The sequence below is a fragment of the Pseudomonas sp. PI1 genome, from assembly GCF_000812405.1.
GTDB lineage: Bacteria > Pseudomonadota > Gammaproteobacteria > Pseudomonadales > Pseudomonadaceae > Pseudomonas > Pseudomonas citronellolis.
In genome coordinates this window covers 1-57671 of record NZ_JWMC01000065.1, presented here as the reverse complement: position 1 = coordinate 57671, position 57671 = coordinate 1, and the positions used below count along the sequence as shown (strand labels likewise).

The following is a 57671-nucleotide window of genomic DNA, read 5'->3' as shown; positions in this document are numbered from 1 at the left end:
GCAATGAAGCTGGCGCTGGAAACCTAGCACAATAGACGTCTCCGACATCAACCCCAGGAAAGAACCAGCGCTGCCAATTCTCGATAACCCATCTTTTTTTAAGGCACCTTCCTTCAGTACTTTCAACTGGGAAAATTGCCAAATACATACCCGCCTTCTGCCCTGAGACAATCAGCCCTCCCATTCCCCTATTCCGGTCCAGCGGGTCAAATACAATAATATCCACATATTCCTCATACAACCCACCTGATGGAGATCTAATTACAACACCCCTTGCTATTAGATCATCAAAATCAGAGAGCCTTTTCCACTCATACATCATCTAGTCCTCAAATGGTAAGAGCCAGAAGAATCCTCCTGATTCCTGCAAAATGGGGACAGATTTATTTCTATCGCTCTAACCCTACCCGCCAAATCAGCTTTAGAGTAGAAAAATAAATCTGTCCCTTTTCGACCAACCCATTCCTTCCAAGAAGCTCTCAATGCCTTACTGGAAACTTCTCAATCAGCATATCAATATCTCTTATTAATCGCTTCAAATCGCCATCAAAGACCTTAAAGCTCAGCACAAATTCAGAATCAACCCCATATCGATATTTACCCCCTAACGGATGAAATCCAAAGTCTAAAACAACATCAATAACTCCACACTCCCCAGCCAAAAAACCAATCTCCCCCTCGGTAAACCTCAGCTGACTCCCAGATACCCAGAAACAACTAAGATCTTGAAGCCATTCTTTCAAAGCAAGCAACTCAAAGGTTCTAAGGCAAGCATCAGCGGCACACCAATATAGCTCCCCAACCCGCGCAGCCATCTTAACAATCAACCAGTTGGAGTCATAGATATCTTTAGAGTAGGACTCCTGATATTCAGCCACGTCAAAATAAAAATAGGTATTAGCACCTTTGATCATTGGCACTATTACTCCTCCTCGATCATCGTACATGAAACGTAGAACTGCTATCCGTATGCTCGACCTCAAAAATGGAACGGATTTATTTTCACCACTCTAGTCCTAGCTACCGAAACAGCTTCAGAGTAGAAAAATAAATCTGCTCCTTTCGTCACTCGCCAAATCAAAACTTACTCACAGTAACGATAAAGGTGTCATGCTGAAAACTTTCACTCTTAATAAAACCTGTAGCAGACCTATTACTTTTCTCCGCACTAAACTTATCTACCGAGGAGTCTGCCTCATCCCAGATACAATCCAGACGCGCTTCAAACCCAGGATTATGCCAAATACCACCTTCAATTCGAGAAACAATCAACCCATGATTGATAGCCTGCTCGCATACAGAGATAGCTGCGGCTATCGTCATTTTCATCACAGCACTCCCATTGAGCGCGAAAAAATCATCAGCAGACTCATATTGCCTTAGCGAATCAATGTTCATATCTTTACTTCCAACTTATCCTAGCGTCTGGGCGATCCGGAGCTGAATCCTTACTGCGCGATCAGCCGCTCGCTGCGCTGCTTGGCCTCCGATGCCTGGTCGTTGTATCAGGCTGACTATGAGCAGCTAGGCAGGCGACAATAGTTGAGACGCTGAAAATCCCCGGCAGAGACCGGGGATTTTTATGCATTAGGGATGGTCTGAAAAAGCCCCTACTCGAAAAATGCGCCCCAGTAGCCACGCGGCTTACAGGCCTGCAAACTCGAAAAAGGCAGGCTTTTTCAGAGTTTCCTTGGCAGGTTGAAGAAGGCGTAAGCGTCCGTATTCGATGTATGCCGACGGGCGCGCTGCTGTTGATGAATGACGGCTTGGCGCCTAGGATTCATCTGGGCTGCTCCTTGGGCTCGGTGTGTGTTCGCAACTATCACCGTAGACCAAGAGCAGCCTTTCTTTTCTGAATCAATCGCTTAGCGCTTAAGTAAGTGCCATTCAAATCCCTTTTCGGTCCCAATATGAACATATGGCTTCATGGCATTAATACTCCATCAGATCACCAGTAGCAGTGGGGGCGACCTCAAGTGCTCTGAAAGTTAGCGACGTGTATTAAAAAAATAGTTTAAAATAATTAAGACCACTAACGAACAAAAGACAATACCTCCTAACACTCCGCCTTAGTGTAGGGAGTATACGAACCACCCCTCCACATCCAGCCCCTTGCCTTGTACAAGCTCACTAATATTGCCTGCCAAAAATATTGCAAAAATACAACATTCAATACACACTGCAAGACTCTTAACTCCCCATAAAAACCAAAAAACAAATTTATTTTTCATTTCCGTCCAAATTCATTAGTACCTAAGCAAAATCCTTTTAAACAAGATAATTACTTCCGAACTCTAAACCAATAGTTCTTCAACATCACTGCAGCAGCAGCAGTCATGACCGCCCCTCCTTTTAGTGAGTCAATTGCCGCATCCAGAATCACCCCCTCAAGATCTATATTCACATTCTCTATCGCAGCGGAAACATACACTCCCAACACCATAGCCACAAAGATAGCGCCAGTGCACACAACATAGCTCTTTATCAAAAATCGAAGAACAGAAAATTTCCCGCTCACTTTTTCTTATCCATAGCCCTAGAAATCTTCCGGTCCCGAGTCAAGACGTGAGTTCCAATCGAATAAACAAGCAAGAAACTCCCATCTCAACAACTCCAATTATAGAACCACTAGCAAACTCAACAAACACTTGATTCTCACTAACAAACCTTTCAGGCCCTATATATACCCAACCGCTACCAGAGTCTCTAATGACTGTCCAATCTCGTGTCCCGGGGATTTCATATGAAACACCCTGAACCAACTGCACACCAGAAAACTCAACACGAACCTCTCCACAGATAGCCTTAGGAGGCTCTACGCTTCCATCTACGACATTAACTAACGGGAAAAACCCCCAAGGATAAAGAAGGGCACCTGTTTCAACACTAGTCTCAAGCTGCAAGCTGTGAGCCAATAAAGATATACACCCTTGAGTACCAGCCTTCAAATTTAATTGCTCAGATGATGAACAAACAAAATCTATTGCATACTCATCCTCCCTATAGAAAATCTTTCCATGCAAAGGACCAGCACCCTTTAAATAGAAAAATCTCATAGCCCCCATCTACAATGAACTCCTAAACAGGTGAAAAGGGATTTATTTCCCCCCCCTAATCCTGCCCAGTCAGCCAGCTTTAGAGTAGGAAAAGTAAATCTTTTCGAACATATAACCATCACTATCTCTCGTTTTCTATCCCCCCAGAATCAAAGCCCCCCTGTCAATAGCTGTCTCTCAAGTGAATCAGCCACCAAGATACCCTCTTCATATTCTTCCAAATTATCTGAAAGCCAGCTTTCACCATCTCTAACCAAACAAAACTTAACTACCGCCCTAAACTCATCACAAGAAATAATAGCTTGAAGCTTCCTACAACCTGTCCCTTCAGCCCCCCGCCAACTCTCAAATAGAGCTTCCACAAATAGGCAGGCCTGTAAAACAAAATCCGAAGCCACATAGTCGTCTATGTGAATTGAATTGATGAAGCATTCATAACCAGTCCTATCTGGAAAACTATCTAAACGAGAATTTCCGCCTCTGGTTTTAAGGGCGGCCAAGAATGCGCATCCATCATCTATAACAAATCCACCAGCAAGCAGATTGAGTAAACTTTCAGCGAGAGACTCTCCCCCCCGACTGATACCTCCCACCACCTCTTTGAATTTTTTATTTGCCGCTATCAAAGTGACTATCCCAAATACTTTTCCATACCTTTAACTATATAGCCCGACTAAGTCGCCCACCATCCAGAAGCTTGTTTACAGACCTCACGAAAAAGGACACATTTATTTTCATTACTCTAATCTTGCCCTCAGATCAGATTTAGAACAGGAAAAAGTAAATCCGCCCCCTTTTTGGTCACTTTTTAACTAAACTCCCGACAGAAAGTCACTATACCTTGCTGGCAAGACATACCCCTCTGGGATTGAAGGCCATGATTTTTGCCCATTGACCAAGAGCATATCATCTATCAAATCCTGATAAAGACCTGAGATATTTAGCGCAGAAACTCTAACTCTAGTTAAGGCACACTGCATTGCGACTTTATCATCCACCTCGACCGTTCCTCTAAATAGAGCTACGGCCAATCGAAAATCCTCTAGATAACCTTCATACCTTCTAGCAACATCTGACACATTTAAGCCTTCCGCGATACCACTTTCGAAACTTGTTCTCAACAGCAGTTTCTCTAGAGTTATAATGCTTTCAATCATTTCGACCTCCTTCCTAGAAAAAGGGATAAATTTATTTTTCCTACTCTAATTTCGCCCCGCCGGCCCTCGCCTCTCAATTTGCAAGCCTGTCAGGTGCTCCACTCCAGTCGAATAATTCAGGGCCGGTTAGCAGGTTGAAGAAGGCGTAAGCGTCCGTATTCGATGTATACCGACGGGCGCGCTGCTGTTGATGAATGATGGCCTGGCGCCTAGGACTCATCTGAGCTGCTCCTTGGGCGCGGTGTGTGTTCGCAACCATCACCGTAGACCAAGAGCAGTCTTTCTTTTCTGGATCAATCAGTTAGCGCTTAAGTAAGAGCCATTCAAATCTGCTCCTTTTTATTTTGGAGCCTTTCGCTAGATGGAAACTATTCGAAATATAGATGGAAGTTTCAAACACAAAACCTCGACCCATTCGTTCTGCGTCAAAATTGCCACATGTTTTATTTGGTCTCGTGGATAGATCCCGCAGCTTTGCCCATTAAACCAGTCTAGAAACTCAGAATTCTCTACAAGTACAACTGGCCCCACAGGGCCATCAACCTCATCAGCTGTCCAAGTTGTACACAGATAAGAACCCTCGTCCATGCTGCGTTGAGCTAGAGGAGCATCCTCAAAATTAATTTCTATCTTTTGCGCTTCTTCCTGCGCAAACTCGGTCACCAATACCCGATATCCTTTTTGGTCATAATACAAGCCAACAAAATCTAGCCGTTCAGGAAGCACAAATTCCGTTGGAAATCTTCTATGAATACGCGTTCCCATAGCATCAATACCTAATCTTTACCGACTCACTTGGATACGAGCAAAAGGGGAAAGCTTTATTTAAATCGCTTTTCGATTTCTTATTTCCGGTCAAGATCAGAATTCCCTGTTCTACACATACCTAATTTGAACCAAGTCTTATGCCTTACTCAACCTTAGCCTTTCCTATCTTAGCAACTACTTTTGCACCAGTTAAACCTCTACCAAAACAGCCTCCCTCAATAAATCCATGGATTTTCCATCATGCATAAAGAGACAACTCTCGGCTTCCAACACACTAAATCCACAATTCCCACAATTAAAATAGACACCAACACAAACATCAGAAGCACACTTAAGCCTATATTCAAATACCGAAAATATACACTCCCCTAAATACCTATCAAGAAGATTTAACTCCCGAATAGGATAGGCAAATTCATCATTAATATCACACAAATCTAGGAGTTTCGGCTCAACTGCCTCGCTATGATAAAGAGCCACCCCCTCACCAATTGTGAGCGAAAACCATCTAGAGTCCGAGGTCTTAAAAAGCAAAACCAAACAGGCACATACCAAATCCCCACTCATATAAAGGGATCTAACCCTGAACCCGCTGAATTCTTTACCTAGAAAATCCATCACCATAGACCAAATTAAAATTTGGAAAAAAAGGGGACAGATTTATTTTTCCTACCATAATCCTGTCCAGTCAGCCAGCTTTAGAGTAGGAAAAATAAATCTGTCCCCTTTTCGCTCGAAAGCCAATCATATAGAGATCAACCCCATGAACCTTGCAGCCCAAGTTCTCCACCATCCCCTGACAAGCACCACTCTGTCGGAACTCTACGACGCGGCCCAATCTCGCCAATCCGCCTTGGTCAACCTGTTGCGCCTGCTGGCCGGAGCTCCCGACCTGGGCGCCCCCACTAAGGAAGTGCTGGATGGCACCTTCGGCGCGCAGGAATACCTGGCGGCCGATGCCGAGCGGCTGCATGCCGCCGCAGAGGGATATACCCAACCGTAGAGCCCATAACACGGAGCGTTATCCTCCGTTGCCGGATGGCGCTTCGCTCTGACTTTACCCAAGAAGCTGCTTTGCACTGTGAATGCTGTTTATGGCGCCAGCCTGCTACTTGTTTTATCTCTATGGTCTTCGAGGGCCGAAGCGTCAATCAACGCCGGGGATCAGACTATCATCGTAAACCAAGAGCGGTCTTTATTTTTTAATCAATCAGTTAGCGCCTAAGTAAGCGCCATTCAAATCTGCCCTCTTTCGCAGCCAACACGACCTACCGCAAAATTGTTAACTTAGCCAACCCATGAGAAAAAACTGCAACAATTTCCGCCCTGTAATTTAGAATCTTTCAATGAGCGACATAACAAGCGAATAAAAATACCCACGCCCAACAGTCACATCAATATATATATCTTTATCTTCATCAAAAATAAAAAATCGCTCCTCCGCGTCAGATTGCACAAGGCCAACCCCCCAGCCATCCAGCAAGTAAGGAATCGAATAAAAGAATATTCTTCCAATATCCTCCCCCCCTATATTTAAAAATCTATACCTCTCACACCTCTTATCTTCATATTCATAAAGAACGCAATACCATATCTGCGCCAACTCTTTAGAAGAGAAGCTCAGCAACGCAGGATAGTAGCGCCGATCACGGTCCTTACACTCATAAAGCCAGGCGTTCTTCATCGAAGCCAGATCATAATCCCAACTCTCAGGGCCTATGCGCTGCCCTTTAACCAACAAATACAATTCACCGACACCATTCCCCAGCGAAAGAAACTCAAATGCTAAATTATCAACATCCCCAATCACCATGGTGATTTACTCCCTTTAGCCTTAAATCCAAATACTTTCAGAACCTGAGGATGCACATCTTTCTGCTTTAGCGGATTTCTAGAGTCCCCTGTACTTCCGGCCCAGTGCACAGTTCCATCTCCACTTTCAAAATATCTGTAAATTGACTGCCCATCCGTACTAACCCCCCACCAAGCATTCCCTATCTTAACGGCGCTCTTATATGCATCAGCATAGTCCGATGGTTGAACTCCAGCACTAGGTCTAAACCCATCTCCTCCCGGAACATGTTTAGGGTTAGTCACCAATGTAGGCTTCTCTTCATTATAGACATTCCCCAACCCCGGCATGCTTTCCGCCGGAGTACTCGTACTCCACCCACCCGACTCATCAATCCGACTGCCACCGGTACTGACCGGCAGCTCAACCTTCCCACCCGCACCATATCCAGCACTCCCCGGATCAGCCTTATCTGGTCCATTGTCCGCCGGATACCCCAACGGACGCAGAGGACCCAGATCAGCAATAGGCAGCGTGGTAATGCTACCTGTGCTGAAAGGCGACCCCGGATTAAGCAGCAGTAGATAAACCGCCAGCTTCTGCACATCCTCGCGCACGCTTGCACTCAGTTGCGGCGCCACCTTCTGCCAGGCTTCCTGGCCTTGAGGTGTGGAGGCAATCAATGCCACACCGAGCGCCATGACTAAGGGGACTTCTAGAATCTGCGCGAAATCCTGCCTGCCTCCTTGGGATTGCGCCAGCAAGCGCTGCATAACATCCATTGCCTGGGCGGCTTAGTGCGGGTTTTGCTCCGCCAGCGCGCCGATCTGGTCAGCTAACCCCTGTCCCCTTTTTGCTTTTGATGTGTATACATCCCTGGCGTGCCTGTATTTTTTGATCTGAGCCGGCCCAAGCATATCCTCGCCATGATTTGTCATGTGTTTGTCAGGCCATAGGAGAAAATGACGGCAAAAGGCCAAGACCGGCCTCAATCAGAAGATAAAGGTTGAAGTGGAAAAAAGAAATTGGTGATTACCGCGAGTGATTGAAAAAATATCCCCGGCATTTGCCGGAGATATTTTTTATGTTTCCCAACTTATCTCATATTCTGTCAACTCAGATTTAAGCTGACCGTCATTTTCAAACCAGTAATCAAATCCCTCATTCGGGCCTCTCTCAAAATACAGATAGAATCCGCCCGTATCGCCAGATCGATCATCATCAACCAGAACAACCCAGCCATCATATTCTCCAGAAACAATGACTCCTTTTCTTATAACCGGCATATCAGTCAATCCAGATACGGAACATGGTTGTTAGATATATATTTTCCCAGTTATAGGGTCTTTAACTCAAGCGGTACGCCTGGAGCATGTGCATCGCTTATTGACCCACTATCAATACGGAATTCTTTTATCCCATCAGCACTGTGAAAAACTCCTGAGCCCGGCTTTACAATCTCCTTATAGCCAGAGCCAAGATATTTCTGGCCAGCCGCCAAAGCTTCATCTGTTGTCAGTGTTGTCGAGCTCGTAAAATTCTTTTTACCACTCAACGTCTCACTAATTACCTGATCCACTTTCCGAGAAGATGACGCATCTAGTTGGATTTGCTTCTCAGCTTGCAAGGATTTCTGCCAGTTTTCTGTAGGTCCTGACAACGGAGTTTTCGTAACAGCCGTCCCAGTTCCTTTTGGCAGTTTAGTCTCAACCTTACCAGCAATCTCCCCGCCAAACGCTCTAATCGCACCTGAGGTGCTCTCGGAGCCGGTTTTCGCGCCACTGCCCAAACCAACCAACCCGGCAGGATTGATGCCGAATGGGTTGAATCCTTGTTGATCCAGGTACTGGCCGAGCAGGGTCAGCATTAGAAAATGGGGACAGATTTATTTCTCACACCCTAATCCTGCCCAGTCAGCCAGCTTTAGAGTAGGAAAAATAAATCTGCCCCCTTTTCGTTTCTACTCAACCTTCGACTCATATACACTTAGAAGCCTCTCCATATAGTCTTTTTTAAACCCCCCTCGCCTAACCTGCCTTTCCAAATACTCTCTCCCCACAAAATAATCCCCTCTCAGCTTATTCAAAATTCCATTTAACCCTTCCATCCAAACAAAAACACCAAACTCCTCTAGTATCTCTATATACAAAGCCCAATCAGCAGTATCTGAAAAAGCAATTACTCTTGCTCGCCCACCCTCAAATATGTGCTTTTCATATGATGAAACCAGAACATCCAAGTACTTGGATGCATCATCAAGAACATCCATATCGATAACGCCGGAGACCTCATGACCACCGTCTTCGAGCACTAGGACAAAGCAGAAGAAAATTTTCGTCGCACCTAATCCTCGGGAAATAGAGAAAAGGTCGCGCAGAAAGTCGTCCTCATAAAGAACCTCTCTTTCCACAATGTTCGCCCCACCTTTCTTAATCTTGAAAACATACTCTGGCAATAACTTTGAAGAATCTACAAGACGGGACAACAAAGCTTCACATTTTTCAACCACTCTAACCACCGAAATCATGGAATCTCAAAAATCACCTCACCAAAAGAGACAAATTTATTTTCATCACTCTAACCTTGTCGCCAGATCAGATTTAGAGTAGGAAAAATAAATCCATCCCTTTTCGGTCCTTTGGTGATTACAGCTGAGTGAAACAAACAGCCCCGGCAGCGCCGGGGCTTTTTTATTCATAGACTTTCGCAGCACAAAGTATCTTGGCAAAAGTTTTCCAACTCGGGCTAAGAGCCTCCACATCTCCAGTATTTTTGGAATAGGCATCAATCATCCTAATCCAAGACTCCATCGCATCCAAAAATCTATCCAGTGTCTGGTTCTCCCACTCATCTGGATTATTCGTCAGTTCCTCTCGCAGACCAGAAATAAAGTCTGCAAAGTCTTCCTTTGTGCTTATAGAATCAATTTCTTTACTTGTGAAGGTCACTGACAAGATCCTCTAACGCAGATAACTCCCCCACCATTCGGAGTGGTCATTTTCCAAGCCTCCTTCGCCACCTCCGCCTGAGTAGCAGGAACTATTTTTACTGGGACATCAGCCTGAGAAGCAGCTAGCAAACGACGATTATCCAAGCTGTAAATTACGCCATCTTTCTCAAAAGCTGAAAAAAGGGGACAAATTTATTTATCACACCCTAATCCTGTCCAGTCAGCCAGTTTTAGAGTAGGAAAAATAAATCCCCTTTTTGCGTACTGACTGAAATGGAGCTATTGCTGCGTGATGAGGTGCACCGGCTGGCTCAAGCACTGGAGTAGATTTGTGGGGATTCCTCAGAGTCTGTTCCCTTTTCGACACTGGCTGACGCTCTGCTCCTGGGTCTGCTTCGAGCAGGACTTCTGCGAGCCGAGCGAGGCGCTAATGAATCTGCCTCTTTTCGGTCCTTTTCGCTTTGACCAAGAAACTATTACGTGAAGCAAAACTTCCAGTAATCACTCCCATCAACCATCCAGTACCTCTCGCCATCAGGAATCAAATAGCAAAAATCTATATACTTCGCGCTCCAACCAGAATGAGCCAAGTCCTCATGAGCTCTACCATAATCCATATGGAAGAATATCTCCTTATCAAAATTCACATAGAAAGTCAGAAGGGCGACCGCAACAGAGCTCACACTAGAAAAATCTTCTTGACTTAAGTCAACACCAGACAAGAGAAAGCTTTCAACCTTTCTATGCAGATCTTTACTAAACCTGTTTTGAAGAAATAAGCTCCCAATATCTTTCAGTGAAATAAGAACCCCCAGCTAGGCTGGGAATTTCTTTGAGTAACGTTCCTCCAATCTTTTAGCCGAACCTAGAACACTATCACTCTCCTCGGGGAAGAAAGCAGAATAAACATCGGCTGCAATTTTCATCAAAAAAACATAGTCGAGCACTGGAATGCTTGAGGTTTCCACTTCCCCCAAAAAGAAACTGACCTCATTAAATCCTTCAGGATCATCCCAGTCCTGATCAAGAGAATAGAAATATCCCTCACCCGCAGAGAAGCCAAACCCCTTCGAAGTCTCATATATAAACGCAGGAAAATTAACCCTCTTCCTCGCTATAGATGCCTCTATTATTCCGTATAGATCTTCATAGTCCAGACCAGTGGAAGAGAATGATTCCTTGAGCTTTTCAAGCCAAGACAAATAAGCCATCAGTTTGTCCTCGGAGGCATAGTAATGAAGGAGTTTGTTATTTCTCCAGTCTTGCTATTACGTGTCACCTGGAAGTAGTAGCCATCAACCTTAACACTAGCCTCTCTCAAGGCCGGATTGGCTCTAAATACAGACTCAGCCTGAAAAAAAGGGGACAGATTTATTTATCACACCCTAATCCTGTCCAGTCAGCCAGCTTTAGAGTAGGAAAAATAAATCCCCTTTCGGCCCTACCGTTAAACTACGACTGCCAGAATGTCAGACAAACCCCATATTCATCGAGAAGATCGTCAGCAATTTCAAACTGAAAGACCTTCTCTGGGAAGGCGTCTGACAATGCGCGCCCCCAATATTTAGCGATCTGCTCAGCAAATAAATTACAAAGACGATAGTCTTCTTCCGACAAGCCCACTTTAAATATGGTTCGACCCGGCACATCTTCCCACTTTGAAAAGAACTGACTTATTGAAAAAATATTTCTGTATCGTTCAACGTCTCTACGCGATGCACTTTGTTCCAGCACTCCAGATTCGGTCTCGACCAGCCCCTTTAAATGAAATTTTTTCGGGTCGTATTGCTGAGCATTAGGCAGCCAGAAAATGTGACCATTGACCTCAATAAAATCAGGAGAGAGCAACCCTATAACAGAAATTGCTTGTTCTAATGAAACCAAGCTCCCTACATATGAAAAAAATTCCCCGGAGCCAATATCCGAAACAAACAGGCTCAACGACTCCTTAGAAATATCACCCTTATAAACTTTCATCACTTCAACCCCAAGATATCAAGAACCGACTGAGGAACACTTCCTTCAAAAGCTTTTGTGTCACTCCCCTTCTTAGGGAAATATGTTCCATTCGGAGCTTGGTTCCATTCGATCACCTTAATCCGAGAGCTAGACACATCATATAGTGCACGCCCCTCTGGACCGTATACAACAACATGCCCATTTCCAAGGTTCGCATAAGAATCGGGAGTTTGTCCTTGCAATGGATACTGAACACCACCACGCGTTCCCGTGACCGTCACATTCGTCTCCCTGAGCCCCTTGGTATAATCTAAATCAATAGTGTTACCAACAGAATCCGCAATAAACCTGGGTGTATGGGGAGCGTTAGCAGTTGCTTTTGCGCCCCCCCCCTCCGTCAAAATACTCGCTACCGCATCAGCCGAAAGCTTCTGCCCAGTCTGTTGCTCGACCTCCAGTGCCGCACGAATCTTTGAGGCCTGCTCGTAAGTGAGCTTTGCCCCAGCAACCCGTAGTATTCCTGTAGGCAATGCATCGCTAAGTCCCAACTCAACGAGCAGGTTGGTAGTTTGCGTTACACACAAAAGGCGGATTCGCCGCACAAGCACTAGCACCGGCTCTTGCTGCGGCCACCATGGCAGGCGTCAACGCCGCGCCCGCGATGGCAAAGGGGAGCAATGCGAATGCAGCTGCGGTCTCTAGCCCACCGTTAGCTAGTTGGGTGTTCTCAAATTGCGTGCGGCACTGCTGGCGCGAACCGCCATGGCATCCGCCGCCTTGTACATAGGCTTCGAATACATGGTCGACATAGAGCCGACCACCAAACTCGTTGTTCTCGACGGCGTTCTGCCCACCTTTCGCTCCCGCGACAGCGCCGCCGGCGCTGCCATCAAGCACACCGCCGGCCAAGCCACCCGCCAGCGAAGAAAGTGCAACGACGGCCTGTTTCTCCGACTCACTGAGGTCATCGGTGTTCTTGCCATACAACTGCTGGGCGATGACCGAGGCCATCGCTTCGCCCGTAGCAGCACCCGCAGCCCCCGCAATCGCCGAATTCCCCTGAGCCTGGGCGACCAATGCACCGAGCACCGCGTGGGCCATCAATTGCACCTCGCGATCACCCTCGGTCAGTTGCTTGATGGTGTTCGCGAGATAAGGTGCCGATGCCCCGGCCAACGCAGCCCCAATATCACCACCAGCAAGCCCCTGAAGTGCGGCAGTCACGGCCTGTGCCGCTCGCTGAAGCTGGCTCCCGGTGCCGTACTGGGACATTTCCTTCTGGTAGATCGCGCTTTCTTCGATCTGCTCTCGGCTCGGACTATGGTTCCCGTTCTTGGCTAGCTCTTCTCTCGCCGCCTTGGTGGCATTGATCTCCCCCTGCGTCCGAACGATGTCCATCGCCTGGGTGCCGATCTCGGCGATCAGCTGCACCTGCTTCAGCCGGTTCTGTTCCTTCTCCTTGTCGAAGATCGGGCTGATGCTGCCGTTGGCGTGCTCGACGTCGCGGCTCAGGCTGGCCACGTCCTGCTGCTGGTTGGCCGGGTCGCGGATTTCGAGGGTGCCGTTGGAGATGGCCGAGCCGGTGGTGCCGCTGGCGCTGTCGCCGTGGTTGTAGGCGACCAGCATGCCGCTGGGCATGTTGCTGATGAATTTGCCGCTGCCATCGCTGGCGCTGCTGATGCTGACGCTCTGTTGCTGGCTCTTGTAGTCGGTCTTGTTGTCGATGCTGCTCCAGCCCAGGGTGCCGGTGCTCAGGCGGTTCTTGTCGGCTTCGGCGGTGCTGGCGATGACGCTGCCGTCCAGTTGCGTGTGGTTGCCCACGTCGATCTGGAAGCCGCCCTTGCCGGCGTAGAGGCCGGTCTGCTCCTGCACGCTCTTGTAGTTGGAGTCGATCTTGCTCTGGCTCGCGCTGAAGCCGGTGCTGATGATGGCGGGCCGGGCAATCAAGATTGCGCAGAAGTTGCGACAGAGATGTCTTACACTCTCTTGTTGATATGGCTCCAACTGAAACGAAAGACACCAGTCTTACGATCTAAATCAGCGGTGAAATTTTAAAGAGCTAACAGAGAGAAGTTTCAACAGTCAATCCTGCGGCACTATTATAGAAAAACCCAAGAAATGAGGGGCTTTTATTTTCGCCACGTCAACACCGACCACCATACAATTTTAGAATAGAAAAAATCCACAATCTCTCTCACACTATAGCAACACCCACTCCCTATCAATCAGAAGGCACTAATTATTACCGACCATTATGCTTTCCATAGCATAAGAGATACCAAATCCCTGAAGCCATCACCCCACCCACCCAAGCACTAACTTTTACCGAATAAAAAAAAGCTGAATTCGTATAATTAAAAACCACCCCACCATCGTATTTCGCCGTATGTATAAAATATAAAGCCGAAACCACTAAGAACATTGCAGAAAACGAAATCGCAAAAAGCACAAACCAGAGCAAAGCGCGCTTCAAACTACTTCTCCTTACTTAAATCATTCATAGCCGCACTATTTGAAATCTCCGAGGCCGCACTGCCACCAATGCCACCAGCAACACCTGGAATTGGGCTCATCGGAGTTTCTTTATAAAGGTAAGATCCAGGGAACGCTGGAATCTCAGAATACTTAAGAGAGCTAACGCTATTACCAGACAATCCAAAAATCTTGTTTACATAATTTTTTTCCAACTGACCCGCTATGCCAGCTCCAACCCCGTACCCGACGATTGAGCCAAGCATGGCTCCCATCATAGCATCTGTAGAGTTCTGACCACTAAGCTGGCTAGATATGTACGCACCACCAATATTAGTTTGCAACGTAGGAGTCAATGTTTGACCAGCAGACATACCGCCAGTGACTCCTGATGTCATGAATCCAAGCCAATCGAATTTATCCCCCGTGTTCCCCGTTGCAAACTGTACTCCCCCATTCGCGGCCATGCCCAACCCAGCACCCGTTGCGATGGATGTTCCTGAGGCGCTTGTCAGGTTCGCTAAACCGCCAAACATAAGCATGAAATTCTCAGGCTCTGAGGCAAACACCAATGCCTTGTACAAAGTATCAGTATTTTTATTTATATACTGCAAATCAAGACTATTTTCATACTGCACGAACAATCTAACATTATCATTTTCAATCCCTCCAAAGGAAACCGGCCTAGAAGGGTCAGCCGAGTTCAGACCTGTAAGAACAACATCCCTACTGTTCCCATAGCAAACCCACGGTTTCTCTAAACAAGTAGCTTTCAGAAGTTCTCTATTCTCTTCATTCAATGCAACATATTTCTTAATTACTTTCGTACAATCTCCCTCCTTTGTGCATTGCTGCATCTCATGATCGAATGCCTTGGTTTGATCTCCGCTCAGGAAATTATTATCCACAGCAGTCTTACCTGCTCCCGCTGCGGCCACCGCACCGGCTGTATCACCACTGGCTAAACCTCCAGCCATACCCGCGGCTAAACTGGAAAGGGCCGAAACAATCTGGCGTTCGTTTTCCGTCAGATCTTCAGGCTTCTTACCTGGGTAAAGGTTCGCTGCGATCAACTCCCCAGTGGCAGCCCCAATCCCTCCAGCAACACTGGAGTTGCCTTGTACCCCGGCAACCACGGCACCGAGTAATGCCTGAGCCATGATGCGAGCCGTGTCATTGTCGCCAGTCTGCTGCTTGATGAGATGGGCTATGTAAGGCGCAGAGGCACCTGCTATAGCACCACCGATATCGCCACCGGCTAGGTACTGCAGCGCCGCCGTCACGGCCTGCGCAGCTTTCTGATAATCGCTGCCGGTGCCATATTCACGCATGACATTCTGGTACGCGGCGGTCGCTTCGAGTTCCTTCTGCGTGGGATTGTCCTTACCTTGGGCTTTCAGCTCCTTGCGGCCTTCTTCCGACGCCTTGATCTCCCCCTGCGTCCGAACGATATCCATCGCCTGAGTGCCGATCTCGGCGATCAGTTGCACCTGCTTCAGCCGGTTCTGTTCCTTCTCCTTGTCGAAGATCGGGCTGATGCTGCCGTTGGCGTGCTCGACGTCGCGGCTCAGGCTGGCCACGTCCTGCTGCTGGTTGGCCGGGTCGCGGATTTCGAGGGTACCGTTGGAGATGGCCGAGCCGGTGGTGCCGCTGGCGCTGTCGCCGTGGTTGTAGGCCACCAGCATGCCGCTGGGCATGTTGCTGACGAACTTGCCGCTGCCATCGCTGCCGCTGCTGATGCTGACGCTCTGTTGCTGGCTCTTGTAGTCGGCCTTGTTGTCGATGCTGCTCCAGCCCAGGGTGCCGGTGCTCAGGCGGTTCTTGTCGGCTTCGGCGGTGCTGGCGATGACGCTGCCGTCCAGTTGCGTGTGGTTGCCCACGTCGATCTGGAAGCCGCCCTTGCCGGCGTAGAGGCCGGTCTGCTCCTGCACGCTCTTGTAGTTGGAGTCGATCTTGCTCTGGCTGGCACTGACGCTGGCGCTGCCGCCGGTGCCGATGATGGCGACGCTCGCCCCGGCGGAGACGTTCTTCTGCTTGGAGTCGTAGTAGTCGCTGTCCTGCAGGCTCTGCAGGGTCAGGTCGCGGCCGACGTTGGCGATGATCTGCTCGCCATTGACCTGGGCGCCCTTGAGCGTGGTGTCGCGGCCGCTGACCAGCTTGACCTGGCTGCCGGCGTCCAGGGTGGTTTCCGTCCAGGTGGTGCCGGTGCCGATTTCCTTGCCCGAGCCCTGGTTGGCGTTGGCGAAGATGCTCAGGCCTACCCCTTTGTCCGCCGAATACCCCACGCTCACGCCGACCGCGCCGCCGCTGCTCTTGTTCTTGCCATCGAGCTTCTGGGTGTTGGCGGCGGCTTCGAGCAGGATGTCGCGGTTGGCGGCCAGCAGCATGTCGTTGCCGGCCTTGAGCTGGCTGCCCTGGATGCGGATGTCGCCGTCCTGGCCCACGGCGCCGCTGCCGGTGGCGAGGATGTTGAGGTTGTTCCCCGCGGTCAGGCTGCTGCCCTGGCTGACGCTCTGCTCCTGGGTCTGCTTCGAGCTGGACTTCTGCGAGCCGAGCGAGGCGCTGATGCCGAAGAACTGGCTGACGCCGCCCCCTTCGGTGCCCTGCTGCGCCGCCTGCCAGGCCTGCACGCCGGTCAGCCCGGCCTTGATGCCCTGCAGCGCGGAGAGCCGGCTGTCGTCTTCGTGCCTGGCCTGCTTGGCAGTCTGGTAGCCAGCGTCCATGGCACTGCCCACGGTGCCGGAGAGCGCCAGGGTCAGGCCACTGCTCTTGCTCTTGTAGGTCTGCTCGCTGCGGTTCTCGTTCTGCGCGGCGAGGATGTCGACGTTCTGCCCGATGAGGTTGATGTCCTTGCCGGCGACCACGTCCGAACCGCGGATGGTCAGGTCCTTGCCGGCCTGGATGTCGACGTTGCCCAGCACGCTGCCGATGGTGCTGCCGCGGGTCTGCTCGCTGTGGCTGGTCTGGGTGGCCTGGGTACTGGCCGAGCCAATGGTGAAGCCGAGCCCGCCGCTGCTCATCACGCCAGATTTCTTCTTCGACTCGGCGTGGCTGGTCTCGCTGGTTTCGGTGGCGCCGTCGATCAGCACGTTGCGCCCGGCCAGCAGGCTGGTGCCGTTGGTGGAGGCCACGTCGCTGCCGCTGACACCGATGTCCTGGCCGGCGCGGATGGCAATCTTGTCGGCGCTGACCAGCGAACCTTTCTGGGTGGTGTAGAGGGAGGTGTCCTCGGTCTTTTTCTCCGAGCTTGAGAGCAGCCCATGGCTGCGTTTGGTCTTGCTCAGCGCATGGCTGTCGGTTTCCGCCGCCGCCTGCAGGCTCACGTCGCGGGAGGCGTATAGGTAGGCCTCGTTGCTGGCGCTGATGGTGCTGGCGGTCAGGTTCAGGTCCTGCCCGGCGCTGGCCACCAGGTCGCCGCCCGCCGTCAGTTCCGCGCCGAGCTGGCGGGTCTGCCCGGTCTGTTCGACGGTGCGGCTGCTGCTGGTCTTGCTGCGGACTTCGACGCTGGCGGCGTCTTCGACAGCGCTCAGGTTGATGTCGCGACCGGCGGCGGCGGTCAGGTCGCCCTTCGCGCTCGCCTGGCTGCCCACTACGTTCAGGTCACGCCCCGCATCCAGCACCAGGTCGCCCCCGGCCGTCAGGCTGGAGCCGTGGTTCTGCGCGACCGTGGTGGTGGTGACGTGGTGCCCGCCCTGCTGGATGTCGCGCAGGCGGCTGGCGTCGGTCACGGCTTGCAGGTTGATGTCGCGGCCGGCGCCGAGGTAGCTGTCGCCGCCGCTGGCGAGGCTGCCGCGGTTGGTGATGTCGCGGCCGGCATCCAGGCTGAGGTCGCTGCGCGCGCTGATGCTCGCGCCGGCGTCGAGGAAGCTGCGGTATTCGTCGCCGCCGATGCCGGCGGTAACGGCGGTGCGGTCGTTGACGATGTCGCCCTTGAGCGCGGTGAGGTCCACCTGCTCGCCGCGGATCTGCCCGGCCAGGGCGTTGCGGATGCTGTCGCCGGCCAGCAGGCTGACGCGCTGGCCGGCGTCCATCAGGCCGCCCTGGAGGATGCTGCCGCCGGCGCTGGCGCTGAGGTCTTCGCTGGCGCGCAGGGTGCCGACGTTGACTAGGTCGCCGCCGGCCATGAGGTTGAGGTCGCGGCCCTGGATCAGGCTGCCGCCGCGCAGGTTGCGCGCGTCGGTCTGGGCCAGGTAGACCACCGGGACCAGCACCTGCTGGCCGTCGATCACGCGGGTTTCCATCCACACGATGTCGTGGGTCAGCGCCGCCACCTGCTCGGCGGAAAGGCCCACGCCAACGCTCAGCTGCAAGGCGTCCTTGGCGGCCAGGGCGTTGTCCATCAGGTACTGGAACTGGTCGTAGTCGCTGGTCAGGCCGTCGAGGAAGCGCTGGCCGGTCTGGGCCTGGATGGCCTCGCGGATCAGGCGGGTTTCGTAGGCGCCGTCGCCCAGGCGCTTCCAGGCCTGGTCCGGGTCGAAGCCGAGCTTGCCGAGCAGGTAGTCGGAGTTGAGGAAGCGCCCCAGGTCGGTGAGCGCCGGGTTGGTTTCGATGAGGTAGTGGCTCTGCGGGTCCGGACTGCGGATGAACATCCCGTACTGCCCCTGGGGCAGGCGGAAGGTGTCGGCCGCCGTCGGGTCCACGGCGGCGAAGGGCACGCCGCTGTAGTCCACCGGGATGAAGCTGACCTGCTGGCTACCGTCGGCGGCCGTGTGCGTCACGCTCTGCACGGTCTGCGGCCCGCTCACCTGGGCGTCGCTGGACTGTTTGTTGAGGGTCAGGTTGACCGTGCCCAGTTGCCCGCCCAGCAGGCTGCCGGCCAGTTGGCCGGTGAGCTGGGCGAGGCTGTATTCGCTGACGGTGCCGTTCTGCAGGTTGTGCGCCACGTTGAGGGTGACGCGGTTGCCGGCCTGCAGGGTGGCCGGCGCGGACTGGGCGCCGTCTTCGCTCCAGGTGACGACCGGGGTGCCGATCGCCCAGCGGTCGCCGTTGTAGATGGCCCAGAGCTGGTCGTACAGGTCCTGGTCGAAGGTGCCCGCGGCCATCTTGGTGTTGAAGGCGCGGGCCAGGTTTTCCATGGTGTCCCACTGGCCGGTGGGGATCTTGCCGTAGTCGCCCGGCACCACGTTGATGACCACCACCTTGTTGCCGGTGCGCGAGGTGTTGCCCTGGTTGAGCAGCGAGTCGGCGTTGATGGTCAGGTCGCCGTTGGCGGCGAGGGTGCTGTTGCGGTTTTCCACCGCGCCGGCGTCGATGGTCAGGTTGCCCCCGGCGGTCAGCCAGGCGGCCGGGCTGTTCTGGGTGATGCGCTCTGAGAGGGTTTCGTTGACGTCGATCTTGCCGCGCTTGAAGGAGTCGTGGCCGCCGCAGTGCTGGCCGCACTGCACGTCGAATTCGCCGAAGGTGGTGGTCTGTTCGAAGGCGAAGACGTCGCGGGCGTTTTCCAGGCTCGCCACATCGAGGTGGATGTCGCCTTGCGCCTCGATGGTGCCGGAGCGGTTGCTCAGGCTCTGCGCCCGCCCGCCGTCCTGGCCGGCGAAGCTGAGGTTGCCCTGGCTGTAGAGGTCGCCGTAGCGGTTGCTCAGGCTGGCCGCGCGCAGGGTCATGTCGCCGCCGCTGAACAGCAGGCTGTCGGCGCCGTTGGCGATGCCCTGGCTGGTGATGTCCAGCGCGCCGAGGGCGCCGAGGGTGCCCGTGTTGTTCACTTGCGCGGCGCTGGCGTGCAGGGCCTGGTTGGCGATCAGCCAGCCCTGGTTGTCCAGGTTGCCGGCGAGGCTGAGCCGGGTGTCCAGGCCGCTGGCCAGGCGACCGCCCAGTTGGGTGAAGTTGCCGGCGTTCAGGGTGAGGTTGCGCTGGGCGGAAAGCAGGCCGGCGTTGTAGGCGTCGCCGCCAAGGGTCAGGCCCAGGTCGCCATCGCTGAGCAGTTCGCCCTGGTTGTTCAGGTGGGCGGCCGTCACGCTCAGGTTGCCGGCGCTGGCGATGCGTTCGCCGGCGCCGACTTCCAGGCCCTGGCCGACGCGCAGGTCTAGGGCGCCGTTGACGCGCATCTGCCCGGCATTGGCCACGCTGCCGAACTGCCATTGGCCCTCGCCCAGGCCGGTGAGCGAGCCCGCGCCGACGAGGCTGCCCGCACCCAGGCGGAACAGGCCGGTGCCGGCATGCTGGACCTGCCCCTGGCCGTTGAGCAGGGCTGCGCCGCTGCCCAGTTCGAAGGCCTGGCTGGCGACGCCGATGTTCCCGCCCTGGTTGTTCAGTTGGCCGGCGCTGCGGATGTGGCTGCTGTCGCCGCCGAGCGCGCGCAGGCGCCCGCCCTGGCTGTTGTCCAGCGTGCCGCTGTCCAGTTCCAGGCTGGTGGCCGACTCGATCAGGCCAGCCTGGTTGTTCAGCGCGCCGCTGCTGGCGAGCACGACGCGGCCGCCGCTCAGCTGGCCGCCGCCATTGTCCAGTGTGTTGCCGGTGACGCTCAGCTCGCTTTTGCCGAACAGCTGGCCGCCCCGGTTGATGAGGTTGCCGACCACCAGTTCGAGCTTGCCGAGCAGGCTGGCGATGCTGCCGGCCTCGCCGTCGGCCTGGCTGTTGTCGAGGCTCGCGGCGCCGATGGCTACGCTGTCGCCCTGCACGGTGCCGGCCTGGTTCTGCAGGCTGCCCGTCCCCAGCGCGGCGGTCACGGCGCCGCCCTGGGCATGGACCAGCCCCCGCTGGTTGTTCAGCGCGCCGGCCGTCACCGAAAGGCCCGCGGTGCCCGCCAGCAAGCGCCCGGACGCGGAGTTGTCGACACTGCCGGCAAGCACGTCGAGCCGCTCGCCGCGCAGGGTGCCGCCACGGTTGTCGAGCTGGCCGACGGCACGGGTGAACAGCAGAGCCTGGTCGCCTGCGTCGATCAGGCCGGTGGCGTTGTTCAGCACGCCATCCAGGCTCAGGCTCAGCTGTTCGCCATTGCCCACCACCGCGCCGCCCTGGCTGTTGTCCAGGTTGCCGCCCAACAGCTCGACGCGCTGGCCCAGCACCACGCCGCCACGGTTTTCCAGCTGCGGCGCTTGCAGCCGCAGGCCCGCGTCGCTCTGGATGCGCCCCTGGTCGTTGGACAGGCGCTGTTGCGCCGTGAGCGCCAGGCCATCCGCGCCGGCGACCAGCAGCCCCTGGCCGCCGTTGTCGATGACGCTGGCGCTCGCCTGGATGCCATCGCCCACGATGCGGCCGCCGCGGTTATCCAGCGCCCCGCGGGCCTGCAGCAACAGCTGCGCCCCGGCGAGGGCGCCCTGGCGGTTGTCCAGGCTGCCCGCCGTGACGTCCAGGTTGCCCTGCACCGATTGCAGGCGCCCCAACGCGTTGTTCAGCGCCTGGGCCACGGTCAGTTTCAGCGCGCCGTCGGCGCTCAGCGTACCGCCGGCGTTGTCGCTGATGCTGGCGAGGTCGGCCTGCAGCGTGCCGCCCAGCAACAGGCCGTTGGCGTTGTCGAGATCGCCGGCGGTGAGGACCAGGGCGGAGCCGGCCTGGACCCGCCCACTGCGGTTGGCCAGCGACTGGGCATTCAGGCTCAGCCGCTCGGCCGCCAGGGTGCCGCCGCTGTTGTCCACGGCCCCGTGGGAGGTCAGGTCGAGTGTCTGCGCCACCAGCTTACCGGCGGCGTTGGCGACATTGCCGACGTCCAGCAGCAGGGCGCCGCTGGCCTGGGCCAGGCCCGCGGCGTTATCGAAGGCGCCGCTCAGGCGCAGGTCGAGGTCGCCCCGCTCGGCGCTGAGAACGCCGCCCTGGCGGTTGTCCAGGCTGCTGCCGGCGAGGTCGATGGAGTCGCCGACCTGGGTTCCCGCCCGGTTGTCCACCGCTCCGGCGCTGATCCGCAGGGCCTGCGCGGCCTGCAGCTTGCCGCCGGCGTTGTTCAGTGCGCCCTGGCTGTTCAGGGCCAGGTCGCCGCCGCTGGTGCCGATCAGGCCGCCGGCATTGTCGATGCGCTGCGCGTCGATCCGTGCGCTGCCAGCGACGATGCGCCCCTGCTGGTTATCCAGCGTGCCGCCGGCCAGCGTCAGGCTGCCGCCGTTCACCTCCAGGCGACCGTTGCGGTTGTCCAGGCTGGTGAAGTTCAGGCTGGCCGCCTGGCCGTCGCCGAAGCGGACCAGGCCGCCCAGGTTGACCACGGCGGGGGCATCGAGCAGCAGGCTGCGCTCGCCGATCAGCTGCGCGCTGTCGCCGAGGTTGTTGAACTGGCGGGTGCGCAGCGAGACTTCGCGCCCCTGCAGGGTCCCGCGGTTATCCAGTTGCCGGCGGGCGTCGACATCGATGCGCTCGGCGTAGGCCTGCCCCGCGTTGTCCAGGGTGTCGGCGGCCACCTTCAGGCTGCCGGTGGCATCCAGCCGGCCACGGTTGCCAACGTGGTCGGCGGCGATGTCCAGGCCCTGCCCGGCGATGCGCTGCTCCCCCTCGATGCCGGCGACGATCTGGCCAGCGTTGTCCAGGCTGCCGGCGCGCAGTTGCACGCCTTGCCTGGCCGCCAGGCTCTGCGCATTGCTCAGCGCCCCGCTGGCCTGCACGCTGGCGCTACCCCCGGCATAGGCCGGGCCGTTCAGGGCCACGTCCTGCCCTTTCAGCGCCAGGTCCCCGCTGGCCGCTACCTGGGCCAGTTCCAGCTTGCCGTTGGCGTCGATGCGGATGTCGCCGGCGCTGGCCGCCATGTTGCCGGCCAGTTTCACGCCCACGCCCTGTTCGGTACCCACCAGGCGGATGGTGTTGGCGTACATGCCGCCCAGGGCGGCGCTGTCGATGGCCAGTTGCGGTTTGGCGCTGCCGTCGTCGGGCTTGGCGGTGGCGGCGAGACTTTCCGCATCCACCGTGTTGCGCCCGGCCACCACGGTGAGCTGCCTGGCGTACAGGTCGGCGTTGAGCTTGGCGCTGCGGGTGATCAGTTCGAACTGGTCGAGATTGCTGGCATTGAGCCCGGCGCCTTCGATGGCGATTTCGCCGCCGTCCACGTCGTAGCCCTGCAGGCGCTCCCCGGCCAGGATCGGCTTGCCGGTGGTGAGGGTGGCGCGCGGGGTGTTGATGAAGCCGCAGCCGTTGCAGGTGATGCCGTGGGGGTTGGCGACGATGACGTGGGCGCCCTGCCCCGCCACTTCGGTGTAGCCCTTGAGTTGCGAGGGACTGGCCCCGGTGACTTCGTTGAGGATCTTCTGCGCCGCCTGGCCCTTGAGGTTGGGGTTGCCGATGACGATCCCGCCCAGTTGGGTGCTGGCGGTCTTGCCGGTGGCGTTGTTGAGGATCAGGCCCTGCTGGCCGACGTTGTAGTCGCTGAATTTATTGTGCGAGAGGCCGTTGCCGTTGGGCGTGGCGATGTTGACGATGGGCACGCCGTTGCCCGCCGCGCCGATCTGCGTGTTGCCGCCGGCGGCCGCATCCACCGCCAGTTGGGCGGCGGCCGCGACTATGGGGTTGAGGAACAGCAGGCCGGCCAGGGCGCTGGCGATGGCTTGGTAGAGGGGGCGGCGGATGTCCATGTCCTGGGGTCTCCGTGGCGTTGCGGCGTCAGAAGAACAGGTCGACGCGGAAGTAGACCGGGTGTTCGCGTTTGTCGATCACGCTGGGCCGCTCCAGGGAGCGGGCGAAGCTCAGGGTCGCGGCCAGGTACTGGCCGCGGGCGTTGAACTCCAGCGCGTGGCCGCTCAGGCGGCCGTGCAGTTCGGGGTTGTAGCGGTCGTGCGCGATGGCGCCGAAGTCGTAGCCGTAGCCCACGCCGTACTCCTGCAGCCAGGGCTGCAGCGCCACCCAGGTCACCGGGCGGCGCCAGCGCAGCTGGTTGCGCCAGTAGTAGCCGCTGTCGCCGGACAGGCTCTGGTCCTTGAAACCGCGCACCGAGTTGAGCCCGCCGAGGCTGATGCGCTGCGGGCTGTAGAGCACGTCTTCGCTCTTCTGCGCGGTGGCCAGGGCGTCGAAGCTGAAGTTCTCGCCCCACAGCTGGAAGGGCTGCAGGTAGCTGAGGGTGAGGGTGTATTTGTCGTAGCGGGCGTGGGGCTGGTAGGGCTGCGGGTCGTGCTCGCCCTGGGCGCCGAGCGCGCCTATGCCCTGCTGCCAGCCGGCGTCGAGGTTGACGAAGGCGCTGCCGATGCGCCGGCCGTGATTGAAGCCCAGCTGACCCTCGGTGATGCGGCTGCTGGAGACGTCGAGCTTCTCGTCGTCGATGTAGTTGTTCGAGCGCACGTGGGCCAGGCCGAAGTTGACCGCGGTCTTGCTCAGGCTGTCGCGGTGCAGCACGCGCTCGGCGCCAAACTGGTGGGAGCGGCTGTCGCCGTCGAGCTTGAAGGCGAAGCCGCTGCCTTGGTTGCGGGTGCGGTAGTAGCTCTGGTTGTAGCTGTAGCTGAAGGTCCACCAGCCGTAGGGCAGGCTGTAGAACAGGCCCTGGTTGTCGGAGTGCTTCCAGTGGTCGCTGACTACGTCTTCGGCCACCCGCAGGCCGAGCTGGTCGGCCAGGCCCAGCGGGCTGTCCCAGTCCAGGCCCAGGCCGGCCTGCTGCTCGCCACTGCTGCGGTCGCCGTTGTTGTCGCGGAAGGCCGAGACGCGCCAGGGCTTGCCGCGCTCGCCGGCCAGTTGCACGCGGCTGCCGCCGACCTGCTCGCCGGGCACCAGTTCCACTTGCGCGTGGCGCGAGGGCAGGCGGTTGACCTGGTCCACCAGCTGTTCCAGCTCGCGCAGGTCGAGCACCTCGCCGGTCTTGCCGGGGAAGCCCATGGCCAGTTCACGCGGGGTGGCCACGGCGGAGTCGTCGAAGCCTTCCAGGCGGCCTTCGACCACGATGATTTTCAGCGTGCCGCCGGAGAGGTCCTGCTGCGGCAGGTAGGCGCGGGTGGTGACGAAGCCGCGGGCCAGGTAGTGGTCGGTGACGGCCTTGAGCAACGCGTTGAGCTGGGCCACGCCCAGGCACTGGCCGCGGTAGGGCGCCAGCAGGCGCTCGCGGGTGGCGGCGCCGAGGTGCCCGGCGCCTTCCAGGGTGATGTCGCGTATGTCGAAGCAGCGCGTGTCGGCGGGCTGCTCGGCGGGGGCCTGCGGCGCGGCCTTGCCGGGTAGCTGCTGCAATTCCTCCAGGCGCTTCTGTTGCTCGCGCAGCAGCTGCTCCTGGCGGTCGCGTTGCAGGTCGCGGTCGCCGGGGGTGGTCAGCGGCGCGGCGGAAACATCCAGAACGACGGCCAGGGCCAGGCCCAGCGTCCAGTAATGGGGAATGGACTTCATCCCTTCGATCCCTCGACTACGACATCCGGTTACAAAACCGGGCCGATTAAATCATGGCCAATTGATGTTGAGGGAGTGTCATTCGGCGACTGGTTTCTCTTTTAGGACTATTCCTATGAAGCCGGCAGACGGTGAACCCAGATGCGCCGCAGCACCGTGGCGAATTGCCGCGACAGGCGCCCGCTGTTGTAGTGCTGGCCATAGCGCTCGGCTATCTGCCGCACTTCGCGGGCCAGTTCGGCGTAGCGGCGCGCCGGCAGGTCGGGGAACAGGTGGTGCTCGATCTGGTGGCTGAGGTTGCCGGTGAGCAGGTGCAGCAGCGGCCCGCCCTCCAGGTTGCTGGAGCCGCGCAGCTGGCGCAGGTACCAGTGGCCGCGGCTCTCGCCCTGCAGCACGCAGGCCGGGAACACCGCGGCCTTCTCGGTGAAGTGGCCGCAGAAGATCACCGTGAAGGTCCACAGGTTGCGCAGCAGGTTGGCTACGAGGTTGCCGCAGAACACCGCCCAGAAGCCGCCGGCCAACAGGCCCAATAGGGGGAAGGCGAGATAGTCCTTGGCCCACTGGCGGCCCAGCTTGGCATTGAACCGGCGCAGCAGCGGGCGCAGTTCGTCCTTGCCCAGGCGGCCCTTGAAGTACTGGTCCAGGCGCAGGTGCTGGATGGCCACGGCGTACTGGAAGAGCACCGCCTGGATCGTCACCCACAGCGGCTGCCAACGGTAGAAGGGCTTCCACTTCTGCTCGGGGAACAGGCGCACCACGCCGTAGCCGACGTCGTCGTCCTTGCCCAGGACGTTGGTGTAGGTGTGGTGGATGTGGTTGTGGGTGTGCCGCCAGAAGTCGGAGGGGCCGGCGATGTCCCATTCGTACTGGCGCCCGGCGAATTCCGGGTCGTTCATCCAGTCGTACTGGCCGTGCATGACGTTGTGGCCCAGCTCCATGTTTTCGAGGACCTTGCCCAGGCCCAGGAGCAGGCTGCCGAGCAGCCAGGTGGGCGCGAACCAGCCGCACAGCAGCAGTGCGCGGCCGGCCCAGCAGCAGGCGCGCACGGCGCTGCGCACGCGGCGGATGTAGCGGGCGTCGGCGCCGCCGAGGTCGTCCAGGGTGCGTTGGCGCAGGGCGTCCAGTTCGGCGCCGAAGGCGGCCAGCTCGGCCGGGGTGAGGTCGCGGTCTTCGCGCATGCTGGGGTTCCGGGGAGGCTAGAGGTCGAGGCTGACGTCGCCCTGCGGGGCGCTGACGCACAGGCGGATGGGTTGTTGCGGCTCGCTGTGCAGCGCGCCGCTGCGCAGGTCGCGCACGCTGCCGGCGAGCAGGGTGCAGGTGCAGTTGGCGCAGATGCCCTGGCGGCAGCCGTGGGCCGGGCGCAGGCCGGCGGCCTCGGCCTGTTCCAGCAGGCTGCGCTGGTTGTCGCCGGCCACCTGGCGGCCGCTGCGGGCGAAGTGGAGATGGACCTCGCGCTGGGCCTCGTCGGTGGACCAGGCGGGCGCGCTGAAAGCCTCCCACTGCAGGCTGGCGGCGCGGGGACCGAGGTGGTCGCGCACGGCGCCGACGAAGCCGGCCGGGCCACAGGCCAGCACGTGCTCGGCGGGCAGGCCCTGCAGGTGTTCGGCATGGAAGCGCCCGCGCAGTTCGCCGGCCTGCGCCGCGCCGCCGCTGATGGCCCAGCGCGGGCGGAAGTTGGGGTACTCGCGGGCCAGGGTTTGCAAGCACTCGACGAAGGCGCGCTGGCTGCGTTCGCGCACGTAGTGCAGCAGCGTCACCGGGCCGCGGTAGCCGTCGGCCAGGGCCTGGCGCAGCAGGCCGAGCAAGGGCGTCAGGCCGCTGCCGGCAGCCAGCAGCAGCACGCCGCGTTCGTCCTGCGGCCAGTGCAGTTCGCCGCCCGGCGCGCCCAGTTCCAGCACGTCGCCGACGCACAGCCGGCCCAGCAGCAGCGGCGAGACCCGCCCGCCGGGTTGCAGCTTCACCGCGATCTCCAGGCATCCGTCCTCATCGGCGATCAGGCTGTAGTTGCGCCCCAGGCGCACGCCGTCGTGCTCGATGAACAGCTGCAGGTGCTGGCCCGGCCGCGCGCCGCGCCAGTTGGCATTGGGCCGCAGGCGCAAGGCGAGCATGTCGTCGGCCACCCACTGGCGGCCTTCGACGCGGGCGAACACCCGGTTCAGCGCCCAGGCCGGGTTGAGCGCGGCCAGCACGGCGTCGACGTCAGCCTCGCGCAGCCAGCGCTGGCGCACCAGTGCGCGCAGGGGGCCGAGCAGCGGGCGCAAGGCACGCAGCCAGGTCAGGGGAAGCAGGGACATGGACGGCATCCAGACAGTAAACACTTGTTCACTAAACTGGCACGCCGCCACTTTTCAGTCAACAGTCGTTCACTGAATTAGCCGGCGCAGTCGCCGATTTCCCCGGCCATTTGCTAGAGTGCCGGGGCCCCTGCCATGGAAGCCCCGATGTCCTCTCCCCGCGCCGAACAGAAACAGCAGACCCGCCAGGCCCTGATGGACGCCGCGCGCGGCCTGATGGACAGCGGCCGCGGCTTCGGCAGCCTGAGCCTGCGCGAGGTGGCGCGCGCGGCGGGCATAGTCCCGGCCGGTTTCTACCGGCACTTCGCCGATATGGACGCTCTGGGCCTGGCCCTGGTGGCCGACGTCGACGAGACCTTCCGCCAGACCCTGCGCGCGGTGCGGCGCAACGAGTTCGAGCTGGGCGGGGTGATCGAGGCCTCGGTGCGCATCTTCCTCGACGCGGTGAGCGCCAACCGCACCCAGTTCCTGTTCCTGGCCCGCGAGCAGTACGGCGGCTCGCTGCAAATCCGCCAGGCCATCGGCACCCTGCGCCAGCGCATCACCGACGACCTGGCGGCGGACCTGGCATTGCTCAACAAGCTGCCGCACCTGCAGGTGCAGGACCTCGACGTGCTCGCCGACCTGGTGGTGAAGACGGTGTTCGCCACCCTGCCCGAACTGATCGACGCGCCAGCCGAGGCACTGCCGGCGCACCTGACGCCGGAGGCCAAGGTTACCCAGCAGCTGCGTTTCATCATGATTGGGGCAAAGCATTGGTTGGGGATCGGGGCGCGGGGCTGAGGCTGGGGGCTTCCTTGTAGGAGCGAGCTTGCTCGCGAACCAGCCGGTGGCACCTGCGCACGGGTTCAACTCCGCTCCCTCTCCCCAGCCCTCTCCCTGAAGGGAGAGGGGGCTTGTCCGTGCCGGCTGACGGCAAGGCTTCAGTCGGATACCACGGCATCCGGCTAACTCCAGAGCCCCCAAGCGCTCCGAACGGTCCCCTCTCCCTTCAGGGAGAGGGTTAGGGAGAGGGAATGGAGCCAACCCCAAACACCGGCGTCACCGGATAACTCCCTTCGCGAGCAAGGACTAGGCGTCCCCCTCGCTCCTACAAAAACCCTCATTCCGCCCCACATCGGTGCGCACCATTTACGTGCGCACCAGCAACGCGCACGCGCACCATTGCTGACCACTCGGACAACCCGCCCAGCCCCCGCCATTGCTGGCCGCGCCCGGCCCTGGCAAGGCCCTTGCTGTAGCTCGGCCATTGCCTACTGCCGGACACCGCCATGCTGGTCATCCACCAACGCATCGAGCCCCGCGAGCGCTGGGACGCCGAACTGCACCTGAACTACGAGGCGCGCAGCAAGAGCCGCCTGCGCTGCTACAGCCGCGATGGCGAGGACGTCGGCCTGTTCCTAGAACGCGGCCAGCCGCCGCTGGCGGATGGCGACTGCCTGCTGGCCAACGACGGCCGCGTGGTGCGTGTGTGCGCCGCGCCCGAGCAACTGATGCACGTGACCTGCTCCAGCCCGCGCGAGCTGAACCGCGCCGCCTACCACCTGGGCAACCGCCACGTGGCGCTGCAGGTGGGCGAAGGCTGGCTGCGCCTGCTCGACGACTACGTGCTCAGGGCCATGCTCGACCAGCTCGGCGCCACGGTGCAGAGCATCGAGGCGCTGTTCCAGCCCGAGCACGGCGCCTACGGCGGCGGCCATCACCATTCGCACCATGGCGAGGCGGAATTCAACTACGCGCCGAAGCTGCACCAGTTCGGAGTGCGCAAGTGACCAGCACAGCCCTCTGGCCGTTGCTGCGCCTCGCCAGCCCGCAGCTACCCATCGGCGGCTACAGCTATTCCCAGGGCCTGGAAGCCGCCCTGGAGCACGGCCTGGTGAGCGATGCCGACAGCGCCTTCGCCTGGCTGGCCGACCAGTTGCAACTGAACCTGGCGCGTTTCGAGGGCCCGCTGCTGGCCGAGCTGCTGCGCGCCGCGCTGGCCGCCGACTGGGCCGCGCTAAGCGATGCCGCCGAACGCCACCGCGCCAGCCGCGAAACCCGCGAGCTGGCCCTGGAAAGCCGGCAGATGGGCTTTTCCCTGGCGCAACTGCTGGAAGCCCTGCCCGAGCTGGACAAAGCGGCCCGCGCCTGGCTGGCCGCGCAGCCGGAGCCCTCGCTGGCCGCCACCTGGGCGCTGGCCGCGCGGGCCTGGGGCCTGGACGTGGAGCAGGCCCTGGCCGCCTGGTTGTGGAGCTGGGCCGAGAACCAGCTCGCGGTGCTGATGAAGGCCCTGCCCCTGGGCCAGCTGGCCGCGCAGAAGCTCACCTCGCGCCTGCTCCCCGAACTCGAACGCGCCTGCGCCGCCGCGCTGACGGAGGACGCGCCCGGCGGCGCGCCCTTCGGCCTGGCCCTGGCGAGCATGCTCCACGAAACGCAATACAGCCGTCTGTTCCGTTCCTAGGAGAACCCCGCATGAACTCCCAACCCCTGCGCGTCGGCATCGGCGGCCCGGTGGGCTCCGGCAAGACCGCCCTGACCCTGGCGCTGTGCCACGCCCTGCGCGAGCGCTACGACCTGGCCGTGGTAACCAACGACATCTACACCCAGGAAGACGCCCAGTTCCTGGTGCGCAACCAGGCCCTGGCGCCGGAGCGGATCATCGGCGTGGAAACCGGCGGCTGCCCGCACACGGCGATCCGCGAGGACGCCTCGATCAACCTGGAGGCGGTGGACCAGCTCAACCGCCGCTTCCCGGGCCTGGAGCTGATCCTGGTGGAGTCCGGCGGCGACAACCTCTCGGCCACCTTCAGCCCCGAGCTGTCGGACCTGACGCTGTACGTGATCGACGTTTCCGCCGGCGACAAGATCCCGCGCAAGGGCGGCCCGGGCATCTGCAAGTCCGACCTGCTGGTGATCAACAAGATCGACCTGGCGCCAATGGTCGGCGCCTCGCTGGAAGTGATGGCGCGCGACGCGAAGAAGATGCGCGGCGAGCGCCCCTTCGTGTTCAGCAACCAGAAGACCGGCCAGGGGCTGGACGAAATCATCGCCTTCATCGAACGCCAGGGGCTGCTGAGCGCGGCCTGAAGCACAACCCACAAGGAGTTCCCCATGTCCCTGCGCAAAAGCCTCTATGCCCTGGCGCTGTGCCTCGCCCCGGCCCTCGCCTTCGCCCACCCCGGCCACGGCGAACACGGCCTGGCCGCCGGCGTGCTGCACCCGCTGACCGGCCTCGACCACCTGCTGGCGATGTTCGCCGTCGGCCTCTGGGCCGCCCAGCAACAGGGCGCGGCGCGCCTGGCGCTGCCCTGCACCTTCGTCGGCGCCATGCTGCTCGGCGGCCTGCTCGGCTTCGACGGCGTACAGCTGCCCTTCGTCGAGACCGGCATCGCCGCCTCGGTGCTCGCCCTCGGCCTGTGCGTGGCCCTGGCGGTGCGCCCGCCGCTGCCGCTGGCCATGGCCGTGACCGCGCTCTTCGCCCTGGCTCACGGCATCGCCCACGGCCTGGAGCTGCCGGAGCTGTCCAGCCCCTGGGCCTACGCCGCCGGCTTCGTCTGCGCTACCGCCGCCCTGCATGCCGCGGGCTATGCGCTGGTGCGCTTCCTGCCGCAGGCTGCGGCGCCGTTGGTGCGCGTGGCGGGTTTGGCCTCGGCCGGCGCCGGGGTTTGGTTGCTGGCGGGTTGATCGCGAATCCGGATTGAGAATCGCGGACGGAGTCCGCTCCTACGAGGGGAGGAATACCGTGCCTCCCAGCAGCCTGTAGGAGCGGGCCCTGCCCGCGATTCGCGCGCAGGGCGCGCTCCTACATGGGAATGAGCATGGGACTGAGCCAAGGTGCTCTTCGTAGGATGGGTTGAGCTTGCGAAACCCATGCGGTCACGGTGATGGGTATCGCTTCGCTCAACGCCATCCTACGACGGCGCTAAGGCTCGCTCCTACGAGAAGCCATACGCACCGCCCCGTCAGAGCGAAATGGGGTAGTTGAAGATCACCCGCGTCTGGTCGAAATCGCTGTTGAAGCTGCGCCGGTTGCTGCCGTGGTTGACGCGCACGTTGAGCTTCTTCAGCGGCCCGCTCTGCACCGTGTAGCCCAGCTCCAGGTCACGCTCCCATTCCTTGCCGCCACGGCCCACCTTGGTGGTGGCGTTGTCGCCCTTGCCGTAGCGCACCATGCTCACCAGGCCGGGCACGCCCATCGCGGCGAAGTCGTAGTCGTAGCGCAGCTGCCACGAGCGTTCGTCCTCGTTGGTGAAGTTGCCGTTGAACATGTCGTTGCCCATGGTCCTGCCGCTGCTGCCGTAGACCGACTGCCAGCCACCCTTGCCGCCGACCTTCTGTAGGCCGAGGTAGAGGGTATGCCCGCCATGGTTGGCCGAGAGCAGCGCGTAGGCGGTGTGGCTGTCGATATCGCCGGCCAGGGCACGGCCGTCGTCGCGGTCGAAGAACAGGCCGAGGTTGGCGCCCAGCACCCAGTCGCCCACCGGCTGCTTGTGCAGCAGGTTGAAGTAGCGCTGGGTGTAGATGTCCTCCAGCTGCGCGTACCAGGCGCCGACCAGGGTGCGCTGGTCGTTGAAGCGGTATTCGCCGCCGGCGTAGTTGAAGGCGTCGGATTTCGCCGTGGGCGCCGACCAGGACGACAGGTCCTGCATGTCCGCCGAATTGCGCAGGCTGACCTGGTCGTAGCGCCCGCCGTACAGGCTCACCCCGGCCCACTCGCGGGACACCAGCGCCGCGCCGCGGAAGGTCTGCGGCAGCAGGCGGCCGTCGTCGTAGCGCAGCACCGGCACGTCCGGGAGCATCTCGCCGAGCTTCAGCTCGCTGGCCGACAGCCGCAGCTTGGCCGCCACCGCCACGCGCCCGTACTCGTCGGCGGCCTTGCCGTCGTCGTGCACCGGCAGCAGTTCGGAGCCGCTCTGCTCGCGGCTGCTGTTCAGCTTCACGCCGTACAGGCCCATGGCGTCCACGCCGAAGCCCAGCGGCCCGCGGGTGTAGCCGGAGCTGAACTTGAGGATGAAGCCCTGGGCCCATTCGTTGATCAGGCTCTTGCCGGCGCTGTGGTCGCGGAAGTCGCGGTTGAACGCGTAGTTGCGCAGCACCAGGTCGGTGCGCGAATCCTCGAAGAAGCCGCCCTCCTCGGCCAGTGCGGGCGCGCACAACAGCGGCAGGGCCACGCAGGCGAGGGACGGCAATACGGCGGTGTGACGGTTTTGCATTGTTATTGTTCTCCGTTTTTTTCGGGGTGCAGCGGCCCGCGGCGCGTCCGTGTAGGCGCGCCGTGGGCGGGGTGGGTGGCAGAACCGGCTAGGCGATCAGAACGGGTAGCGGCGCGCCTCCCGTTGCACGCTCACCCAGTGGTCGCGGGTGAATTCGTCTATCGCCCAGTCGCCGTTGAAGCGGCCCAGGCCGGAGTTCTTCTCGCCGCCGAAGGGCGCATTGGCCTCGTCGTTGACCGGGATGTCGTTCACGTGGGTCATGCCCGCGCGCACCTTGCGGGCGAAGGCCACGCCGCGTTCCAGGTCGCGGCTGAACACGGCGCTGGAAAGGCCGTACTCGCTGGCGTTGGCCAGTTCCAGGGCGTGGGCTTCGTCGCGGGCGCGCAGCAGGCCGATCAGCGGGCCGAAGATTTCGTCGCGGGCGATCTCCATGTCCGGGCCGACTTCGCCGTACACGTGGGGCGCCAGCAGTTGGCCCTGCACGCCGCCTTCGTACAGCGGCCTGGCGCCTTCGCGGCGGGCCAGGGCGACCTTCTCCAGCAGGCCTTCGAGCTGGCGGGCGTTGATGATCGGGCCGATGGCGGTCTCCAGCGACTGCGGGTCGCCGACCTTCACCTGCTTCACGCGCTCGACGAAGCGTTCGGCGAAGGCGTCGTACAGCGCGTCGACCACGATGATGCGGTTGATCGCCATGCAGATCTGCCCCTGGTGCAGGAACTTGCCGAACACCGCGGCGTTCACCGCCTGCTCCAGGTCGGCGTCCTCCAGCACCACGAAGGGGCTGTTGCCGCCCAGCTCCAGGGCCACGTGCTTGAGGTGCGCGCCGCCGCTGGCGATGCGCCCGATGTTGCGCCCCACCGGGGTGGAGCCGGTGAAGGTCACCAGGCCCGGCACCGGGTGCTCGACGAAGGCGTCGCCGATCTCGCTGCCGGCGCCGACCACCACGCCGAGCACCCCGGCCGGCAACCCGGCTTCCTCGAAGATGCGCGCCAGCAGCAGGCCGCCGCACACCGGGGTGTCGCTGGCCGGCTTGACCACCACCGCGTTGCCCAGCGCCAGGGCCGGGGCCAGCGAGCGCTGGGTGAGGTGCAGCGGGAAGTTCCACGGGCTGATGACGCCGACCACGCCGATAGCGCTGCGGTACACGCGGCTTTCCTTGCCGGGGATGTTGGAGTCGACGATGCGCCCGTGCACGCGGCTGGGGAAGGACGCCGACTCCAGGGTGATGCCCCGCGCCGCGCCCCATTCCAGGGTGGCCTTCAGGCGGGTGCTGCCGGACTCGCGGACGATCCAGTCGATGATCTCCTCGCGGCGCCGGTCGAACACCTCCACCACCCGGTGGAGCAGCGCGGCGCGTTCCGCCGGCGGCAGCGCGGCCCAGGCCGGCTGCGCTTCGGCGGCCTTGCGGTAGGTGGCATCCAGGTCCTCGCGGCTGGCCTGGGGGATTTCCGCCAGCAGGCTGCCGTCGTAGGGGTTGCTGTCGCGCAGCACCTTGCCGGCGCCGCCGGTGCGCCATTCGCCGGCGAGGGGTTGCAGGTGGAAGTCGGTGTAGGGGGTGTTGGCATCGCTCATGACAAAGCTCCTTGAAAGATGGGGTTCATACCAAGGGTCCGCTCGCGGCGGCGGCTTCGCGGGCGCGCGCCTCCACCAGGCGCAACAGCCCGAGCAGCATTTCCGTGCGCGGCACGGCGATGCCCGCCCGCCGCGCGCGAGCCACCACTTCGCCGTTGATCGAACCGATCTCCGTGGGCCGCCCCGCCAGCACGTCCTGCAGCATCGAGGGCTTGTGCGTGCGGTGCTGGGCGATGGCGTCGGCCACACTCGCCAGGCAGTGCCGGGGGTCCACGGCGATGCCCTCGGCGCGGGCCACGGCCAGCACCTCCTGCGCCACGGCGCGGGCCAGTTCGGGGCCTTGCGGCACGGCCGCCAGTTGCCCCACCGCGCAACCGGTGACTGCGCACAGGCTGTTCAGCGCGGCGTTGAACGCGACCTTCTCCCAGATCGCCGCCCACACGTCCGCATCCGCCACGCAGCGCAGGCCCGCCGCATCCAGCACGGCCGCGACCTCCGCGCAGGCCGGACGTTCGACACCGTCCGCCGAGAAGACCCGCACCACGCCGAGGCCGTGGGACTCGACATGGCCGGGGCCGTGCAGGTCTGCGGGCCAGGTGGTCATGCCGATCAACACCTGCTCCGGCGCGACGTGGCGGCACAGCGTCTCGGCGTTGCCCAGGCCGTTCTGCAGCGACAGCACCCGCGTGTGCCCGCCGATATGCTGCGCTACGCTGGCCAAGGCCTGCTCGGTGTGCAGGGTCTTGGTGAACACCAGCAACAGGTCCGGGTGCCCGCTGGCCTGTTCCGGGCGGCAGGCCGCCAGCCCGCGGATGCGCCGGTCGCCGCTGTCGGTGACCAGGCGCAGGCCCTGTTCGCGGATGGCCGCCAGGTGCGCATCGTTGATGTCCAGCAGGGTCACCCGCCGGCCGCTTTCGGCCAGCAGGCCGCCGAACAGCGAGCCCATGGCGCCGGCGCCAAGGATGCTGACGTGGGTAATGCTGCATTCGCTCATCGGATCGACCTCCCGCTCGTGAGCCGTTTCAAGACAGCCCCGGCGCGCGCCGGGGAATGTGCCGGCGCACCAGCATCAGGGCGATCATCGCCGCCACCATCACCGTGCCCAGCAGTGTCAGGTAGCCGTGCGCGCCGCTCAGGGTGATGACGCTGGCCCCGGCGAAGGCGCTGAGAATGGCGCCCAGGCGGCCGAAGGCCAGGGCCGAGGCGGTGCCGGTCGCCCGCACGCCGGTGGGGTAGATGAAGGCGCACAGGGCATAGAGCGTGGACTGCACGGCATTCACGAACAGGCCGTGCACGCCGAAGCCGAAGATCAGCAGGCTGGCATGCTGGTTCACGTCCACCAGTTGCATGGCGAAGGCGCTGGCGGCGCCGCCCAGGCAGCACAGCAGCAGCGGCCAGTAGGAGCCCCAGCGGGTCATGGCCACGGCGCAGACCAGCGCGCCTATCACGCCGCCCAGGTTGTAGGCGGTCAGCCCGGAACCGGCCACGGCCAGCGACAGGCCTTCGGCCTGGAGCATGGTCGGCAGCCAGCTGAAGGCGCTGTAGACGGCGGTCAGGCACATGAAGAAGGCCACCCAGACGGCAACGGTGTCACGCCCGTAGCCGAGGTCGAACAGGGCGCGGAAGCCGGCGCGTTTCTCCCGCGCCTGTTCCAGAGAATCGGTGTAGCGCGCGCCCTCGGGCATGGGCCGTTGCATGCGCCCGAGCAGGCGGCCCAGTTCGCCCCAGCGCTGCGGCCGGCGCGCCAGGAAGCGCGGCGACTCCGGCAGCGTCGCCAGCAGCAGGAAGCCCAGCACCAGCGGCAGCGCGCCGCCGGCGAAGAACAGCGTGCGCCAGCCGTATAGCGGCAGGATGTGCGAAGCGAAGAAGCCCGCCAGCATGCCGCCCAGGGGCACGCAGACGATGGTCGCGGTCACCGCCAGGGTGCGCCGCCGCGCCGGGGTGAATTCGGCGGTCATGGTGGTGGCGCTGGGCAGCGCGCCGCCGATGCCCAGCCCGGCGACGAAGCGCAGCAGCGCCACGGTCAGGGCATCCGGGGCCAGGCCGATGGCGCAGGTCGCCGAGCCGAACACGAAGACGCTGGCGATGACCGCCATGCGCCGCCCGAAGCGGTCGGCGAACAGGCCGGCGCAGGCGCTGCCGATGCCCATGCCGATCAGCCCGGCGGCCACCGCCGGGGCGAAGGCCTCGCGGCTGATGCCCCACTCGGCGATCATCATCGGGATGGCGAAGCCGATGAGCTGGCCGTCGAAGCCGTCCAGCACGATGGACAGCGCGGCCAGCAGCACCACGATCTTCTGCATCCGGGTGAAGGGGCCTTCGTCCAGCAGGGTACCGATGTCGGCGCTGGCCGCAGGGCGGTTCGAGTGCCGGCCGGCAGCCTCCAGCGTCTCACTGACGGTAGTCGTATTCATATCCACCTCGTTCTTATTGTTGTGGCGTGGCCGCGAGCTGCGGTCGGTAAGTCGGGCCCTCAGGGCTCGATGGTCAGGGTGGGCACCTCGATCAGCACCGGCTCGTCGCCGGCCAGGGCGCGGGCCAGTTCCGCGCGCAGGCTGGCGGCGTCGGCGGCCTGCACCGAGCGCACGCCGTAGCCGCGGCCGAGCTGGCAGAAGTCCAGGCCGGGCACGTCCAGGCCCGGGGCGTCGGGCACGTCGAGCACCCCGGCGAACCAGCGCAGCGCGCCGTAGGTGCCGTTCTTGAGGATGATGAACACCGCCGGGACGCGGTATTGCGCGGCGGTCCAGAGTGCAGTGATGCCGTAGTTGGCCGAGCCGTCGCCGATGATGCCGATCACCCTGCGCTGCGGTTGCGCCAGTTGCACGCCGACCGCTGCCGGCAGGCCGAAGCCCAGGCCGCCGGCGGCCGGGAAGAAGTAGCTGCCCGGCTCGCGCATCCGCACGCGCTGCCAGAAGGCGGTCACGGTGGAGGTGGATTCCTTGACGAAGATGGCGTCGTCCGGGGCCAGTTCGTCGATCACGTCGAACACGGCTTCCGGGTGCAGCGGGCCCGCTTCGGCGGCGCGCGGCGCCGGGCGCGGCAGGGCTTCGGGCATCGGCCGCGCGCTGGGGCGAACGGCTTCCACCAGGGCTTCGAGGGTGAGGAAGATGTCGCCGACCAGGGCATCGCCCATGGGCGCGCGGGCGGCCTCGCCGGGGTCGCAGGTGATGTGCACCAACTCGGCGCCGGCGGGCAGGTAGTCGCCCGGGGCGAACTGGTGGTAGCGGAACACCGGGGCGCCCACCACCAGGATCAGGTCGTGCCCGGCCAGCCGTTGCGAGATGCCGGCGATGGCCGCCGGCAGCACGCCGCGGAAGCACGGGTGGCGCGTGGGGAACGGGCAGCGCGAGGCCGAGGGCGCGATCCAGGCCGGCATGCGCAGCTTCTCCGCCAGTTGCACGGCCAGCGGGTTGGCGCGGGCGCCATCGACGTCCGGCCCCAGCACCAGCACCGGGTTGCGCGCCCGCGACAGGCGCCCGGCCAGCTCGCCCAGTTGCGCCGGCGAAGGCAGCCCGGCGCTGGCCACGTTGCGCGCGGCCAGGTGCTCGACGCCGGCCGGCGCCGGCTGCGCCCAGTCGTCGTAGGGAATCGACAGGTACACCGGAGCCTTGGGCGCCAGGTTCGCCATGTGGATGGCCTGGCTCAGCGCGCGCGGCACGTCCTGGGCGCAGGCCGGTTCGGCGCTCCACTTCACCAGCGGCTTGGGCAGTTGCGGCGCCTCGACGTTGGCCAGCATGGCCTCCACGCCGATCATCGAGCGCACCTGCTGGCCGGCGCTGATCACCAGCGGGCTGTGGCTGTACCAGGCGTTGGTCAGCGCGCCCATGCCGTTGCCGGTGCCGGCGGCGGCGTGCAGGTTGACGAAGGCGGGCTTGCCGCTGGCCAGGGCGAAGCCGTCGGCCATGCCGACCACCGCGCCTTCGTGCAGGCCGAGGATATAGCGGAAGTCCGCGGGGAAGTCCTTGAGGAACGGCAGCTCGTTGGAACCGGGGTTGCCGAAGATGGTGGTCAGGCCGTGGCGACGGAGGATGTCGTAGGAGGCGCAATGGACGGTTTTCATGCTGGCCCTTCAGGCTCGTTCTTGGGTTTGCGCTACTCTCGCAGCGGCCTGATAATCGATCAAATCGATAGTCTTTCTATCGAAAATAAAAACCATCTATGTGACTGCCATGGCCCAGATCGACCTCAACCTGATCCGCACCTTCGTCACCCTCTACGAGGCCGGCAGCGTGACGGCCGCCGCCGAGCGCCTGTTCGTCACCCAGCCCTCGGTGAGCTATGCCCTGGCGCGGCTGCGCGAGCTGTTCGACGACCCGCTGTTCAGCCGCAGCCGCGACGGCATCCAGCCGACCTTCGTCGCCGAGCAGCTGTACGCCACCCTGCGCGAGGCGCTGACGCGCATCGAGGGCGCGGTGCAGAGCACCCGCCAGTTCGACCCGGCCACCACCGAGCGGCGCTTCCGCATCGCCCTGTCGGACCTGGGCGAGCTGGGCTTCCTGCCGCTGATCCTGGCGCGGCTGAACCGCGAGGCGCCGCTGGCCGAGGTGGAAGTGCTGCCGCTGCAGGTGGACGAGGTGGGCGACTGGCTGGCCAGCGGCAAGGTGGACACCGCCATCTGCCGCCAGGCGGTGCCCGGCAGCCGCAGCCGGGTGCTGATCCAGGAGCGCTACGTGTGCCTGCTCAGCGCCGACCACCCGCGCATCGGCGAGCGCCTGGAGCTGGCCGGCTACCTCGCCGAACGCCACGTGGTGGTGACGCGCACCTCCGGCCACGGCATCGCCGAGGACGTGCTCCAGGCGATGAAACTGGAGCGCCACATCGCCCTGCGCGTGCCGCACTTCTCGGTGCTGCCGAAGATCATCCCCGGCACCGACCTGCTGACCATCCTGCCGGCGCAGATCGCCCGCATGTTCGTCGCCGAGGGCGGGCTGAAGATGCTCGAACTGCCCTTCGCCGTGCCGGCGTTCGAGGTGTCCCTGCACTGGCGCGCGAGCAGCGAGCAGTCGGCGGCGCTGGAGTGGTTCCGCAGCGCCATCGCCGACGCGATCCTCCAAGGGCAGCATTGAGGCGCCCTCAGTGCGCGGCCAGTGGCTCGCCGGCCGGCGCCGCCGGGCGCAGGCCCAGCAGCACCAGGGCGGCGGCGGCGAAGACCACGGCGAACACGCCGTACAGGTGCAGCGGTTGCCAGCCGTCGTCCAGCAGCAGCCCGGCCACGGTGGGCGAGAGGATGGCACCCAGTCGGCCGACGCCGATCGCCCAGCCCACCCCGGTGGCGCGCACGCCGGCCGGGTAGATCAGCGGCGACAGCGCGTAGAGCCCGGCGATGCAGCCGTTGGCGAACAACCCGATGAATAGCCCCAGGCCAAGCGCGGCGGCCAGTGACGAGGCCGAGCCGAGGAACAGCACCAGCAGCGCCGCGGTGACCAGCATGAAGCCCTGCAGCACCCGCGCCAGCGGCACGCGCGCCGAGAGCGCGCCGACCAGGGCGGCGCCGAAGATGCCGCCGATGCTCAGCAGCACGCCGCCGGTGATGCCCTGCTGCGCGGTGAGGCCGGCGGCGGTGAGCAGCTTGGGCGTCCAGCTCATGATGAAGTAGAAGCCGAACATGGCGAGGAAGAACAGCAGCCAGATCAGCAGCGTCGAGCGGCGCAGCGCGGGGGCCAGCAGCTGCAGCATCGCCACGCCGGCGGCATCGCGCGAGCGGGCTTCGGGCAGCGCATCCAGGCTCTGCAGGCCCAGGCGCCGGGCCAGGCCGTTGACCCGCGCCAGGGCGTTGGCCGGGCGGCGGGCGAGGAGGAAGTCCAGGGATTCGGGCAGGCCCGCCAGCACCAGCGGGATGGCCGCCAGGGAGATCAGGCCGCCGGCCAGGAACACCGAGCGCCAGCCCCAGTGGCCGATCAGCCACACCGCCAGCAGCCCGCCGAAGGTGGCACCCAGGGCGTAGCCGGTGGACTGCAGGCTGACCGCCAGGGGACGCCAGCGGCGGTTGGCGTATTCGGCGGCGATCACGTTGCTGCTGGCGAGGATGCCGCCGATGCCAAGGCCGGTGAAACCGCGCAGCAGGGCCAGTTGCGTTGGGCTCTGGGCCAGGGCCGAGAACAGCATGCCGAGGCCGCACAGCAGCAGGCAGAAGAGGATCAGCGGGCGGCGCCCGAAGCGGTCGGCGCGCGGGGCGATGAACAACGAGCCGGCGGCCATGCCGAACAGCCCGGCGCTGAGCAGCAGGCCGACCTGGGCGCCGTTCAGGCTCCACTCGGCGGAGACCGAGGCGGCGGTGAAGGCCATCACCAGCACGTCGAAGCCGTCGATCATGTTGAGCAGGATGCAGATGCCGATGGCCGTCCACTGGAAGCGGTTCATCGGGCCCTGGTCGAGGGCATGGCGCAGGTCACGATTCATGGGCGCACCTCCGGCGGACGGAGGTTCGGGGCTGGGCGCACGGCATGGCGGGTTCCTCTTGTTCTTGTTGTGGTGGCTTGGTTGGCGCACACCCTGGCAGCGGTGGATCCCGAGCACAAGCCCCCATTGGATCCCAAAATCAAGGAATGGGCTGACGGAAACCACAGATCCCACAGCCTTTACGACGCCAAGATCCAGACTTTACGGAGCCTTCAGCTTGGATTTGGAATTTGTTCGGTTATCGAACTGATTATTTTTCGACCACCACGGTTGACAGGCTTTCCGCTCGAAGCCAAACATTGGATCCAATAAAAACCACAAGATGAGGATCGCCCCATGTTCCCGAAGAACGCCTGGTACGTCGCCTGCACCCCCGACGAGATCGCCGACAAGCCCCTGGGCCGGCAGGTCTGCGGCGAGAAGATGGTCTTCTATCGCGGCCCCGAAGGCCGCGTGGCGGCACTGGAGGACTTCTGTCCGCACCGCGGCGCGCCGCTGTCGCTGGGCTTCGTCGAGGACGGCAAGCTGATCTGCGGCTACCACGGCCTGGCCATGGGCTGCGAAGGCCACACCGAGTCCATGCCCGGCCAGCGCGTGCGCGGCTTCCCGGCGATCCGCAAGTTCGCCGTGGAAGAGCGCTACGGCTTCATCTGGGTGTGGCCGGGCGATGCCGCGCAGGCCGACCCGGCGCTGATCCACCACCTGGAATGGGCCGACAACCCGGACTGGGCCTACGGCGGCGGCCTGTACCACATCCAGTGCGACTACCGGCTGATGATCGACAACCTCATGGACCTCACCCACGAGACCTACGTGCACGCCAACAGCATCGGCCAGAAGGAGATCGACGAAGCCGCGCCGAAAACCCGCGTGGAAGGCGAGGAAGTGATCACCGAGCGGCATATGGAAAGCGTCATGGCCCCGCCCTTCTGGCGCCTGGCCCTGCGCGGCAACGGCCTGGCCGACGACGTGCCGGTGGACCGCTGGCAGATCTGCCGCTTCACCCCGCCCAGCCACGTTCTGATCGAAGTGGGCGTGGCCCACGCCGGCCACGGCGGCTACCACGCCCCGGCGCAGCACAAGGCGGCGAGCATCGTGGTCGACTTCATCACCCCGGAGAGCGAGACCTCCATCTGGTACTTCTGGGGCATGGCGCGCAACTTCCAGCCGCAGGATGAGGCGCTCACCGCGACCATCCGCGAGGGCCAGGGGAAGATCTTCGGCGAGGACCTGGAGATGCTCGAACAGCAGCAGCAGAACCTGCTGCGCCATCCGCAGCGGCAACTGCTGAAGCTGAACATCGACGCCGGCGGCGTGCAGTCGCGGCGCATCCTCGAACGCCTCTGCGCGGCCGAGCAACAGCAACCTGCCGCCGCGCTGATCGCCAGCGCCTGAGCCCCATCCCAGAGCCGGCCCGCGAGGCCGGCCAAGCGTGAGACCGCCACCGTGCTAGACGTCGTCATCACCCGCGTGCAGCGGGAAACCCCGGACATCCTCAGCCTCGAACTGGCCCGCGCCGACGCAGGCCCCCTGCCCGCCTTCAGCGCCGGCGCGCACATCGACCTGCACCTGCCGGGCGGGCTGGTGCGCCAGTACTCGCTGTGCAACGCGCCGGAGGAAACCCACCGCTACCGCATCGCCGTGCTGCGCTGCGCCGACTCGCGCGGCGGCTCCCGCGCGGTGCACGAACTGCAGGCCGGGCAGCCGCTGCGCATCGGCGAACCACGCAACCTCTTCCCCCTCGTCGAAGGCCCGGGAAGGCGCCTGCTGCTGGCCGGCGGCATCGGCATCACCCCGCTGCTGAGCATGGCCGAGCAGCTTGCGCGCAGCGGCGCCGACTTCGAACTGCACTACTGCGCCCGCTCGGCGCAGCAGGCGGCTTTCGTCGAGTACCTGGCGCAGTCCGCCTTCGCCACCCGCGTGCATTGCCACTTCGATGACAGCGAGCCGGCGCGGCGCCTGGACGTGGCGGCGCTGCTGGCGGCGCAGGCGGACGATGCGCAGCTGTACACCTGCGGCCCGGCGGGCTTCATGGAGCACGTGCTGGACAGTGCGCGTGCCCTGGGCTGGGACGAGTCGCGCCTGCACCGTGAGTACTTCGGCGCCGAGCCGGACGTGGGCGGCGAAGCCTTCGAGGTGCAGTTGGCGAGCAGCGGGCAGGTGGTGCGCGTGGAGGATGGGCAGAGTGTGGTGGAGGCGCTGCGCGGTGTCGGGGTGGAGGTGCAGGTGGCGTGTGAGCAGGGTATCTGCGGGACCTGTCTGACGCGGGTGCTGGAAGGCGTGCCGGAGCATCGTGACCAGTACCTGACCGAGGATGAGCAGGCTGCCAATGATCAGTTCACGCCTTGTTGCTCGCGGTCGCGGAGTGCGCGGTTGGTGTTGGATCTGTAGGAGCGAGCTTGCTCGCGAAGGGAGTTTCCAGGCGGCTTGGGTGTTTCGGTTTGACTCCGTCCCCTCTCCCCAGCCCTCTCCCTGAAGGGAGAGGGGGCTTGTCCGTGCCGGCTAAAGGCAAGGTTTCAGCCGGGTACCACAGCATCCGGCGAACTCCAGAGCATCCAAGCGCTCCGAACGGTCCCCTCTCCCTTCAGGGAGAGGGTTAGGGAGAGGGCGCTCTTCGGGCAAGGCACGATGGTGAAGCCCATTCGCGAGCAAGCTCGCTCCTACGAAAAGCATCTCGGCACCGCTGGTTGGTCCTACGACCGCTCTCTTTCCCCCGCCACGGACTTCTTCAACACCGCCACCCCCTCGCGCGGCGGGTGGAAGTATTCGGCGTAGCGCAGGGTGGCATTGGCATGCTCACGCATGATCGCTTCGGCGCGCGCGCCCTGGCCGTTGACCAGGGCGTCGTAGGCGGCGTGGTGCTGCATATGGGCGAAGTTGAAGCGCTGGTATTCGCGGGGCAGGTTGTCGCGGTCCACCGCCAGCGAGCTGACCGAGGCGAACGGCAGGTGGTCGTTGCGCGCCAGGGCCTCGGCGATGGCGCGGTTGCCGCTGGCCTCGATGATCGCCTGGTGGAAGCGCATGTTGAGGCTGTGATACGCCTCCAGGTCCTCGGGCAGTACATGGCCCTTTTCGAAAATGCGGTCGCCTTCGTCCAGGCACTGCTGGAGCTGCGCCCGCGTCTCTTCGGAAATTCCCCGCTCAGCCGCCTGGCGCGCTGCCAGCCCTTCCAGCACGCCGCGCACCTCCACGGCGCCGGCGATGTCGTCCTCGGTGACTTCGCGCACCGTGTAGCCACGGTTGCCGGCCTTGACCAGCAGCCCTTCCTGCTCCAGCACGCGCAACGCCATGCGCACCGGCATGCGCGAAACCTGCAGGCGCTCGGCGGTGGGAATCTCGACGATGCGCTCGCCGGCGGCCAGCTCGCCGGAGGCAATCATCTTGCGCAGTTCAGCCAGCACGCGTTGGCCTGGTTTGCTCATCGAGGGGGCTCTTGTGGCGGGAGGAGTTGGCGGATGATAACGCGGCGTGGCGCTTTTCGTAGGAGCGAGCTTGCTCGCGAATGGAGTTCCCCGGCAGCTGCGCAGTTGGCCCCAACCCCGGCCCCCTCTCCCCAGCCCTCGGCTGCGCGCCCCGCCCTGAAGGGAGAGGGGGCTTGTCCGTGCCGAGAGAAGGAATGGTTTCAGCCGGAAACCAACGGGGCTGCCGACTAACTCAGGAATACTCAAACACTCCGAACGGTCCCCTCTCCCTTCAGGGAGAGGGTTAGGGAGAGGGAGCGGAGTCAAGCCAACGCAGAGGAATCGCCGGGATACTCCGTTCGCGAGCAAGAACTAGGCGTCCCCCTCGCTCCTACAAGAGCCCGCGCTCCTCACTCCTTGCGATGCACCGAGAACCCCGCCCAGGCCTGGCTCACCGGCATGATCTCCAGGCTATTGATGTTGATGTGCGGCGGCTGGTTGACGATCCAGTGGATGGTCTCGGCGATGTCTTCGGGCTGCAGCGCCTCGGTGCCGGCGTAGGTCTTGTCGTAGCGCGCCTGGTCGCCGCCGAAACGCACCAGGGAGAACTCGCTTTCGCACAGGCCCGGTTCCAGGTTGCTGACGCGCACGCCGGTGCCCTGCAGGTCGCAGCGCAGGCTCAGGGAGAACTGTTCGACGAAGGCCTTGGTGGCGCCGTAGACGTGGCTGCCGGGGTACGGCCACTGGCCGGCCACCGAGCCGAGGTTGAGGATACTGGCGCCGCGGCCGTGGGCGATCAGCCGGGGCAGCAGCAGGCGGGTGCAGTACATCAGGCCCTTGATGTTGGTGTCGACCATGGTGTCCCAGTCGTCCAGGTCGCACTCCTGCGCCGGGTCGGCGCCCAGGGCCAGGCCGGCGTTGTTGATCAGTGCGCGCAGCTTGTCGAAGCCGGCCGGCAGGTTGTCCACGGCGCGAGCCACGGCGGCGCGGTCGCGCACGTCGAGGGTGATAGGCAGCACTTCGGCCTGGGCGGACAGTTCCTTGGCCAGGGCCTGCAGGCGGTCTTCGCGGCGGCCGGTGATCACCAGCGACCAGCCGTCGCGGGCGAAACGGCGGGCACAGGCTTCGCCGAAGCCGGAGGTGGCGCCGGTGATGAACAGGGTGGGAGTCATGGGCCAATTCCTCTGCTGGCGGTTTTTCTGTCGGACTTCGCAGGATAGCAGCCCTGCCCCGCCGGCCAGCGCTACAGCGGCCGTCCACAACGGCCGAACAGTTCGGCAGGCGCCTAGGGACGCGGGACGGAGAGGTTTTCCCCCAGGTTTTCCACAGGCTGCTCCACAGCCGGCAGCGGTTTTCGGCAATGCCTGGCGAGCGCCTGCCACGGGCGCAGAAGCCCAGATGTTTCGCGGCTTGCGCCATGCCCCTGGTCAGTATTCAGGCAGTGCTGCGCAACCCACGGCGCGCCTGGGCCAGGAGCAGCTTTCCCAAGCTTATCCACAGCTTGCCCAACAGATTCCGTGGACAACCCGCTAGCCGCCCTGCTCCACCAGCAGGCGCGCGGCGATCAGGTCTTCCAGGGCGTAGCCGACCGACTTGAACAGGGTGATTTCCTGGTCGTCGCGGCGCAGCCCCCGGCCCTGCAGCAGGTCGCCGAGCTGGGTGTGGATGGCCGATTCGGCGATGGCGCCCTCGGCCAGGGGAATCAGCAGGTCGCCGGCTTCCTCCAGCGCGCCTTCGCGGGTGTCGACGACGATGCGCGCGCGGCGCACGGCTTCGCTGTCGGTCTCGCGCATGCTCGGCAGGAAGGCGCCGACCAGGTCGAGGTGGGTGCCGGGGCTCAGCCACTCGCCGCGCACCAGCGGCTCGCGGGAAGTGGTCACGCAGCTGATGGTGTCGGCCGCGGCAACGCCTGCGGCGAGGTCTTCGCAGGCGCGCACCGGGTAGCCTTCGCCGGCCAGGCGCTCGACCAGCGCGGCGACCTTGGACGGGTGCCGGCCCCAGATGGCGACGTCGGTGTAGTCACGCACCGCGCAATGGGCGCGCACCATGTGCGGCGCCAGGGTGCCGCTGCCGACGATGAGCAGGCGCTCGGCGTCGCGCCGGGCCAGGTGGTCCGCCGCCAGGGCCGAGGTGCAGGCGGTGCGCCGGGCGGTGAGTTCGGAGGCTTCGAGCAGCGCCAGCGGGCGGCCGTCGACACCGTCGAACAGGCAGAACAGCGCCGCCACCGCCGGCAGGCCGCGCGCGCCGTTGCCAGGGAACACGGTGACCAGCTTGACGCCGATGTCCTGCCCCGGGCGCCATACCGGCATGGTCAGCAACGTGGCGTCGTCGGGCAGCGCATGGCAGCCGCGCACCGGCGCCTCGCAGGCGCCGGCCAGGCCCTGGCGCAGGGCTTCGATCAGTTGTGGATAAGCCAGGCGCTCGGCGACGTCGGCGTTGGTGAGGAAGCGAACGTTTTGCATGGGGCCCCCGGTGAAGGCTGGTTCATTGGATCCCCGCGTTCGCGGGGAAGACGGAATCGAATACCGGAGCGGGACTCGACCCCGTCATTCCCGCGAACGCGGGAACCCAGCGACTACGACGCTAATGCCCGCCCAGATAGGCGTCGCGCACCTCCTGGTTGCCCAGCAGTTCCGCGCCCGTGCCGCTCATGCGGATCTCGCCGTTGACCATCACGTAGCCGCGGTCGGAGAGCCTGAGGGCGTGGTTGGCGTTCTGCTCGACGAGGAACAGCGTCATGCCGGTCTGCGCCAGTTCGCGCAGGGTCTGGAAGATCTGCTTGACCACGATGGGCGCCAGGCCCAGGGAGGGTTCGTCGAGCAGCAGCAGCTTGGGCCGGCTCATCAGCGCGCGGGCGATGGCGAGCATCTGCTGCTCGCCGCCGGACATGGTCATGGCGCGCTGGTTGCGCCGCTCCTTCAGCCGCGGGAACAGCTCGAACATGCGCTGCATGTCCTCCTGGGCGTGGTCCATGCCGATGGGGATGGTGCCCATCAGCAGGTTCTCCTCCACGCTCATGTCGGGGAACACCCGGCGCCCTTCCGGCGACTGCGCGATGCCGTTGGAGGCCACGTAGTGCGCCGAGCGCCGGGCGATGTCCTGGCCGCGGTAGAGAATCTGCCCGGCCGCCGCGCGCGGCTGGCCGAAGATGGACATCAGCAGGGTGGACTTGCCGGCGCCGTTGGCGCCGATCAGCGCCACCGTCTCGCCTTCGCCCACGGTCAGGGAAACCTTCTTCAGCGCCTGGATCGGCCCGTAGAACACATCCACATCACGGAATTCCAGAATCGGCGCCGTCATGCGACCTCCTCTTCGTCTGCGCCCAGGTAGGCGGCGATCACCTTGTCGTTGCTGCGGATCTCCGCCGGCAGGCCGCGGGCGATCACGTCGCCGTGGTCGAGCACGATGATGTGGTCGGAGATGTTCATCACCATGCCCATGTCGTGCTCGATGAGCAGCACGGTGATGCCGTGGTGGTCGCGCAGGAAGCGGATGATCCGGCTCAGGGCCTGGGTCTCGGCCGGGTTGAGGCCGGCGGCCGGTTCGTCCAGGCAGATGATTTCCGGACGCGTGCACATGGCCCGGGCGATCTCCAGGCGGCGCTGCTGGCCGTAGGACATCTCGCCGGCCAGGCGGTTGGCGCAGTCCACCAGGTCGACCACTTCCAGCCAGTAGAAGGCGTGGTCCAGCGCGTCGCTTTCCGCGCGGCGGTAGCCGGGGGTGTTGAGGATGCCGGAAACCAGGTTGCGGTTGACGTACATGTGCTGCGCCACCAGCAGGTTCTCCACCACCGACATTTCGCGGAACAGGCGGATGTTCTGGAAGGTGCGCGCCAGCCCCGCGCGGTTCACCAGGTGGGTGCCGCCGAACATCTTGTAGTACACGCGGCTGCCGAACTGCGCCGGGTTGACGAAGTCGCCGGCCTGGAACGGCTGGCCGAGGATCTTGATGACGTCGGTGGTAGTGCCCTGGGTGTTGAGCAGGATCTTCCCGCCGGTGGCCTTGTAGAAGCCGGTCAGGCAGTTGAACACCGTGGTCTTGCCGGCGCCGTTGGGGCCGATCAGCGCGGTGATGGAGCCGCGCTCCACGTCCAGGTTGACGTCGTTGAGCGCCTTGATGCCGCCGAAGTGCATCATCAGGTGCTCGACGCTGAGAATCTTGTCGCTCATGGCGCCACCCCCTTGCGCTTGGCGAAGCCCCGGCGGTTGATGCGGATCAGCCCGCGCGGGCGCCAGATCATCATCAGCACCATGAGCATGCCGAACAGCAGCACGCGGTAGTCGGCGAAGCTGCGCAGCAGTTCCGGCGTCACCGTCAGCACGAAGGCGGCGATCACCACCCCGAGGGTCGAGCCCATGCCGCCGAGCACGACGATGGCGAGGATCAGCGCCGACTCGAAGAAGGTGAACGACGACGGGTTGACGAAGCCCTGGTAGCTGGCGAAGAACACCCCGGCCAGGCCCGCGGTGGAGGCCCCGAGCATGAACGCCGAGAGCTTGACCAGCACGTGGTTCAGGCCCAGCGAGCGGCAGGCGATCTCGTCCTCGCGCAGCGCTTCCCAGGCGCGGCCCACCGGCATGCGCGTGAGCCGGTGCTTGACGTACAGCACCAGCAGCACCACCAGGAACAGCACCGCGTAGATGAAGATGAACTTGAGGTTCTGGTTGTAATCGATACCGAGGAACTCGTGGATCGGCGTGCCGCCCTCCTTGGCGCGGCGGCCGAACTCCAGGCCGAAGATGGTCGGCGCCGGCACCTGCATGCCGTTCGGACCGCCGGTGAAGGACAGCCAGTTGTTCAGCACCAGGCGGATGATCTCGCCGAAGCCCAGGGTCACGATGGCCAGGTAGTCGCCGTGCATGCGCAACACCGGGAAGCCCAGTAGCGCCCCGGCCATGGCCGCGGTGATGGCGGCCAGCGGCAGCACCGTCCAGAAGCCCAGGCCCAGGTACTGGTAGCCCAGCGCCAGGCCGTAGGCGCCGATAGCGTAGAAGGCCACGTAGCCCAGGTCGAGCAGCCCGGCGAGGCCCACCACTATGTTCAGGCCCAGGCCCAGCAGCACATAGATCAGCCCGAGGATGACCACGGTGAGCAGGTACTTGTTGGCGAAGAACGGCAGCGCCACGGCGGCCACCACCAGCAGCGGGATGATCCAGCGCAGGCGCGTTTTGTAGCCCGGCGGCAGCACCTGGATGCCGGAGTCGGAGCCCTCGAAGCGGTCGAGCACGCGGCTGCCGACGGCGGTCTGCAGGAACAGGCTGAGCACCAGGCGCCCGGCCATGACCGCGCCGACCATCCAGGCCAGGCGCACCGGTTGCAGGTTGAAGCTGTAGCCGTCGAGCACGATGCCGACGATGGGGCCGAACACGATGAGGGCGACCAGGCCGGCCAGGACGGTGTCCACCAGGCTCTGCTTGAGGTCGATGCGCGGGGCGGAAGCGGTTGCGTTAGCCATGCTCACACCTTCGATACCTGGGGCCGGCCCAGGAGTCCTTGCGGTCGGAAGATGAGGATGGTCACCAGCAGCCCGAAGGCGAACACGTCCTTGTAGTCGGTGTTGACCATGCCGGAGAACTGCGCCTCGGCCACGCCCAGGATGAGGCCGCCGAGCATGGCCCCGGGCAGCGAGCCGATGCCGCCGAGCACCGCGGCGGTGAACGCCTTGATGCCGATGATGAAGCCGGCGTAGAAGTCGAAGGTGCCGTAGTTCATGGTGATCAGCACGCCGGCCAGCGCGGCCATGGCGGCGCCGATGACGAACACGTAGGAGATCACCCGGTCGGTGTTGATGCCCAGGATCGAGGCCATCTTGCGGTCCTGCTGGGTGGCGCGGCACATGCGCCCGAGCTTGGTGTACTGGATCACGTAGGTGAGCACGGCCATGCCGGCGAAGGAGGCCAGCAGGATGAACAGCTTGGTGTAGGTCAGCTGCACCCAGCCGTCGCCGATGTGCAGCTTGAAGGCGCCTTCGAGCAGCGTCGGCACGCCCTGCTGGCGCGGGCCCTGGGCCAGCTGCACGTAGTTCTGCAGGATCAGCGACATGCCGATGGCGCTGATCAGCGGCGCCAGGCGCGTGGAGTTGCGCAGCGGCTTGTAGGCGATGCGCTCGATCACCCAGCCGTACACGCCGGTGACCAGGATGGTGAAGATCAGCGTGCCGAGGATCAGCAGCGGGAAGGAATGCAGGCCGAAGAAGGCCAGCAGCGCCAGGCCGATGGCGGAAAGGTAGGCCGATACCATGTAAACCTCGCCGTGGGCGAAGTTGATCATGCCGATGATGCCGTAGACCATCGTGTAACCGATGGCGATCAGGCCGTAGACCGACCCGAGGGTCAGCCCGTTGATCATTTGCTGGAGAAAGATGCCGTCCACGATTGGATACTCACGCAAGCGGGGCAGGAAAAGGCTGACGCGGCGCGCCTGATGCGGCTCGTGACCGCCAGCGGGCGACGTCGACCTGCGGGGATGCCGGCGCCGCTCGTGGCGGCGCCGGCAGGCGGCGCGTCAGGCCGGGATCACTTCTTGAAAGCGTCCAGCTGGTGGTACTTGCCCTTGTCGTCCCATTCGTAGACCACGTAGTCGGAGACTTTCAGGTCGCCCTTCTGGTCCCACTCCTTCTTGCCCATCACGGTCTGTACCGGGTGCGACTTCAGCCACTTGGCGGCCGCCGCCGGGTCGGTCTTGCCAGCGCCGTTGAAGCCGGCAGCAAGGGCCTGCACCGAGGCGTAGGCGTAGAGGGTGTAGCCTTCGGGCTCGAAGCCGCCGGCGCGGAACTTCTCGACCACCGCCTTGCCGTCGGGGATCAGCCGTGGGTCGGCGCCGAAGGTCATCAGCACGCCCTTGACGTACTGCGGGCCGCCGGCGGTGGTGACCAGTTCGTCGGTGACGATGCCGTCGTCGGACATGAACTTGGCGGTCAGGCCCTGTTCGCGCATCTGCCGCACCAGCGGGCCGGCCTCGGGGTGCAGGCCGCCGAAGTAGACGACCTCGGCGCCGGAAGCGCGGATCTTGGTGACCAGGGCGTTGAAGTCCTTCTCGCCGCGGGTCAGGCCTTCGTACAGCACCTCCTTCACGCCGCGCTTGTTCAGCTGCGCGCGGGTGGCGTCGGCCAGGCCCTGGCCGTAGGTGTCCTTGTCGTGGATGACCGCGACCTTCTTGGCCTTGAGCACGTCGACGATGTAGTCGCCGGCGACGATGCCCTGCTGGTCGTCGCGGCCGCACATGCGGAACATGCCGGAGAGGCCGCGCTCGGTGACCTGCGGGTTGGTCGAGCCGGGGGTGATGGCGATGATGCCGGCCTCGTCGTAGACCTCGGAGGCGGGGATGGTGGAGGAGGAGCAGAAGTGGCCGACCACCGCCACCGCCTTGTCTTCGTCGACCAGGCGGTTGGCCACGGCCACGGCCTGTTTCGGTTCGCAGGCGTCGTCCGCCTTCACCAGCTTGATCTTCTCGCCGTTGACGCCGCCGGCGGCGTTGATGTCCTCGGCGGCCTGGGTCGCTCCGCGCCAGTATTGCTCGCCGAAGGATGCGTTGGCCCCGGTGTGCGGGCCGGCGACGCCGATCACGACGTCGGCCTGGGCGAGAGAAGTCATGCCCATCGCGGCGGTTACCGCCAGGGCCAGAAAGCCTTTTCTGAAAATCTTCTGCGACATGGAGTTTTGCTCCTGAGGTTTTTGTGGTGACGCGCGAAACAACAGATGTTGGCGATTAGCCAACAGCAAGCCGCGTGCCATCCGTTTTTGTTATTCGACAAGTCGGACAGCAGAACCGGCCAGGGCCGGCAGAAAACAGCTTTTGGCGTGTGCAACCCCCAAAAACAAAAGGTGCAACCCAAACATCCGATGGGCGCAACCATCCATCCCGCGAGCTGGCACAACCAGCAGCCAACGGGCGCAACCCGAGCGGTAACCATCGCTGTCACCTAACTGCACATTCTCGGTGCGCGCCCATCGAGGTAACGCACCAAAAAGGCTAGACCAAAGTGCAGAAGGAGCCAGACGAGGCGGACGGGGCCGGGCGCCCCCGTCCCGGGCGCGCCGCTAGATCACCACGCGCAGGCACTGCCCGGCGTGGTAGAGCGAGAAGCCCGCCTCGTACAGGCAGCTGCGCAGGCCCGCCGCGGAAACCTCCTCCAGCGGCCGCAGGGGCATGGGCAGGGCGCTGGCCTCGCCGCGCAGCAGGAAGTCGGCGAAGGCCTTGCCCACCACGGTGCCGGTGGTCACCCCACGGCCGTTGTAGCCGCTCATGGCGAGCAGCCCCGGCGCCGGCTCGAACAGGCGCATCAGATGGTCGGGGGTGAAGTCGATGCAGCCGGTCCAGGTGAATTCCCAGTCCACCTTGCCCAGCCGCGGGAAGTAGTGCTGCTGGATGCGGTCGGCCCAGCTGCGGATGAACCATTCCGGCTTGCCGGTGCCCTTGCCCAGGCTACCGAGCAGCAGGCGGCCGTCGGCGTCGCGGCGGATGCTGCTGAGCACCTGGCGGGTGTCCCAGGAGCCCTGGCCGCCGGGCAGGATGCGCGCGGCCTCGGCGCCCTCCAGCGGGCGCGAGGCGACCTGGTAGTAGTAGCCGGGGAAGAAGGTGCGGCGCAGTTGCGTCCACTCGCCCTCGGTGTAGGCGCTGGAGGCGATCACCACCTTCTGCGCCAGCACGCTGCCCTCGCCGGTGATGACGCGCCAGGCAGCGCCCTCGCGCTCCAGCGCGGTCACCGCCGAGTTGTGGTACAGCCCGCCGCCCAGCTCGACCACGGCGCGGGCCAGGCCGCTGACGTAGGCCATGGGGTTGAGGGTGCCGGCGCGGCGGTCGAGCAGCGCGCCGGCGATCCGCTCGGTGCCGCAGGCCTCGGCGCAGGCCGCGCCGGTGAGCAGCTCGACCGGGGCGCCGCGGCGCTGCCATTGCTCGCAGCGGCTGCGCAGGTCGTCCAGGCCGCGCTGGTTGTGGGCCATGTGCAGGGTGCCCTCGCGGCGCGCCTGGCAATCGATGGCGTACTTGTCGATCAGCGAGAAGACCAGCGAGGGCGCCGCGCCGAGCATGCGGTTGAGGCGCGAGCCGACCTCCTGGCCCATGCCCGCCTCGATCTCGTCCGGCGGAATCCACAGGCCGGCATTGACCAGCCCGACGTTGCGCCCGGCGCCGCCATGGCCGGTGCGATGGGCCTCCAGCACACAGACGCTGCGCCCCGCCTCCAGCAGGTGCAGGGCCGCGGAGAGCCCGGTGAAGCCGGCGCCGACGACGCACACGTCGGCCTCGTGTTCCCCCAGCAGCGACGGCGCCTGCGGCCGCTCGGGGGTCAGGTGTTCCCACAGACACTCTTGGCGAAGCGACATCCGCTGATCCTTGTACAAGGAGCTGCAAGCGGCAAGCGGCAAGCTCCAAGAAAGAGCCTGCCGCCCCACCCACAGCTAGAAGTCACACCCTGGTCTTGCGCTTTCAGCTTTCAGCTAATCGAACACTATGCCCTGGGCCAACGGCAACTCCCGCGACCAGTTCACGGTGTTGGTCTGCCGGCGCATGTAGGCCTTCCAGGCGTCGGAGCCGGATTCGCGGCCGCCGCCGGTTTCCTTCTCGCCACCGAAGGCGCCGCCGATTTCCGCGCCGCTGGGGCCGATGTTGACGTTGGCGATGCCGCAGTCGCTGCCGATCGCCGACATGAAGGCTTCCGCCTCGCGCACGTCGGTGGTGAACACGCAGGACGACAAGCCCTGGGGCACAGCGTTGTTCAGCGCCACCGCCTCGTCGAAGTCCTTGTAGGGGATCACGTAGAGGATCGGGGCGAAGGTCTCGCTGCGCACCACGTCGCTCTGCTCGGGCATCTCGACGATGGCCGGGGAGACGTAGAAGGCCTCGGGGAACTGGTCTTGCAGCTGGCGCTCGCCGCCGAACACCGTGCCGCCCTCGCCGCGCGCCTGCTCCAGCGCGCCCTGCATGGCCAGGAAGCTGCGCTCGTCGATCAGCGGGCCGACCAGGTTGCCCTGCAGCGGGTGGCCGATGCGCACTTTCGAATACGCGGCCTTCAGGCGCGCGACTATCTCGTCCTTCACCGACTCGTGGGCGATCAGCCGGCGCAGCGTGGTGCAGCGCTGCCCGGCGGTGCCCACGGCGCTGAACAGGATGGCGCGCACGGCCATGTCCAGGTCGGCGCTGGGGGCCAGGATCATGGCGTTGTTGCCGCCCAGTTCGAGGATGCTGCGGCCGAAGCGTGCGGCGACGCGCGGGCCCACTTCGCGGCCCATGCGGGTGCTGCCGGTGGCGCTGACCAGGGCCACGCGCGGGTCGTCCACCAGGGCCTCGCCGGCGGCGCGGTCGCCGATCAGCACCTGGCTGAGGCAGGCCGGGGCGTCGCCGAACTGCGCCAGGGCCTTGTCGAACAGCGCCTGGCAGGCCAGCGCGGTGAGCGGCGTCTTCTCCGACGGCTTCCACACCACCGGGTTGCCGCACACCAGGGCCAGCGCGGTGTTCCACGACCACACGGCGACCGGGAAGTTGAAGGCGCTGATGACGCCGACCACGCCCAGCGGCTGCCAGGTCTCGCGCATGTGGTGGCCGGGGCGCTCGGAGGCGATGGTCAGGCCGTAGAGCTGGCGCGACAGGCCGACGGCGAAGTCGCAGATGTCGATCATCTCCTGCACTTCGCCCTGGCCTTCCTGGGTGATCTTGCCGGCCTCCCAGGACACCAGCTCGCCCAGCTCGGCCTTGTGCGCGCGCAGCTGCTCGCCGAACAGCCGCACCAGTTCGCCGCGACGCGGCGCCGGCACCGCGCGCCAGGCGGCGAAGGCCTGGGCCGCGCGGCCGATCTTCTGCTCCACCTCGGCGGCGCTTTCCAGGCGCACGGCGCCCAGGCGGCTGCCGTCGATGGGGCTGTGGATGACATGGTCGCCGTTGGAGTAGAGGGAGGAATCGACTCCCAGTTTCTCGAGCAGTGCGGAAATCATCGCGTCTCCTGAGCCAGTCGGTTAAGCCATTGGAATGCAAGCAGTAATAACCGGCTTGCAGGCGGCCAACAAACGACGTTTCCTATGCACATCATTCCGTAAATTCATGCCAGGGGTGGCTGCGCGTCGGCGGAGCCGCCCTACCGGCATTCACAGAGCCGATCACGACGATGCTCAACAAACGCCACCTGCCCTCCATGACCGCCCTGCAGTGCTTCGAGGCCGTGGCCCGGCACCTGAGCTTCACCCGCGCCTCGGAGGAGCTGGCGCTGACCCAGAGCGCGGTGAGCAAGCAGGTGGCGCAGCTGGAGGAGATGCTCCAGCACCTGCTGTTCCGCCGCGTGCGCCGGCGCCTGCAGCTGACCCCGGCGGGCGAGCTGTACCTGCAGGAGGTGCGCAAGATCCTCAGCCAGGTGGAGCTGTCCACCCGCTATCTGCTGTCCTACGGCGGCGAGACCGAGGTGCTGCGCGTGTCCACCCCTCCCACTTTCGGTGCGCGCTGGCTGATCCCGCTGCTCAACGGCTGGCGCCATCGCCACCCGAACATCCACCTGGACCTGCGCCAGGAACTGGAGCCCGACGACCTGCTGCACTCGCGCTGCGACGTGGCCTTCTTCTTCGGCCCCGGCACCCTGCCCGGCGCCGAGTGCCTGCACCTGTTCGGCGAGGAAATGCTGCCGGTGTGCTCGCCGGCGCTCCTCCCGGCGCAGCCGCTGGACGACCCGCTGCAACTGGACGAACTGGTGCTGCTGCAGAACGCCACCCGCCCGGAGGCCTGGCACGAGTGGTTCGCCAGCCTCGACCGGCGCAGCGAGCACAGCTTCCACGGGCCGCGCTTCGACACCTTCTACATGTGCATCCGCGCCGCCCAGGCCGGCTGCGGCGTGGCCCTGCTGCCGCGCTTCCTGGTGGAGGAGGAACTGGCCGAAGGCAAGCTGGTGGTCGCCTGGCCGCACAGCCTGCAGAGCCGCAGCGCCTACTACCTGGCCTACCCCGAGCAGGCCGCGGCGGTGCCCAAGGTGCGCGCCTTCGTCGAGTGGATCGGCGAGCACCTGCAACAGCCCTGAAGCGCCCGCGACCATCCGGGCATCGCCCGGCACGCCGCGTGCTGGTATTTTTTCCGCATCCGACGGGCCGCGCCCGTCCACAACCGGACAGAGAAGCCCATGAAAACCATCCAAGACGACATCGCTCAGGACCTCAACGTGCAGCGGCCCTTCGCCACCGAGGCCGACGTGCAGGCGGAAATCCAGCGCCGCATCCGCTTCATCCAGGACTGCCTGCGCGAGTCGGGCACCAGGACCCTGGTGCTGGGCATCAGCGGCGGTGTCGACTCCCTCACCGCCGGCATGCTCTGCCAGCGCGCCGTGGAAGGCCTGCGCGAGGAAACCGGCAACCCGGACTACCGCTTCATCGCCGTGCGCCTGCCGTACAACGTGCAGGGCGACGAGTCCGACGCCCAGGCAGCGGTGGACTGCATAGCCCCGGACGAGCGCCACACGGTGAACATCGGCCCGGCGGTCCAGGCCCTGGCCGAGCAGACCCGCGCCCTCGACGGCCTGCCCGCCGCCACCGTGGACTTCGCCCTGGGCAACACCAAGGCGCGCATGCGCATGGTCGCCCAGTACACCATCGCCAACGCCCGCCAGGGCCTGGTGGTGGGCACCGACCACGCGGCCGAGGCGGTGATGGGCTTCTTCACCAAGTTCGGCGACGGCGCCTGCGACATCGCCCCGCTGACCGGCCTGGTGAAGCACCAGGTACGCACCATCGCCCGCACCCTGGGCGCCCCGGAATTCCTCGTGGAAAAAGTGCCCACCGCCGACCTCGAAGACCTGGCCCCGGGCAAGCCGGACGAACACGCCCACGGCGTGACCTACCAGGAGATCGACGCCTTCCTGCACGGCCAGCCGGTCAGCCCGGAGGCCTTCGAGATCATCAAGCGCACCTACGAGAAGACCCACCACAAGCGGCAGTTGCCGAAGGCGCCGTGAGGGCGCCTTGCGCCATTCCCTGTAGGAGCGCGCCCTGCGCGCGATTTCGCGGGCAGGGCCCGCTCCTACAGGTTGCCGGGAGGCACGGTATTCCTCCCCCCGTAGGAGCGGACCTTGTCCGCGATGGGCCGGAACCTCCGGCGCGATTCGCGGATGAGATCCGCTTCTACGCTGCCCCACCCGCGCCATTCCATGTAGGAGCGCGCCCTGCGCGCGATTTCGCGGGCAGGGCCCGCTCCTACAGATTGCCGGAAGGCACGGTATTCCTACCCCCGTAGGAGCGGACCTTGTCCGCGATAGCCGGACATCCCGGCGCGTTTCGCGGATGAGATCCGCTCCTACGCTGCCCCACCCGCGCCATTCCATGTAGGAGCGCGCCCTGCGCGCGATTTCGCGGGCAGGGCCCGCTACAGGTTGCCGGGAGGCACGGTATTCCTCCCCCGTAGGAGCGGACCTTGTCCGCGATTAGCCGGAACCTCCGGCGCGATTCGCGGATGAGATCCGCTCCTACGCTGCCCCACCC

The 57671-nt window shown here is 63.3% G+C and carries 48 protein-coding genes (1 of these 48 running past the window's edge); 11 read left to right on the top strand and 37 right to left on the bottom strand.

The features are described 5' to 3' along the window. From imm45 to RN02_RS33380, 7 genes are all read right to left on the bottom strand, one after another. On the bottom strand, positions 1-319 hold the 5' portion of the coding sequence (gene imm45, locus RN02_RS33405; protein ID WP_161796257.1) for an Imm45 family immunity protein. It extends 11 nt beyond the left edge of the window; the window shows 319 of its 330 coding nt (coding positions 1-319); the start codon lies at positions 317-319; its stop codon lies beyond the left edge, outside the window. A 160-nt stretch (positions 320-479) separates the two neighbouring features. Further along, positions 480-914: a WapI family immunity protein gene (locus RN02_RS33400; RefSeq protein ID WP_418323322.1), complete on the bottom strand. Its 435-nt coding sequence runs from the start codon at positions 912-914 to the stop codon at positions 480-482. Positions 915-1077: 163 nt separating this feature from the next. Continuing rightward, entirely contained in the window at positions 1078-1398 is a 321-nt protein-coding gene (locus tag RN02_RS31735; protein ID WP_052267783.1) for a colicin immunity protein, read from the bottom strand. A gap of 1160 nt (positions 1399-2558) precedes the next feature. Continuing rightward, the gene (locus RN02_RS33395) at positions 2559-3056 is read right to left on the bottom strand and encodes a hypothetical protein (RefSeq protein WP_152623799.1); all 498 of its coding nucleotides are present in this window, start codon (positions 3054-3056) and stop codon (positions 2559-2561) included. A 149-nt stretch (positions 3057-3205) separates the two neighbouring features. Next, positions 3206-3682, bottom strand: a complete 477-nt coding sequence (locus RN02_RS33390; RefSeq protein ID WP_152623798.1) for a hypothetical protein — start codon at positions 3680-3682, stop codon at positions 3206-3208. Positions 3683-3868: 186 nt separating this feature from the next. Continuing rightward, positions 3869-4213, bottom strand: a complete 345-nt coding sequence (locus RN02_RS33385; protein WP_152623797.1) for a hypothetical protein — start codon at positions 4211-4213, stop codon at positions 3869-3871. Between the two features lie 357 nt (positions 4214-4570). Then, positions 4571-4978 (bottom strand): hypothetical protein, encoded by a 408-nt coding sequence (locus RN02_RS33380; protein WP_152623796.1) that lies wholly within the window; start codon positions 4976-4978, stop codon positions 4571-4573. 766 nt (positions 4979-5744) lie between these two features. Here RN02_RS33380 and RN02_RS21310 point away from each other — a divergent pair. Continuing rightward, the gene (locus RN02_RS21310; protein ID WP_043316593.1) at positions 5745-5984 is read left to right on the top strand and encodes a hypothetical protein; all 240 of its coding nucleotides are present in this window, start codon (positions 5745-5747) and stop codon (positions 5982-5984) included. Between the two features lie 330 nt (positions 5985-6314). On the opposite strand, the gene RN02_RS33375 is transcribed toward RN02_RS21310, so the two are convergent. The 14 genes from RN02_RS33375 to RN02_RS21280 all read right to left on the bottom strand — a co-directional run bounded on the left by RN02_RS33375 (position 6315) and on the right by RN02_RS21280 (position 27659). Next, entirely contained in the window at positions 6315-6794 is a 480-nt protein-coding gene (locus RN02_RS33375) for a hypothetical protein (protein ID WP_152623795.1), read from the bottom strand. Next, positions 6788-7555 carry a hypothetical protein gene (locus RN02_RS33370; RefSeq protein ID WP_152623794.1) on the bottom strand — a complete coding sequence of 256 codons (768 nt, stop codon included), beginning with the start codon at positions 7553-7555 and terminating at the stop codon, positions 6788-6790. Before RN02_RS33370 ends, RN02_RS33375 begins: the two co-directional genes overlap by 7 nt. Before the next feature lie 300 nt (positions 7556-7855). Then, on the bottom strand, positions 7856-8059 hold the full coding sequence (locus RN02_RS33365; RefSeq protein ID WP_152623793.1) for a hypothetical protein: 204 nt from the start codon (positions 8057-8059) through the stop codon (positions 7856-7858). A 50-nt stretch (positions 8060-8109) separates the two neighbouring features. Continuing rightward, on the bottom strand, positions 8110-8640 hold the full coding sequence (locus RN02_RS33985) for a hypothetical protein (RefSeq protein WP_177331069.1): 531 nt from the start codon (positions 8638-8640) through the stop codon (positions 8110-8112). A 93-nt stretch (positions 8641-8733) separates the two neighbouring features. Beyond that, positions 8734-9300 carry a hypothetical protein gene (locus tag RN02_RS33360; RefSeq protein WP_152623792.1) on the bottom strand — a complete coding sequence of 189 codons (567 nt, stop codon included), beginning with the start codon at positions 9298-9300 and terminating at the stop codon, positions 8734-8736. 163 nt (positions 9301-9463) lie between these two features. Continuing rightward, on the bottom strand, positions 9464-9721 hold the full coding sequence (locus RN02_RS32675) for a DUF7660 family protein (protein WP_082033849.1): 258 nt from the start codon (positions 9719-9721) through the stop codon (positions 9464-9466). 817 nt (positions 9722-10538) lie between these two features. Continuing rightward, positions 10539-10934, bottom strand: coding sequence for a hypothetical protein (locus RN02_RS32670; RefSeq protein ID WP_082033848.1), 396 nt, complete (start codon positions 10932-10934; stop codon positions 10539-10541). Between the two features lie 241 nt (positions 10935-11175). Then, on the bottom strand, positions 11176-11700 hold the full coding sequence (locus tag RN02_RS32665) for a hypothetical protein (protein WP_082033847.1): 525 nt from the start codon (positions 11698-11700) through the stop codon (positions 11176-11178). Further along, a complete protein-coding gene (locus tag RN02_RS33355; protein WP_177331068.1) occupies positions 11700-12284 on the bottom strand; it encodes a hypothetical protein in 585 nt (194 codons plus the stop codon). The genes RN02_RS32665 and RN02_RS33355 overlap by 1 nt, the downstream gene beginning before the upstream one ends. Continuing rightward, entirely contained in the window at positions 12232-13629 is a 1398-nt protein-coding gene (locus tag RN02_RS21300) for a VENN motif pre-toxin domain-containing protein (RefSeq protein ID WP_052267782.1), read from the bottom strand. Before RN02_RS21300 ends, RN02_RS33355 begins: the two co-directional genes overlap by 53 nt. Before the next feature lie 527 nt (positions 13630-14156). After that, positions 14157-23639: a two-partner secretion domain-containing protein gene (locus tag RN02_RS33350; RefSeq protein ID WP_052267781.1), complete on the bottom strand. Its 9483-nt coding sequence runs from the start codon at positions 23637-23639 to the stop codon at positions 14157-14159. Positions 23640-23667: 28 nt separating this feature from the next. Beyond that, positions 23668-25365, bottom strand: a complete 1698-nt coding sequence (locus tag RN02_RS21290) for a ShlB/FhaC/HecB family hemolysin secretion/activation protein (protein ID WP_052267780.1) — start codon at positions 25363-25365, stop codon at positions 23668-23670. A 113-nt stretch (positions 25366-25478) separates the two neighbouring features. Beyond that, on the bottom strand, positions 25479-26543 hold the full coding sequence (locus RN02_RS21285) for a fatty acid desaturase family protein (RefSeq protein ID WP_043316588.1): 1065 nt from the start codon (positions 26541-26543) through the stop codon (positions 25479-25481). A gap of 18 nt (positions 26544-26561) precedes the next feature. After that, entirely contained in the window at positions 26562-27659 is a 1098-nt protein-coding gene (locus tag RN02_RS21280) for a flavin reductase family protein (protein WP_043316585.1), read from the bottom strand. 147 nt (positions 27660-27806) lie between these two features. On the opposite strand from RN02_RS21280, the gene RN02_RS21275 reads away from it, so the two are divergent. The 5 genes from RN02_RS21275 (at position 27807) to RN02_RS21255 (ending at position 31325) form a co-directional block, all read left to right on the top strand. Beyond that, positions 27807-28442: a TetR family transcriptional regulator gene (locus RN02_RS21275; RefSeq protein ID WP_043316582.1), complete on the top strand. Its 636-nt coding sequence runs from the start codon at positions 27807-27809 to the stop codon at positions 28440-28442. Between the two features lie 488 nt (positions 28443-28930). After that, positions 28931-29431 (top strand): urease accessory protein UreE, encoded by a 501-nt coding sequence (gene ureE / locus RN02_RS21270; RefSeq protein WP_043316578.1) that lies wholly within the window; start codon positions 28931-28933, stop codon positions 29429-29431. Further along, positions 29428-30102 (top strand): urease accessory protein UreF, encoded by a 675-nt coding sequence (locus RN02_RS21265; protein ID WP_043316575.1) that lies wholly within the window; start codon positions 29428-29430, stop codon positions 30100-30102. Before ureE ends, RN02_RS21265 begins: the two co-directional genes overlap by 4 nt. A gap of 11 nt (positions 30103-30113) precedes the next feature. Beyond that, on the top strand, positions 30114-30728 hold the full coding sequence (gene ureG / locus RN02_RS21260) for an urease accessory protein UreG (RefSeq protein WP_043316573.1): 615 nt from the start codon (positions 30114-30116) through the stop codon (positions 30726-30728). A 24-nt stretch (positions 30729-30752) separates the two neighbouring features. Then, positions 30753-31325, top strand: a complete 573-nt coding sequence (locus tag RN02_RS21255; RefSeq protein WP_043316571.1) for a HupE/UreJ family protein — start codon at positions 30753-30755, stop codon at positions 31323-31325. Positions 31326-31603: 278 nt separating this feature from the next. On the opposite strand, the gene RN02_RS21250 is transcribed toward RN02_RS21255, so the two are convergent. The 5 genes from RN02_RS21250 to mdlC all read right to left on the bottom strand — a co-directional run bounded on the left by RN02_RS21250 (position 31604) and on the right by mdlC (position 38486). Next, complete coding sequence (locus RN02_RS21250) at positions 31604-32854, bottom strand: OprD family porin (protein ID WP_043316568.1); 1251 nt, start codon at positions 32852-32854, stop codon at positions 31604-31606. A 96-nt stretch (positions 32855-32950) separates the two neighbouring features. Beyond that, positions 32951-34426, bottom strand: coding sequence for an aldehyde dehydrogenase family protein (locus RN02_RS21245; protein WP_043316564.1), 1476 nt, complete (start codon positions 34424-34426; stop codon positions 32951-32953). A 25-nt stretch (positions 34427-34451) separates the two neighbouring features. Beyond that, positions 34452-35420: a ketopantoate reductase family protein gene (locus RN02_RS21240; protein ID WP_009613394.1), complete on the bottom strand. Its 969-nt coding sequence runs from the start codon at positions 35418-35420 to the stop codon at positions 34452-34454. A gap of 28 nt (positions 35421-35448) precedes the next feature. After that, entirely contained in the window at positions 35449-36840 is a 1392-nt protein-coding gene (locus RN02_RS21235; RefSeq protein WP_043316561.1) for an MFS transporter, read from the bottom strand. Between the two features lie 59 nt (positions 36841-36899). Then, positions 36900-38486, bottom strand: a complete 1587-nt coding sequence (gene mdlC / locus RN02_RS21230; protein ID WP_043316557.1) for a benzoylformate decarboxylase — start codon at positions 38484-38486, stop codon at positions 36900-36902. A 109-nt stretch (positions 38487-38595) separates the two neighbouring features. Between mdlC and RN02_RS21225 the strand changes: the two genes are divergently transcribed. Further along, positions 38596-39492 carry a LysR family transcriptional regulator gene (locus RN02_RS21225; protein WP_043316553.1) on the top strand — a complete coding sequence of 299 codons (897 nt, stop codon included), beginning with the start codon at positions 38596-38598 and terminating at the stop codon, positions 39490-39492. A 7-nt stretch (positions 39493-39499) separates the two neighbouring features. Here the strand turns inward: RN02_RS21225 and RN02_RS21220 are convergent, their stop codons facing one another. Beyond that, positions 39500-40825 carry an MFS transporter gene (locus tag RN02_RS21220; protein WP_043316551.1) on the bottom strand — a complete coding sequence of 442 codons (1326 nt, stop codon included), beginning with the start codon at positions 40823-40825 and terminating at the stop codon, positions 39500-39502. A 336-nt stretch (positions 40826-41161) separates the two neighbouring features. On the opposite strand from RN02_RS21220, the gene RN02_RS21215 reads away from it, so the two are divergent. Further along, positions 41162-42220: an aromatic ring-hydroxylating oxygenase subunit alpha gene (locus tag RN02_RS21215; RefSeq protein WP_043316548.1), complete on the top strand. Its 1059-nt coding sequence runs from the start codon at positions 41162-41164 to the stop codon at positions 42218-42220. A 51-nt stretch (positions 42221-42271) separates the two neighbouring features. Further along, positions 42272-43216 (top strand): PDR/VanB family oxidoreductase, encoded by a 945-nt coding sequence (locus tag RN02_RS21210; RefSeq protein WP_043316545.1) that lies wholly within the window; start codon positions 42272-42274, stop codon positions 43214-43216. A 302-nt stretch (positions 43217-43518) separates the two neighbouring features. Here the strand turns inward: RN02_RS21210 and RN02_RS21205 are convergent, their stop codons facing one another. The 10 genes from RN02_RS21205 to amaB all read right to left on the bottom strand — a co-directional run bounded on the left by RN02_RS21205 (position 43519) and on the right by amaB (position 55154). Beyond that, the gene (locus tag RN02_RS21205; protein WP_043316542.1) at positions 43519-44247 is read right to left on the bottom strand and encodes a GntR family transcriptional regulator; all 729 of its coding nucleotides are present in this window, start codon (positions 44245-44247) and stop codon (positions 43519-43521) included. Positions 44248-44636: 389 nt separating this feature from the next. Next, complete coding sequence (locus RN02_RS21200) at positions 44637-45398, bottom strand: SDR family oxidoreductase (RefSeq protein WP_043316540.1); 762 nt, start codon at positions 45396-45398, stop codon at positions 44637-44639. A 357-nt stretch (positions 45399-45755) separates the two neighbouring features. Beyond that, entirely contained in the window at positions 45756-46688 is a 933-nt protein-coding gene (locus tag RN02_RS21195; RefSeq protein WP_043316537.1) for an ornithine cyclodeaminase family protein, read from the bottom strand. A gap of 121 nt (positions 46689-46809) precedes the next feature. Next, the gene (locus tag RN02_RS21190; protein WP_009613406.1) at positions 46810-47526 is read right to left on the bottom strand and encodes an ABC transporter ATP-binding protein; all 717 of its coding nucleotides are present in this window, start codon (positions 47524-47526) and stop codon (positions 46810-46812) included. Continuing rightward, complete coding sequence (locus RN02_RS21185) at positions 47523-48395, bottom strand: ATP-binding cassette domain-containing protein (RefSeq protein WP_009613407.1); 873 nt, start codon at positions 48393-48395, stop codon at positions 47523-47525. Before RN02_RS21185 ends, RN02_RS21190 begins: the two co-directional genes overlap by 4 nt. Next, on the bottom strand, positions 48392-49681 hold the full coding sequence (gene livM, locus RN02_RS21180; RefSeq protein ID WP_043316534.1) for a high-affinity branched-chain amino acid ABC transporter permease LivM: 1290 nt from the start codon (positions 49679-49681) through the stop codon (positions 48392-48394). The genes RN02_RS21185 and livM overlap by 4 nt, the downstream gene beginning before the upstream one ends. A 2-nt stretch (positions 49682-49683) precedes the next feature. Beyond that, positions 49684-50598, bottom strand: a complete 915-nt coding sequence (locus RN02_RS21175; RefSeq protein ID WP_009613409.1) for an ABC transporter permease subunit — start codon at positions 50596-50598, stop codon at positions 49684-49686. Positions 50599-50741: 143 nt separating this feature from the next. Further along, complete coding sequence (locus tag RN02_RS21170; protein ID WP_009613410.1) at positions 50742-51878, bottom strand: branched-chain amino acid ABC transporter substrate-binding protein; 1137 nt, start codon at positions 51876-51878, stop codon at positions 50742-50744. Between the two features lie 387 nt (positions 51879-52265). Continuing rightward, positions 52266-53549 carry an L-pipecolate oxidase gene (amaA, locus tag RN02_RS21165; protein ID WP_009613411.1) on the bottom strand — a complete coding sequence of 428 codons (1284 nt, stop codon included), beginning with the start codon at positions 53547-53549 and terminating at the stop codon, positions 52266-52268. 114 nt (positions 53550-53663) lie between these two features. Beyond that, a complete protein-coding gene (amaB, locus tag RN02_RS21160) occupies positions 53664-55154 on the bottom strand; it encodes an L-piperidine-6-carboxylate dehydrogenase (protein ID WP_043316531.1) in 1491 nt (496 codons plus the stop codon). A gap of 170 nt (positions 55155-55324) precedes the next feature. On the opposite strand from amaB, the gene RN02_RS21155 reads away from it, so the two are divergent. Further along, positions 55325-56221 carry a LysR family transcriptional regulator gene (locus tag RN02_RS21155; protein WP_009613413.1) on the top strand — a complete coding sequence of 299 codons (897 nt, stop codon included), beginning with the start codon at positions 55325-55327 and terminating at the stop codon, positions 56219-56221. Between the two features lie 99 nt (positions 56222-56320). Continuing rightward, the gene (gene nadE / locus RN02_RS21150; RefSeq protein ID WP_043316529.1) at positions 56321-57148 is read left to right on the top strand and encodes an ammonia-dependent NAD(+) synthetase; all 828 of its coding nucleotides are present in this window, start codon (positions 56321-56323) and stop codon (positions 57146-57148) included. Positions 57149-57671: the final 523 nt, after the last annotated feature.

Excerpts from the sequence above, each read along its gene's own strand:
- RN02_RS33400 (WP_418323322.1), bottom strand. The coding sequence starts at position 914 with ATGATCAAAGGTGCTAATACCTATTTTTATTTTGACGTGGCTGAATAT.
- RN02_RS31735 (WP_052267783.1), bottom strand. The coding sequence starts at position 1,398 with ATGAACATTGATTCGCTAAGGCAATATGAGTCTGCTGATGATTTTTTC.
- RN02_RS33395 (WP_152623799.1), bottom strand. The coding sequence starts at position 3,056 with ATGAGATTTTTCTATTTAAAGGGTGCTGGTCCTTTGCATGGAAAGATT.
- RN02_RS33385 (WP_152623797.1), bottom strand. The coding sequence starts at position 4,213 with ATGATTGAAAGCATTATAACTCTAGAGAAACTGCTGTTGAGAACAAGT.
- RN02_RS33380 (WP_152623796.1), bottom strand. The coding sequence starts at position 4,978 with ATGGGAACGCGTATTCATAGAAGATTTCCAACGGAATTTGTGCTTCCT.
- RN02_RS21310 (WP_043316593.1), top strand. The coding sequence starts at position 5,745 with ATGAACCTTGCAGCCCAAGTTCTCCACCATCCCCTGACAAGCACCACT.
- RN02_RS33375 (WP_152623795.1), bottom strand. The coding sequence starts at position 6,794 with ATGGTGATTGGGGATGTTGATAATTTAGCATTTGAGTTTCTTTCGCTG.
- RN02_RS33370 (WP_152623794.1), bottom strand. The coding sequence starts at position 7,555 with ATGGATGTTATGCAGCGCTTGCTGGCGCAATCCCAAGGAGGCAGGCAG.
- RN02_RS33365 (WP_152623793.1), bottom strand. The coding sequence starts at position 8,059 with ATGCCGGTTATAAGAAAAGGAGTCATTGTTTCTGGAGAATATGATGGC.
- RN02_RS33985 (WP_177331069.1), bottom strand. The coding sequence starts at position 8,640 with ATGCTGACCCTGCTCGGCCAGTACCTGGATCAACAAGGATTCAACCCA.
- RN02_RS33360 (WP_152623792.1), bottom strand. The coding sequence starts at position 9,300 with ATGATTTCGGTGGTTAGAGTGGTTGAAAAATGTGAAGCTTTGTTGTCC.
- RN02_RS32670 (WP_082033848.1), bottom strand. The coding sequence starts at position 10,934 with ATGGCTTATTTGTCTTGGCTTGAAAAGCTCAAGGAATCATTCTCTTCC.
- RN02_RS32665 (WP_082033847.1), bottom strand. The coding sequence starts at position 11,700 with ATGAAAGTTTATAAGGGTGATATTTCTAAGGAGTCGTTGAGCCTGTTT.
- RN02_RS33350 (WP_052267781.1), bottom strand. The coding sequence starts at position 23,639 with ATGGACATCCGCCGCCCCCTCTACCAAGCCATCGCCAGCGCCCTGGCC.
- RN02_RS21290 (WP_052267780.1), bottom strand. The coding sequence starts at position 25,365 with ATGAAGTCCATTCCCCATTACTGGACGCTGGGCCTGGCCCTGGCCGTC.
- RN02_RS21285 (WP_043316588.1), bottom strand. The coding sequence starts at position 26,543 with ATGCGCGAAGACCGCGACCTCACCCCGGCCGAGCTGGCCGCCTTCGGC.
- RN02_RS21280 (WP_043316585.1), bottom strand. The coding sequence starts at position 27,659 with ATGTCCCTGCTTCCCCTGACCTGGCTGCGTGCCTTGCGCCCGCTGCTC.
- RN02_RS21275 (WP_043316582.1), top strand. The coding sequence starts at position 27,807 with ATGTCCTCTCCCCGCGCCGAACAGAAACAGCAGACCCGCCAGGCCCTG.
- ureE (WP_043316578.1), top strand. The coding sequence starts at position 28,931 with ATGCTGGTCATCCACCAACGCATCGAGCCCCGCGAGCGCTGGGACGCC.
- ureG (WP_043316573.1), top strand. The coding sequence starts at position 30,114 with ATGAACTCCCAACCCCTGCGCGTCGGCATCGGCGGCCCGGTGGGCTCC.
- RN02_RS21255 (WP_043316571.1), top strand. The coding sequence starts at position 30,753 with ATGTCCCTGCGCAAAAGCCTCTATGCCCTGGCGCTGTGCCTCGCCCCG.
- RN02_RS21250 (WP_043316568.1), bottom strand. The coding sequence starts at position 32,854 with ATGCAAAACCGTCACACCGCCGTATTGCCGTCCCTCGCCTGCGTGGCC.
- RN02_RS21245 (WP_043316564.1), bottom strand. The coding sequence starts at position 34,426 with ATGAGCGATGCCAACACCCCCTACACCGACTTCCACCTGCAACCCCTC.
- RN02_RS21240 (WP_009613394.1), bottom strand. The coding sequence starts at position 35,420 with ATGAGCGAATGCAGCATTACCCACGTCAGCATCCTTGGCGCCGGCGCC.
- RN02_RS21235 (WP_043316561.1), bottom strand. The coding sequence starts at position 36,840 with ATGAATACGACTACCGTCAGTGAGACGCTGGAGGCTGCCGGCCGGCAC.
- mdlC (WP_043316557.1), bottom strand. The coding sequence starts at position 38,486 with ATGAAAACCGTCCATTGCGCCTCCTACGACATCCTCCGTCGCCACGGC.
- RN02_RS21225 (WP_043316553.1), top strand. The coding sequence starts at position 38,596 with ATGGCCCAGATCGACCTCAACCTGATCCGCACCTTCGTCACCCTCTAC.
- RN02_RS21220 (WP_043316551.1), bottom strand. The coding sequence starts at position 40,825 with ATGAATCGTGACCTGCGCCATGCCCTCGACCAGGGCCCGATGAACCGC.
- RN02_RS21215 (WP_043316548.1), top strand. The coding sequence starts at position 41,162 with ATGTTCCCGAAGAACGCCTGGTACGTCGCCTGCACCCCCGACGAGATC.
- RN02_RS21205 (WP_043316542.1), bottom strand. The coding sequence starts at position 44,247 with ATGAGCAAACCAGGCCAACGCGTGCTGGCTGAACTGCGCAAGATGATT.
- RN02_RS21200 (WP_043316540.1), bottom strand. The coding sequence starts at position 45,398 with ATGACTCCCACCCTGTTCATCACCGGCGCCACCTCCGGCTTCGGCGAA.
- RN02_RS21195 (WP_043316537.1), bottom strand. The coding sequence starts at position 46,688 with ATGCAAAACGTTCGCTTCCTCACCAACGCCGACGTCGCCGAGCGCCTG.
- RN02_RS21190 (WP_009613406.1), bottom strand. The coding sequence starts at position 47,526 with ATGACGGCGCCGATTCTGGAATTCCGTGATGTGGATGTGTTCTACGGG.
- RN02_RS21185 (WP_009613407.1), bottom strand. The coding sequence starts at position 48,395 with ATGAGCGACAAGATTCTCAGCGTCGAGCACCTGATGATGCACTTCGGC.
- livM (WP_043316534.1), bottom strand. The coding sequence starts at position 49,681 with ATGGCTAACGCAACCGCTTCCGCCCCGCGCATCGACCTCAAGCAGAGC.
- RN02_RS21170 (WP_009613410.1), bottom strand. The coding sequence starts at position 51,878 with ATGTCGCAGAAGATTTTCAGAAAAGGCTTTCTGGCCCTGGCGGTAACC.
- amaA (WP_009613411.1), bottom strand. The coding sequence starts at position 53,549 with ATGTCGCTTCGCCAAGAGTGTCTGTGGGAACACCTGACCCCCGAGCGG.
- amaB (WP_043316531.1), bottom strand. The coding sequence starts at position 55,154 with ATGATTTCCGCACTGCTCGAGAAACTGGGAGTCGATTCCTCCCTCTAC.
- RN02_RS21155 (WP_009613413.1), top strand. The coding sequence starts at position 55,325 with ATGCTCAACAAACGCCACCTGCCCTCCATGACCGCCCTGCAGTGCTTC.
- nadE (WP_043316529.1), top strand. The coding sequence starts at position 56,321 with ATGAAAACCATCCAAGACGACATCGCTCAGGACCTCAACGTGCAGCGG.